A 56,946-nucleotide genomic window follows, 5' to 3' on the forward strand; every position below is an offset into this window, starting at 1 on the left:
CACCGAGATAGCTCGGTGCTGTCTGGGGAAAAAGGCCAGCATGACGATCTGCATCAGGTACAGGGCGGTCAGGATCGCCGAGGCGATAAGGGCGGCGCCACCCAAATATCCCAGCGGGGTACCCAGAGCCACACTGGAAGTCGCCAGCAGCCATTTGCTTGTAAAGCCGGCCAGTGGAGGCACTCCCATCAGCCCCATCGCTGTGACGGTAAAAGTGCTGAAAACCACCGGCATCAGCGGGCCACACCCTTCAATATCTGGGACGAAGTCCCGGTGCATCTTATAGTGGACCGCACCCACCCCAAAAAAGAGCGTGATCTTTAGAACCGCATGAAACACCATATGGGTCATGCCGGCTACCAAGCCAGCCGTAGACAGGGTCATCACGCCCAGCAGCACATAGGACAGGTTGCTGATGGTGGACCAGGCCAACCTCCGCTTCAAATGTTTGGTCTGGAGCGCCTTGGACGAGCCGAAGACGATGGTAAAGAGAATCGCCGCCAGCACCAGGTCCTGCGCCCATGTACCCCGCAGGATATCCGGGCCAAAGCCATACCAGGTCAGCCGGACTACCGCGAACACCCCCGCCTTGACCACAGCTACCGCATGGAGGAGGGCGGTCACCGGTGTGGGGGCCACCGAGGCCCGCAGGAGCCATTTGTGCCCTGGAAATACCGCCGCCTTCACCCCAAAGCCAAAAAAGCCCAGCACATAGGCCACCAGCAGGGTGTCTAGGCTGGTCCCCTCTGAGATTAGAGTGCCTCCCAGGCGGAACATCCCGCTGCCGTATTGGAGGAGAAAGACCATGGCGATAAAGCCCAGGGCGGCACCGCTCATGGAATACACCAGATAGACTCGTCCGGCGTACCGCGCCTTGCCGTCCATACCGTGCATGACCAGGGGAAGGGTAACCAGGGTAAGCAGCTCATAAAAGAAATACATGGTCAGGATATTTGCCGAGAAGGCGACGCCCAACGTCACTCCAAAGGCAGCCAGATAGAAGGAAAAAAAACGGTCCTCTCCCCCCTCCCTACTCATATATTCCAGGGCATACAGGCAAGCCAGCGGCCACAGCAGAGACACCATTGTGCCAAAGACACAGCCCAGTCCGTCCACCTGGAACGCAACAGACAGCCGCTCCCCCAGATGGACCAGGACCACGGCCTCTGCCCCCTTCATCTCCGAGATGGCAGTCAGGGACAGGACGGCGGTCATGCAGGATACGAACAACACATAGTGCTGCCGTCCCCGCCGGCCCCTTGGCTTCCAAATGGGCAGCATCCCGCCGCTCAGGATAGGAAACAACACTGCTAGCATGATCCACATAAGGAAACACCCCCTTTCCTCACAAGGTCTGAAGGCTCAACCAAAAAGCGGAGCCAGGATATCCTCCACCGCGGGAGAGAGAAGGCCGGGATACATCCCTAAAATCACCACAGACGCGGTGAGGAAGCAGAGGGTGATCCACATGAGCCAGGTATCCTGCTGTTTGACGATCTGGCTCCGGTCAAAGCCCTTGCCGGGGAAAAAGGCCGAGGTAATGATGGGAAGCAGATAGCAGGCGGTAAGCAGAGCGGAGAGCATCAGAACCCCGATGCCCACATAGGACACCGGCCCCAGCCCGGCCTCCAGCGCCCCACGGGCCAGCATCCACTTGGCCACGAAACCCCCTGTGGGCGGAATCCCGATCAGGGACAGAGAGGCCAGCGCAAAGCACCACATAGTGATGCCATACACCGTGCCCACACCGCGCATCTGAGAAACCTGGGTCAGGTGTGTTTTATAGATGATGGCGCCTGTGGCCATGAACAGGGCATTCTTTCCAATGGCGTGGAACACCACCTGGAAGAGCGCGCCTTCCAATGCGGCAGGGGTCAGCAACATCAGGCCGAAAATCACATAGGACACTTGGCTGACCGTTGAGTAGGCCAGCCTTTTTTTCAGTGTGTCCTCCCGCAGGGCCAGGGTGGAGCCCATGAGCACCGTGACCAGAGCCAGGATCAGCACCGTTCTCTGCACCCAAGTTCCGCTGAGAAAATCCCATCCATATAGATAGTAAACCACCCGGATTATGGCAAAGACGCCCATCTTAGTAATAAGGCCAGACAGGACCGCGGAGGCGGGGGCAGGTGCTACCGGGTGGGCGATGGGCAGCCATGCGTGGAGCGGGAACATTCCCGCCTTACAGCCAAACCCCACTGCCATGACCAGGAACACGCACAGAAGCCACTGGCGGTCCCCAGAGGCCAAAGAGCTGTTCAACACGCCGCCTGGTGTAAACAGGTCTGTGGTACAGTAGCCCTGGAGCATGAAGAGTCCCAGCAGTCCAAGCCCTGCCCCGGCCACAGAAAAGGCCAGGTAGCGATAGGCGGCCTCAAATGCCTTCTTGGTGCCGATGTGCAGGACCAGAGGGACGGAACACAACGTCATCAGCTCATAAAACAGGTAGAGCGTGACTAAGTTGCCCGCAAAGCAAATGCCCATCAGAGCGCCCAGCGTCATGAGGTAAAATCCAAAAAACCGCTCCCGGTGGCCCTCATGATTCATATACTCATAGGCGAAAAAGGCCACTGCGAACCAGATGATACAGATCAAGGCGGCAAAAAAACGCCCCAGAGCGTCCCCCTGCAGGACGATGCGGAGCCCTGGGGCTAAATGCAGCATGGTATAGGGTGGTGTATCATAAATGGCCGCAGGCAAGACCAGAAGGATCTGAAGGATCAGGATGGTGGAAACGACGGTACGTCGCGCCCCAAGGGTATGGATGCGGGCCGCCATCAGGCCGCCGAATATGGGAAACAGCACAGGCAGCACCAGCCAGTTTCCATACAGCATTTCCATCCTGTCACCTTCTTTCTCTTCAAATGGTCAATCAAAACAGCGCGAGTCCTGTATGAATCAGAGCAAGGATCGGTCCTACCCCCACGCCCAGCACCAGGTTGAACGCCACGAAGCAGAGGGTAGCCCAGCGGTGGGCCGATGCCTCTTTTGCGGGCAGGAAAGCACCTCTCTCCCCGTCCCTCCTGCCCCAGATGACCAAAATAGCGGGGATATAATACATGGCGTTGAGGACGGAGCTGACAGCCAGGCTGAACAGAGTCGGCATCGTCTGCCACTCTCCCGCCAGTGCCGCCACAGCCAGACTATATTTGGATGAGAAGCCGGCCAGCAGCGGTAGGCCGCACAGAGACAGGCCGCCCACGGTAAACCCGATGCCGGCCACTGGAGCCCGCCAGGCCATACCCCGCAGGTCACTCCAGTAATGTCCTCCCTCCCCGGCCCGTATCAGGGCCCCGGCACCCACAAATATCATGGGCTTTGTAAAGGCGTGGGTCAGCAGTTGGAAGCAGGCCGCGGCGGTCCCCGCCCGGCTGCCCAGCCCCAGGGCAAGAAAGATATAGGATATCTGGGCCGAGGAGGAGTAGGCGATCATTCTCTTTACCTCCTCCTGCCGCAAAGCAGCCACCGAAGCGAACAGCATACCAGCTACGCCCAAAAGGAAAAGCAGGTCATGGAGGTACATTTCGATCAGTACACTGCTGCCAAACACTCGCAGGATCAGCTTTATAATCAATACAATGTAACCCTTCAGCACCAGTCCAGACAAAATGGCGCTGGAGGCGGTCGTCGCGCTGGCGTGCGCGTCGGGCAGCCAGGCGTGAAAGGGAAACTGAGCACTTTTAATCGCCAGCCCCAGAGTCATCAGCAGTGCCGAAGCTGTCAGTGGAATCGCATATCTGCCGGTTTGGGCCAACTGTGCTACCGCCCGCCCCAAGTCCTCCATCAGCAGATGTCCGGTGACGCTATACAGCATGGAAATGCCCAGCAGGATCAAGCCGGAACCCAGGCAGCTGAACACCAGATACCGGATGGCCGCCACCACAGAGCGGCCGCTCTCCTTCGCTACCACAGCGATACAGGCGGTGACCGCTGCGATCTCCACAAAGACATAGGCGGTGAAGAGGTCATTGGTATAAACCATGGCCAGCAGAGCCGCATAGAGAAGTTGCATCAACAGGCAATACTGCCCCTGGCGCTCCTCCCGAATGTCCCGGCGGATGTCCTCTGCGCCACCAGTAAGAGAGAGAAACATCACCAAGCTGAAGGCCAGGGCCAGCAATGCCTCCAGAGGACCAGCCCGCAGTTCGTTTCCCCAAGGGGCCGGAAAATGTCCCATCATAAAGGTGAAGCTGTCCCCACTCCACAGGTGGGCCAGCAGAGCCGCCGACAGGGCTGCCACCACGGCCTGGACCACCCGGATCATCCGAAGTGCCTGCTCTCCATTTTTCAGGAACGGAACTGACACCGCACTGAGCAGGGCTAGAAAAATGCTGAAGAAAGGAACGTTATATGTAAAGGGCAAAAGCTTCACCTCCATTCTGTCTCTGATTTATATCTCCCTAATTATGATGTTCTTCTTTGGAACGCATCAGAATGACATCCAGATTCAGGCTGTGATACCTCTTGTACAGCCGACAGGTCAGGGCCAGAAACAGTGCCGTCGTACTCACCGCCACCACGATACCAGTCAGCACCAACCCTCCCGGTACCGGATTGATCCGTACAGCCCGCTCCATCCCCTCCTCCAAAATGGGGGCGCTTCCTCCCTCCACATAGCCCATGGCCGCCAAGAAAAGGAATACTGAGGTATCCATAAGATTGAGTCCGATAATCTTTTTGATTAAATTGGGATGGAGAAATAGCGTGGTGATCCCTATGGCAAATAAGAGGATCGCCGCTATGTAAAACCGCTGCTGTAAAATCAATTCCGCCAAGGCTTACCCCTCCTTTTGTGAAAACAGGGTAAAAAAGGTGTACATCGTACAGGCCACGATGATGCCTACACAGATATTCAGGGGCAGGATGAATCCGGCGCTGAAAATGGCGCCCGGCGTCCCCTTGGGCACCTCCCACCCCAAGTGATTGGCCCCGGTAAAGAAGGAATATCCTTTCATCAGGCCATAGGCTAACAGGCAGGTAACCGTCACCGCCGTGATGCGTCTGGGCGGGAGCAGGCGTTCCATCTCTTCACTCCCCAGGATCATGGAGCAGAGGATCAATCCGCACCCAAGCACAGTCCCTCCGGAAAAGCCTCCGCCGGGACTTAGGTGGCCATTGAGGACCACATAGACGCCAAACATCATCACCGCCGGCAGGATGAGCCGCCCCATCTGAGCCAGTACCGAATCACAAGGCGCAGTCTGGCCGTCCTCCTTCCCAGTCTTACGCAGCAGCAGGACCACACTCATAGCAGCCGCAAAGAGGACCGTAGACTCACCAAAAGTGTCAAATGCCCGGTAATCCAGTATCATTCCGGCTACGGCATTGACCGCGCCTGTTTCTTCCACGCCTTTTTCCAGATATCGCTGAGATACCTCGTTGATTGCCGGGGCTTCCGGGTCCCCAAACCGCGGCATGGAAAGAACTACCAGCAACAGGGTAAGCATCAGCACCATGGTCACACATACGGACAGAATACGGTAGACACGCACCAACTTTTTCAGTGTGCCTGGCCGGTACCCCCTCTTTCGACCACCCGCTCTGACCGCTCTCTGTTCCACGACGGCATGATGGCCTGGTACCGCAGGCTGAGGGATCCCTTTTGCCGCTCGCTCCCGCATCCGCATCAGCCGGTAGGCACCGAAATCCATGGGCTCGTGGGAGTCAATATATTCTAGATACTCCACGAACTCTGCCCGCTCCGGGTCCTCGGCCTCCTCCGACCCCTGATCCGCTTCTTCCCCCTCTGCCCAGTGGAGAAACCGCTCAAAGCGGCTTTCTTCAGTATGGTCACTCCTCATCCTTGTCCACCCCTTTCAGGGCATTCACCCTTCTCAGGGCCAGGAAGAACAGCAGACTTGTGACACCCGCCCCCACAGCGGCCTCTGTAATGGCCAGGTCGGGGGATTCCAGCAGAAACCACAGGATGGCCATAACCGAGGAATAGGACATAAAGATGATGACCGAGGCCACAAGTCTCTTGGTCACCACCGCGGCCACGGCGCAGAACACCAAGAACAGCAGCAGAATGATCTCCAGTACGATCACAATTCCCGCTCCCCCTCTCCGGTCAGCTGATCTGGTTCGATATCCCGGCCGGTAATCAGTTCCATTCTGGCAATCAGGTGGGAAGAAATGGGATTGGTGGCCCAGAGGACCACCAGCGTTGCAGCCAGCTTAATCCCATGCCCGTTCCAGCCACACAGAAGGATCAGTCCCCCCAGGATTAGCAGCACACCCAGGGTGTCGGTCACCGCTCCCGCGTGGATACGCTCCAAGGCATCCCGGAAGCGGAACAGCCCCAGAATGGAGATGGCTACCACCAGGGTTCCCAGAAGAATCAGCCCCAGGGCAGCTATGGTACGGATAGTCATTTCTTTCCCTCCTTCCGGTTTCGGTGGCGTTCCACGGTAACGCGGCTTAAAACAGCCACCGCCAGCAGATTAAGTAGTCCGTAGAGGATAGCCACATCCACCAAGTATGCCTTTCCCAGCAGATAGGACAAAATACAGATCACAAAGATGACCAACGTGCATATCTCATTGAGGGCTATCACCCGGTCCGTATACCTGGGCCCGCGGATAGCCCGGATCAGGCATAACAGAATACCCAGCGCCAGCAGGCACAGTACAGCAGTCAGAACTGCCCGCAGCATCGGCGTACACTCAGCCATGGCGCTCCTCCTCCAGCTTTTTCAGTTTCTCCGCAAAGGCAGATTCCTTTAGTCCTGCTCCAAACTCAGGGTCCAGGGCGTAGACACACAGCATATCCGGCCCCATGGACACCGTCACTGTCCCGGGCGTTAAGGTGATAGAATTCGCCAGGGCCAACTTGGCCAGGTCACCCTTTGTCCCAGGCTGAAACCAGATCAATTTTGCCGGAGCTTGTTTCTTCCCAGGGGTCAGGATACGGCCGATGACCTGGATGTTGGACAGCAAAATCTGGCCCATCAGCCACATCAGATAACAAAATACCTCAGGGAGTCTGCGCAGAACGCGCAGTTCTCCCTGAGGCGAAATATGGAGCACCCGATGGGCAAAACAAGTCAGCGCCGCAGAAACTGCCGCGCCAACCAATATGATCTCAACGGTCACCTTTCCGTTCAGCAGCAGCCAAAACAGGAACAGCAGCACAAATACCAAACGGTCTTCTCTCCCTCTCATCCCCAGTTCGTTTTCCAAAGAGCCAGCACCCACACTCTCCCTGCGGGCTGTCTTAAATAGTATAACAGATTTGTTTCAAAAACGGAAGAGAAAATATGTCTTGTCCCCATAAATTCCTTTTTTAATTCAAAAAGAAATCGGGCCGCCTATTTCAGCGGCCCGACTGGGCACCTGCATCTTTTAGACCAGTTCGTGGACGATATCCCGCAGTGTTGTCACCTCTCCTACATTTCCTGGGAAAATAATATAGGACATACCGGGGAATCTGCTCTCCTCTCCAGTCTTCCAAACCGGAACTCCAGGGGCGGCCTGCCCCAGCACCAACGCCTTTTTGACGCCCAGTGCCTGGATACCCACATCGCTGGAGGTGATGCCCCCCTTGGCCACGATAAAGGACGGCCTTTCTCTCAAATCGGACACTACCCCAGTAAGGGCCCGCGAGATACGCACACTCAGCTCCAAATTGGCGTCGGCGCTCTCTTGACTGACCCGGAGGACCTGGCGGCTGGTATAGACTACAGCGGTCCGTCCTGCCCGTATCACCTGCTGGGCCCTGGCCGACACTCTCGCCCGCTCCTCCTCCAGACCACCCGGCTGGAGGGCACTCTCCGCCTGGAAACAGATCTCCTCCAGGCCATCCACACCATCCAGAAGGCATTCCAGCTGCTGGCTCGTCTTTTTCACATGGGAGCCCACCACCACCAGGCCTCCATTCGGGTTATCCCGGTCACGCAGCTCCGCCCGGCCCAGGAGTGGACGATGTTCTACACCGCCCATTACCCGGACCAGTCCGGCGGCACAGCGGTAAAGAAACTGCTTTCCCTGATTCAAGGCCGCCATCAGAGCGGTGACAAAAACCTCTACGTCCAGGTCATCCGCGGCGTTGACCACCACCTTCTGAAACCCGGACACGCCCATCAGCTTCCTGGTGATACCCGGATAATCCAGGGCCCGGAGCTCCTCCAGGGAGATGGATACCATCTCCTCCGCCCGGTATCTGCCCCCGGTTCTCTCCTGGCACCAGTCTTTCAGGTCGGAGGAGGTGTAGGCAAAGGTGGTATCCTTGGCAAATTCCGTCATGCCGGCGGGCACCAGCTGTTCTCCCATCTTCACATAGTGGACATCTCCAATGGTGAGCCGGCCCCCTTCCTGGAAATAGGGCATGATGATCTCGCCGTCATAACAGGTCTCCAGCTCTCTCTCCAGGGTCTGCCGCAATGTCTCCGTTTCCAAGGGATAATGGCCCCGCAGCGTGGAGTCTCCCCGGCTGATTAGGACAAAGGGCTGCCCCGCCTCTCTGGCCGCCCAGGCCAGATTCTTCCCGATCTCCTGGTGGGCGCGCTCTGTTTCTTCCGCGGTAAAGCCCCTGGAGTTGGTCAGAACAAAGAACATGGGCTGTTCCGACCGCAGGCCCTGGAGCAGTGTTTCCCGCTCCCAGTCTGTATAGACATACAGGCCGTGAACCGTCTGGACGCCGGTGGGATCGTCGTCCAGCACCACCATCTTCCGCCGGCACCCTTCTAAGGCCCTCTTTAGCTCCTGGTGGACCTGCTCCTTTGCGGACAGAGGCCACTGCCGCGCCAGGTCCGCGGGCTCAACTGCGACTTTTCTCTCACTCATATCTATAATATCCTCCTATTTACCTGCTAAAACTTGTGGGAGTCCACTTCAAATCCCGCGCTCCTTTACAGGGCTTCTCGGAGGACATTCCGGTACTTTTCTCCCTCAGCAAGCAGTTGCTCCGCACTCTGGCGCAGCAGGTCTGTCACCGAAGATCCCCCGATCAGACGGGCCAGCTCCTCTCCTCTTCCCGCCCGGTCCAATCGTTCCACATGGGTATACGTCCGGCCATCCTGCTCACCCTTTTGGACAGAGAAATGGGTGTCTGCCATTGCCGCAATCTGGGGCAAGTGGGTGACGCACAGCACCTGCTTTCGTCTGGCTACCTGGGCCATCTTTTCCGCTACCTTTTGGGCCGCCCGCCCGGAAACTCCGGTGTCCACCTCGTCAAAGACCAGACTGCCCACTCCGTCATCCTCCGCCAACACGTTTTTCAGTGCCAGCATGATACGGGCCAGTTCACCACCAGAGGCCACCTTCTGAATCGGCTTCAGCGCCTCTCCCGCGTTGGCGGACATCAGGAACTGAACCTGGTCCAGCCCTGTGGGTCCCATCCCGTCCTCCTCCTCCTGCTGCCCCAGAAATTGAGCCTGGAACTGCACTTTCGGCATATCCAGCTGGCGCAGCTCCTCCTGCACCCGCTGCTGCAGGGACAGGGCCGCCTCTTTTCTGGCATGGGACAGGCGCTCTCCCTTCTCCCTGGCCTGTGCCCGGACCTGGGACAGCTCCTTCTGGAGTCGTGCAATGGTGTCGTCCGCATCTTGGATCTGGTCCAGCTCCTGGCGGCTCCGCTCCAAATAGTCCAACATATCAGCCACTGTGGAGCCATATTTCTTTTTCAGCCGGTAAAGGATGTCCAGCCGACTCTCCAGTCGGTCCAGCTCCTCCGGAGAAAAGTCAAGCTCCCTGCCCTGGTCCCGCAGGCTCTCCAAGGCGTCCTCCGCCGCGGCCCGCAGGGTGGACACCTGGTCCGCCAACGCCCCAATCTGTGGGCTGAGACGGGCCACGCCCCGCAGCTCCCCCTCGGCGTCAGCAATTAGGGCACAGGCCCCTTGGCTATCCTCATCGCCCCCCAGCGCATATTCTGCCGCCTGGAGCGCATCCATCAGCTTGCCGGCACTGCGCATCAAGGTCTTTCGAGCGTCCAGCTCCTCATCCTCACCCGGCTTCAGCCCGGCCCGCTCCAGCTCCTGAATCTGATAAGTCAGCGTGTCCACCCTCCGGCTCCGCTCCGCCTCGTCCATCTCCAGCGAAGCGATCTGCCGCCTTTTCTCACTCATGGCCTGATAGCTGCTCTGATAGTCTTCCAAAAGGTCCCCGGTCCTGCCGAAGCAGTCCAAATAGTCCAGGTGGCTATCCGGGTCCAGAAGCTGCTGCCCGTCGTGCTGCCCATGAATATTCAGCAGCTGCCGCCCCAGCTCCCGGAGCTGGGCTACGGTCAAAGGCCGTCCGTCTACCCGGCATACATTCCGGCCGTCCCCCTGGATCTCCCGTTGGAGCAGCAGTTCCTCCCCCTGTGGTGGAAAGCCGTTATCCTCCAGCCATCTGAGCTTGGGGAGCCCAGTAAAAACGGCTGTGACCAGCGCCGACCTGGCCCCGGTGCGGATGAGTTCGCGGCTGGTCCGCTCTCCCAGAACAGCGCCAATTGCGTCGATGACGATGGATTTTCCCGCGCCGGTCTCGCCGGTAAGCACATTGAAGCCGCCATCAAATCGGATATCCGCCGACTCAATGATAGCGATATTCTCAATATGGAGCAGAGAAAGCATGGTATACCCCCTTTCTGTCCACAAATCAAATTACTTCAGCAGCTTGTGAACCTCGCTGTTAAAGGACTGGGCGGCAGCACTGTCGCGCATGATCAAAATGCCTGTGTCATCCCCTGCCAGACTGCCGACGATTCCAGGAATCTCCATATTGTCCAGAGCGGAACAGGCAGCTGAAGCCAGTCCCGGCATCGTCTTGACCACTACGATATTCTGGGCCACATCCACCGAGATGACCCCTTCTTTGAAAATATTGCGCAGCCTGGTGTCAGAAGTAACAGCGCCCTTCCGCTCGCTAGGGGCGTAGCGGTACGCACCTTTTCCGGTCAAAACCTTGACCAGCCGAAGTTCCTTGATGTCCCTGGAGATCGTGGCCTGGGTGGCCGAGATGCCTCGGGACTTCAGCTCCTCCAGCATCTGCTCCTGTGTCTCTATATCCACCGACTGTACGATATTTAATATTTCAGCCTGACGCAAATTTTTCACTTTGTGAATCCTCCCAGCTTCTGGTTAATGACCTGATAAAAGCTCCGGCCAGCCAGTTGGACCAGCTTGGTGCAGTGGGTAGACCGCCGGACTTCCACTCTGTCGCTGCCTGATAGTCGGATTGCTTTGCCTCCATCCACTGACAGGTACAAATGCTTGCGGGTTCCCCGGGGCAGGGTAACGCTCACCGTCCGTTCCGGAGAGAGTACCATCGCACGGGCAGCCAGTTGGTGGGCACACACTGGAGTGATGATGATGCTTCGAGAGGTAGGTTCTACAATGGGGCCTCCGGCGGACATGGAGTAAGCCGTAGACCCCGTTGGGGTGGCCACGATGACGCCGTCCCCCATGATGCTGCTCACCTGGACCTGGTCGGCCCACACCTCCACCTCCGCCACCCGCGCCATGGAGCCCTTGAACACCACAGCGTCGTTCAGCGCCAAGTCCTGGCTGATAATTTTTCCGCCCCGCACTACCTGGACATCCAGCATCATCCGCTCCTCGATAGAAAAGTTTCCCTGGGCCAGCGGAGCCAGCAGAGGGAGCTCGGACCGCTCCAGTTCCGCCATAAAGCCCACGCTGCCCATATTGACCCCCAGAATCGGCACATCGTGAAGCGTGGCGTCCCTGGCCGCGTGGAGGATGGTACCGTCTCCTCCGAAGCAGATCAGAAGATCCGCACTGGGCAGCTCCCGCTCCAGAGAGGACAGTGTCAACTGGCGCGGCACATCGACCCGGTCCCCCTTCTTCGGGACGAAGGGCAGGCAGAGCGCCGTCTGGGCACCAGATCGTTCCAAAATGCGCTGTGCCTCCAGCGCGGCCTTCAGACCCCGGTCCCGGTATGGATTTGAGCTGAGGATAACTTTCATTCCCGCCCCTCCTTCCACACGTTGTGAGATCGCTGGACCAGCTCCCACAGGTCCCCCCCATAGGGCACGCCGGCCCCGGCACGCAGATGACCCAGGTACTCAATGTTTCCCTCTGGACCCTTTATAGGTGAAAAGGTAATATCCTTTACAGTGAAATCCGCATTTTCCGCGTGAATCAAAAACTGGCTCAATACCTCCAGATGGACCTCCGGGTCCCGAACCACCCCTTTCTTCCCCACCTTGTCCTTCCCCGCCTCAAACTGGGGTTTCACCAGGCAGACGCCCTCTCCGCCTGGAGCCATCAGGGGCCGTAGAGCGGGCAGGATCAGATTCAGGGAAATAAAAGACACATCGACTGAGAAAAAATCCAAAGGCTGAGGGATCTGCTCCGCTGTCAGGTATCGGGCATTGGTGCGCTCCATGCAGACGACCTTTGGATGAGTCCTGAGCCGCCAGTCCAGCTGGTTATAGCCCACATCCACCGCGAATACCTTAGCCGCCCCGTTTTGGAGCATACAATCGGTAAATCCTCCTGTGGAAGCGCCGATATCGGCACAGACTGCCCCCTCCAGACAAATCGGCCAGCAGGCCATGGCCTTTTCCAGCTTCAGACCGCCCCGGCTCACATAGGGCATCGTCTTGCCCCGGACCTCGATGCGGGCACTCTCACCCACAGGCGCTCCAGCCTTGTCCACCTTCTGTCCATCTACATAGACCTGTCCGGCCATGATGACCGCCTGGGCCTTCTGACGGCTCTCCGCTAACCCCTGCTCTGTCATGGCTACATCCAGTCGCTTTTTATTTGACACAGCCCAGCACCTCCATGGCCCGTCGGGCGATTCCAGGCCCGTCCAAATTCAGATCCCGCTTCAGCAGCCGGACTGCCCCGTGGGGCACAAATTCCTGTCCGCAGTCGATCCGATATATCCTGGCCGGGATCTGCTTCTCCTCCAGCGCCGCGGCCAAACGCTGTCCCACGCTGCCACTGGCCACGCAGTCCTCGGCTACCAGCAGGGCTCCAGTCTGACGGACGCAGTCGGCTACAAGCTCAGTCGGGAGAGGGGTAATCTGGTTCAGCTTGACCACCTGGGCCTCGATCCCCTCTTTGGACAGAAGGTCAGCCGCCTCCAGCAGATCGTTGATCTGGATGCCGTAGCCCGCCAGGGTAAGATCTCTCCCCTCCCTTAGCAGTACAGCAGGCCCGCTGCCTGAACTGCCCGTATACATCCCCTCGCCGCCACGTGGATAACGGACAGCTACCGGCCCCTTGATTTCCAGCACGGCCCGCTCCAGCATCTCCTCCAGCTCCTGGAAGCTGGAGGGCGCAAAGACTGTCATCCCCGGGACGCTATCCAGATAGGCCACATCAAAGACGCCATGGTGGGTCTCCCCGTCCTCTCCCACCAGTCCGGCCCGATCCACGCCCAGCACCACATGGAGGTGGTCAATGGCCACATCGTGGATCAGCATATCGTAGGACCGCTGGAGAAAGGTGGAGTACACTCCAAACACGGGTATCGCACCCTCCTTGGCCATTCCGGCTGCCATGGAAACGGCGCAGCCTTCGGCGATCCCAACGTCAAAGAACCGGTCCGGGAAGGCCCTGGCAAATTCCTCCAGGCCGGTGCCCCCCATCATAGCGGCTGTCAGGCCGCATATCTCCGGGTGCTCTCGTCCCATTTGAGTGAGTTTTCTGCCGAACACAGCAGAGAAATTGTCGCCGCCCACCTTTTTCATCAGGCCGGTCATGGGATCAAAGGGCCCAACTCCATGGAAGGCGTCCGGATTCTCCTCAGCGGGCAGATACCCCTTTCCCTTGACGGTCCTCACATGGAGCAGGACCGGCTCATTCAGTTCCCTGGCATATTGAAGAATCCTGGTCAGCTTTGGCAGGTCATGCCCGTCTACCGGACCAAGATAGGTAAATCCCATATTCTCAAACATACTGCACGGCAGAAGGCTCTGCTTCAGCGCCTTCTTGACCCGGTGGGTAAATTGGTATATCCGCTGCCCCACCCAGGTCTTCCCCATGATGCGGCGGTAGTGTTTCTTAAAGGTCAGGTACTGGGGCTTTAACCGCTGTTGAGCCAGATGCTCCGCCACCCCGCCTACGTTGGCGGTAATGGACATCCCGTTGTCGTTGAGGATGACCAGCAGCTGCTGGCCGCACTCCCCAGCGTTGGACAGCCCCTCGTAGGCCAATCCGCCTGTCAGGGCCCCGTCACCGATCAGAGCCAGTACCTTATAGTCCTCCTTCATCGCTGTTCTGGCCCGAGCCATACCCAGCGCCACCGCCACCGAGTTGGAGGCATGGCCGGCGATAAAGGCGTCGTGGCCGCTCTCCCCCGGCTTTGGAAAGCCAGCAATGCCGCCGTACTGGCGCAGAGTGGACATCGCCTCCCTCCGTCCGGTAATCATCTTGTGAGGATAGCACTGGTGCCCCACGTCGAATACCAGCCGGTCCCGGGCGGTATCAAATACCCGATGGATGGCCACTGTCAGCTCCACCGCACCCAGGTTGGAGGCCAGATGCCCTCCTGTCTTGGATACCTCCTCCACCAATTCCTGGCGCAGTTGCGCACAGAGGGCCTCTCCCTCTCTGTCTGTCAGATCCGCCAACAGCGGTCTGTGCGGACCGTTTTGTTCTCTGTTCAATCCTATGCGACTCCTTCGCTCCCGCGTCCCGGATCTTGTAGACCGGGGCGGCGCTTATTTCCAAAGCAGGGTCAGAAGCCCCACCGAGATACCCAGCAGGGCGCCCATCAACACCTGGAACGGCGTGTGTCCCAGTGCCTCCTTCAGCCGGCGGCCCTTCAGGTCAGGAGGGAGGTCCTCCAGGCTGCCGAGCAGCTGGTTGAGCGCCTTGGCCTGCTCGCCAGTGGACCAGCGCACATTGAAAGCGTCATACATCACCACTGCCGCCAAGCCAGCGGCCAGAGCGAACAATGGACTATGCCAGCCGTAGGCGATACCCATAGACACCGCCAGCGCGCACACAAAGGCCGAATGTGAGCTTGGCATCCCACCGCTGCTAATAAGCGCGCTCAGGCTGGATTTACGCCGGATAGCCAGATCGGTCAACACCTTGATCATCTGGGCAGCGAACCAAGCTGTAATGGCCAGATCCAACATCAAATTCCCAGTGAGGAAGCCCTGATAATGCTCCATGCCTGTCCCCCCTGCTCTTAAATCGCCCTTAGTTGCTTCTCTGGGCCAGATGATCCGCCAACCAGCACAGACAGCCGATGCTGCCGCGCCATCCACCCCGCTCCAAAGCCTCTTTCGCCAAGCGGGTATGCTCTATCACCTGTTCCCGGCAACCCTCCACCCCCAGCAGTGTCACATAGGTGGTCTTGCCGTTGGCGCTGTCCGATCCCACCGGCTTACCCAGCTCCTCTGTGGTGGAGGTGGCATCCAGCACATCGTCCCGAATCTGGAAGGCCAGCCCCAGATGGGTGGCATACTCCCTGGCCGCGTCAATACAGCTGTCATCTACCTCTCTATGGCCGGAGCAGGCCAGAACCCCCATGACACAGGCGGCCCGCAGCAGGGCGCCGGTCTTTTTGTCATGGATGGCCGTCAAGTCCTCCAAACTGTGGGGCTGTCCATCCCCAATGGTATCCCAGTACTGGCCGCCGCACATCCCCTGCACGCCTGCCGCCTCGGCCAGCACACCGGCGGCCAGGGCAGGAGCTGCCGCTCCCTCACCTGACCAGGGCCCCTTCGCAAACAGCACAGTACGGAAGGCAGCCGCCTGAAGGGCATCCCCGGCCAAGGTGGCTACACACTCGCCAAATACCTTATGGCAGGTGGGCTTCCCCCGCCGCAGGTCATCGTTGTCCATACAGGGCAGGTCATCGTGGATGAGGGAATAGGTATGGAGCATCTCTACCCCGCAACCAAACTCCAATCCCTCCTCCAGCTCACCGCCGGCTGCCTGACAGAACAGCATGGTCAGGATAGGGCGGATCCGCTTTCCTCCGGCCATGAGGCTATATCGCATGGCCTTTTCCAACCCCTCCCCCTGGAAGCAGGAGGCAAGGTATTCTTCTGTTAGGGCATAGGCCCGGTCCATCTGCTGCTGGTAGTTCATTTTCCCTTACTCCTCCCGTGCGAAAGGCCGCTCCTGTGGCTGTCCGTCCTCACCCGCAATCAGCAGGCTCACCTTCTGCTCCGCCTTGTCCAACTGGGCAGTACACTCCCGCAGCAGTTTAGCTCCCTCTTCAAAGAGGGCCATCGCCTGCTCCAGCGGAGCCTCTCCCCGCTCAAGGAGGGCTACAATCTCCTCCAGCCGAGCCATAGAAGCCTCAAAATCCAATTTCTTATTTCCTGCCATCGGGCACACCTATCCTTTCTTCTACACGGCATTCCAAGCTGCCGTCCGACAGACGCAGGGAGAGCCTGTCACCCGGAGCGGCTCCTTGCGCCGAGGTCAGCACATGGCCATCCTCTCTTTGCGCGATGGCGTATCCACGCCCCAAAACCTTCAGAGGACTCATTGCGTCCAGAGAGGCCGCCAACCTGGCCGCACGCTCCCTCTGTCCGGAAACATTCCTCTCCAGTCCGTGAATCAGACGGCTGCTCTGGTAGTCCAGCAGCAGCCGCTTGTCCCGGAAATAGGAGGCGGGGTCGGTCATAGTCCTGCTCTGAGCCAGGCGGTCCAGCCGCTGCCGGTATCGGGCTAGGCGGTGGAGCAGTCCTCCCTCCAGCCGCTCTTTCCCTCCCATCAGGGTGGAATAGATCTCATTTTGATCGGGTACCGCCAATTCAGCGGCGTTGGAAGGGGTGGCGGCTCTCAAATCGGCCACGAAGTCGGCAATGGTCACATCCGGCTCATGTCCCACGGCAGAAATCACCGGGATCTCCGACTGATAGATAGTCCGGGCCACGATCTCCTCATTGAAGGCCCACAAGTCCTCCATAGAGCCGCCGCCTCGGCCCGTGATAATCAGGTCCGCCACCCGCTTCCAGTTGGCCCACTGGATGGCGGCGGCGATCTCCTCGGCCGCGCCCTCGCCCTGGACACGGACCGGCAGTACCTTCACCTGGGCCATAGGCCAGCGGGTACCCAGGATTCGGAGCATATCCCGGACCGCCGCCCCGGCTGGCGAAGTCACCAGCGCGATGACCTTTGGAAATTTGGGGATTGGCCTCTTATGCTCCTGGTCAAACAGCCCCTCCCGCAGCAGGCGCTCCTTTAACTGTTCAAAGGCCATGGCCAGGTCCCCCGCCCCATCAGGCGTCAGGCGGACACAATACATCTGGTACTGGCCGTCCCGAGGGAATACGGTGATACGGCCAGCGGCAACCACCTGCATCCCGTTCTCCGGCCGGAAGCGAAGAGACTGGGCGTCGCCGCGGAACATAACACAGCGCAGGGCGCCCTCACTGTCCTTCAGGGTGAAGTAGTGGTGTCCCGAAGGATACATCTTGTAGTTGGACAGTTCTCCCCGGACCAGAAGCGAGGACAGGAGCCGGTCCCGGTCCATAAGGTTTTTCAGATATCCGCCTACCTGGCTGGGGGTCAGGACGGTACGATCTCCCGTCATACCTGTCCCCCCTCTCTCCAAGCCCGCCAGGTAAGGATCGCTGTCCCCATAGCGTTGTCTGTGGCAAACTGGGGCTGGGCAAAGATGGCCTGGCAGAACTCTGTGAGCACATGGCGCAAATGGCGGTTGGAGGCCACACCGCCGGAGCACAGGACAGGCAGTCCGGGATACTGGTCCTGGGCTGCTACTGTGGCCCGGTGAACCACATCACACACAGTATTCAGCGCGAACCGGGCGATGTCGGCCGGTTTCTCCCCCCGCTCCAGCAGCTTTTTCACCTGATTTTCCATTCCGGACAGGGAGAAGTGGAGACCGTCCAGCTTCACCCGGTAGCCCGGACCGGCATCCGTTTGTCTGTATAATTCGTCCAGTGCCTTCCCTGCCGGGAAGTTCAGGCCCAGCAGCACACCAGTACGGTCGATCAGTTGTCCAGCAGAGATATCGGTGGTACCGCCGATGATCTCCCCTTTGACCGAGCAGCCCTGCGGCTCCACCCGCAGCAGCTCCGTAGTTCCGCCCGACAGGTGCCAAGCCAGAAAAGGGCCATCCAGCAGATCCAGCCGTCCGGCGGACCAGGCGGCGGCAGCCAGATGCCCCTGTTGATGGGAATGGGCAAAAAATGGGACGCCCAGAGTGTGGGCTAAACCCCTCCCCTGAGAACTCCCGGCCAGAAAGCATGGCATATAGGAGCCCTCCACCTCTCTAGGACGGGTGCTGGCTCCTACCGCGGCAATCCCCTCTAACAGGCCCTGCCGCTCCAACTGCTCAAACAGTCCGGGCAGCTCCCGCACATGTTGGAACAGGGCGTCACTCTGCCTCAGGCCAAGCTCCCCCGGTCTGACTTCCAGCAGCTTGCTCCTGTTGCAGCCGGTCTGACCGTCAAACACAGCCACTGAGGTGGTATAATTGCTGGTATCCAGCGCAAGGACCGCCATTTCAGTCCTCCGCCTTGTCGTCCGCTCTGGCCGCTTTTTCCGGCTTTGGCGGGGTGTCGGCAAACTCTGCCCGGACAAACGAGCCTAAGATCCCATTGATAAAGGCTACCACGTCCTGAGACTCATAGCTCTTGGCGATCTCCACCGCCTCATTAATGGCAGCGGCGTTGGGGATCTCCTCCATATACAGGACCTCATACATAGCGGTACGCATAATAGCTGCCGCCATACGGGGGATACGGGAAAAGGACCAGCCCACGGCATAGCGGCTGATGTAGTCGTCCAGCTCCGGACCATGGGCAAAGACCCCCCGGACCAGGTCCCGTATGTACTGGGCCTGCTTCTCATTGGGGAACTGGGAATACAGGGGCATATCCTCCGCCAGCTCCTGAAATCTCTCCTGGGTCAGTTGGGTGTCGAGGACCTCATCCGCACTCAAATTTCCAAATCCCAGAGAAAATATCATCTGTACCGCGATCTCGCGGGCGTTGCTTCTCGTCATCGTTTTGTATCCTCCCACAGGCCGTAATGTGGCCATAATAAGGTAGCTATATTATATACATGAATATACAAAAAAGGAAGCCCCAATTTTGTCTGTTCAGCATCTGCCTATGGTGCCCGCCATTTCCTTGGAACAAATAAAAAAGACGGCCCGCAGGCCGTCTTCTCAGTCATAAAATTTGTGGCCGCCTATCACGGCGATGCAGTTGCGGTTTCGAGAGGCCCAGCTACCCACGCTAGAATCAAAATACAGGGCTCCTCTGGTCTCCTCCACCACCCCGCCATCCAGCACCAGTTTGGCAGCGATGACACTGGATTCATTTGGGGTACGCTTGGCCAGGCTTCCGGATTGATAGGTAGAAAACTGGTTTTTCTGTGCCAGCACCCCTTCGATGGTGTTGGGATAGATAGGACTGGCCACTCGGTTGAGCACCACATTTCCCACAGCCATCTGGCCCTCCAGAGGCTGGTTGCCACTCTCGGCATAGATCAGGCGTGAGAGCCAGAACAGATCGTTCTGATCATAGTAGCTTTCGCCGGACTGGATCGCCCCACTGCCCCGTGTAACAGTCACGGTCCCGGTAGCACTGTCCCAGCCCACCTTGGCGTCAAAGGCCTCGGCCACCGCCCAGAGCGGGACCGTGAGCCGGCCCTCCACCACCTGTGCGGACTCTGGCAGATAGAGATAACGGCCATTGGCCACCATATACAGTTGACCGACCTTGGCGGTCACATTCAAATTGGCGGTAGTCACAGTGGCCACACCGGTCCCGCTATCCCACTGGACCTGAGCCGTGTCATCTAGAGCCTTAGCCATACCAGCCAGAGACACATAGGTGATACCGTCCTTCTGCATCCGGGCCACGTCGCTAGGCGCTGGCACTCCGTCAATCAGGAGCTTACTATCTGTATTCTCGGCCAACTCGATCAGGCTGGCCCCGGCGGCCCCGTGGACTGCCTCATCACTTACCTTATCAGTTTCAAGCGTTACACCACTATTGGTGGGAACGCTCCCCTCCTCTGCCACGATGGTCACAGTCTGCTCTGGAACAGAGCTGGCACCCATCAGGAGGAGCAAGGCAAAGGCGCACAGCGTTACGGAAAACAGCTTGCGTATCATTGTCTTCACTCCTTTCGATACGGTTTTGTCATAATTATGACAACCAAAAGCAACTGCTTGTTACTTTTGTTACCATATTGTAACCAATTCAAAGGAGCGGCGCAAGGGCAAAATTGCCCAGACTTCCAGCTTCAATCTTGTGTATTTTGTCTGTATTGTTTAGTAATATCGCGGTTTTTTATCCTTTTTTACATTTTTATACCAGCTTCTGCTTTTTCGTGCAACTTCTTCATCTGGAAAAAGCTCGGGCCGCCCAGAGGGCGGTCCGAGACAGTTAGACTAGATATCAGGTTGAAGGCGCTGCCATCCTCTCTTATCACTGGTGTGGCAGACAGTACAAGTCATAGGGGAAGGAAGCATCCCGTCCCTCACTTCAGCTCTGTCTTCTCCAGGTCCAGCTTGCTTAGAGCTCCCCTGTCCCCTACCAGCACTACATTAGGATGCAGTTGGAGCACCGAGGCCGGGACCTGGGGCACCACAGGGCCCTGGAAGGCAGCCCGCACAATATCCGCCTTGGCGGCTCCATTGACCACCAGCAGGATGCTCCTGGCGTTCATAATGGTGCCGATACCCATGGTGAGGGCCTGCCGGGGCACATCGGCTTCGCTGGCAAAGAATCGCTTATTCGCCTCGATTGTACTGGCGGTGAGGTCTACCAGGTGGGTCCCCACGGGATAGCAGTCCGCAGGCTCATTAAAGCCAATATGCCCATTATGGCCCAGGCCCAGCAGTTGAAGGTCAATCCCCCCCAGCGCCCGGATCATATGGTCATATCCGGCCCCCTCTTTCTCAGGGTCCCCGGCCAGCCCGTTGGGTACATGGGTATTCTCCGCCTTAATGTCCACATGGTCGAACAGGTTTTTCTGCATAAAATAGCGGTAGCTCTGGTCGTGCTCCGGGGCCAGGCCATAATACTCATCCAGGTTGGCCGTCTTTACCTCGGCAAAGGACAACTCCCCATCCTGATACCACCGTACCAGTTGCTCATAGGCACCGACCGGCGTGGACCCGGTGGCCAGCCCCAGGACACAGTCCGGCTTTAGCTGGATCTGGGCGGCTATTATACTGGCCGCCTTGCGGCTCATAGACGAATAGTCGGCACACTGATAAATCCTCATAAATAACTCCTCCATTTCAAATGGGCTGCTCCAAGCCCCATATATCATCTGTCCTCTTTAGGGCAGATAGGACCTTATCTCACAGCAGTTTTATCATACCATTACCATCGCTGTTTTTCAATCCATATCAATCGAAAAAACAGCGTTCTCACAGGTTAGCAGACCGGCTGATTTTCGGGCAGGAAATAAAAGTGTCCCGCTTTAAAGCAAGAAGGAGCAAGGAAGCGGGCGGATGACGTCTTTTTTGCCCCAGGCATAAAAAGACGTCGGAGCAAAGCAGACTTTGCTCCGACGTGGCAAGGGGTAACAATTTGAATCCTCCCGGCAGGCGGTTGCTCCAGCCGCAATCCGGCGAAACGGCTGTGGTTTGGGCAGGAGAAACATCAAGAACCCTAACTTATAAAATAATCGCTTATATCGCTTGCTCCGGTGCGGCACGTCTAAACACTTTCAATGCTCCACACAGTCCGGGGCCCTGCACAGCGGGGCGGCAAACCCCAAAAAGAAGGACACACCTACTGATGGTTCCCATAGGTGCATTTTCTGAACCGGGTGAATTGTCAGGCACAGAGGCGGACGGCTTCCGCCGTCCGCCTCTGTGTTTTCATGCCAGCAACCGCATGATTTCGTTTTCTCTGTGATTTCTTTTATCATGTGCGGTGCGTGGTCGCCCTCCCGCATGGGCGTATCCAGCGCACCGATACCCCGGTATACGATTCGGACGCTCTGACCGGCCGAGCGGGAGTGTTTCTTCGTTCGCTCCCCAATCTCGATACGATGGATGAACAGTCGCAGTAGCTGGGGCGTCAGCTCGTCGATGGCGGTGTACTACTTGGCCTTCTCAATGAAGGAGTCCACATTGTTGACCGAGGCTTTCAGCCGCTCTAACTGCTCCTCGTTGTAGTCGGCGGAGAGCATCCGGAACTGCTCGTTGGTTACACGGCCCAGTACATTGTACTCGTAGAGCCGCTTGAACAGGGCGCTCAGTTCTCCGTTCCTGCGGCGCATGGCATCCAGCTCCTTCTGCACACGGTTGATCTCCCGTCGCAGTTCCAGGGTGTTCTTTTGGTTGATGTACTCCGCGAACTGCCACTCCTTCATCCGGGCGAAATGTGTCACCCTGCGCAGATCGTCCAACACGATCTGTTTCAGATCCACCTCCCGGATCTGGTGAGGGGTGCAGGCGTCCTTCCCCCGCTTGCCGTAGGTGGAGCACCGGAAATAGTACTGATCCTCCCGCATCTTCTCCGTCCGGCAGAGCACCAGGTATTGTCCGCAGTCGGAGCAGTAGACCAGACCGGAGAACAGGTTGGGCTCCTCCATGTGCTTGGGCGGACGACGCTTGTGCCGGCGAACCTCCTGAACGATCTCCCAGAGCTCCTGCGACACCAGCGGCGCGTGGGTGTTCTTCACCAGGATCTGCTTGCTCTCCGGCCTGCGGATCTGCTTTTTGTTCTTGTAGGAGAGCATTGTGTGCTTCATGCTGAGCGTGTGGCCGAGATAGACAATGTTCTCCAGGATATTTGCCACTGTCTTGCCGCTCCAGTTATAGGGGCGGGTCGTGTCCAGGTGGTTGTAGGCCGTCCCGGTGGCCTGGTAGTACTGGTTGGGTTCAGGATCTGCTCTCTGGTCAGGATTCTGGCAATCTGGTTGGGTCCCTTCCCGGCGGCGCATAGCTCAAAGATCCGGCATACCACAGGGGCCGTTACTTCATCCGGCACGATCTCCGTAGAGTTCTGTCAGCTGACCCACCTGCAGGTATTCCCGCCCCATGCGGCTGAGATCCTTGACGATCAAGGTCTCCACCTCGCCGTTCTCGATCATCTCCACGATCTTCTTCCACGCAGGCTGGTCGAAGTTGGTCCCAGAGTATCCGTCGTCGGCCAGAAACAGGGCGTTGTCAAATCCGTTATTAGTTGCATATCGCTCGAGAAAGAGCTTTTGGGACGAGATTTGTCAAGGTAAAATTCTGCGAAATGTTCAAAACTAATAAATAGCTAGATTTCATAGAATATCAGCTCCTTTTGTGTTGATTTTCAGTGGTTATAAGGTTTTTTGACTCCTTTCTTACAACTGCTTTTCAATTTACCACAAATGAGCCGCAGTCATATGTACTTAGATGGCAGAAACCACCCTTTACATATTAACTCTTGGTTATGGATGGAGTTAGATTCGCTCTGCCGCTCGTCTTCCTGACTGAGTCTTGCGTAATAAGATATTGTATTTTTGGCTTGCCATATTCTGTATCCTCCTTTTCCAGGGGCAAGCCGGTATTGGGTAGCAACAGTATACCCCACCGGTTCCCTCAAGTCCACTGAAACATCAGGCGCTGTGACTCCAATCGGAAAACTCTGCATCAATGAGGGAGAGCAGCTTGTCCGTGGGCGTCGCTATAGCCTCAGATGGAAACGCAGAGGTCACATAGAATACTTTCCCCCGGATGAGCATCCTCCGCTGGCTCTCCAGGAGATCCTCCTGTTGCTGATAATTAGTGTCCCGGAATGTGGTCAGGACCTCGCCGCCGCGCTACTCTCGCAACACAGCCATCTCAGGATGGTAACTACCTAAAACGCTGGTGTCTCGGTATTCCTCGTAATCTTTTTTCATATTCGCCTTTCTTCCCATATCAGGGAACGGTTGGCCTCAGCCCTGAGACCGTTGCCAAGTCTGTTCTTCCTCATGATCGTCCTCCTTATGACCGAGGGCGATCTCCTTTTCCTGCTCTCTGCGCAAGGTCTTGCGGTCGGAGCGGTGATGCATGGTGGAGCTGTCCATCACGGGATCAGCACCCTGACCGCGCTCCAGACTGCGGCCAAGCCGGACCAGATGGTCTGCAAGACCACCATGCCCACCAGCGTCCCCAGCAGGAGCAGGATCAGCCAGGCCAGTACGGACAGCGCCGTATCCAAACCGGGCGGCGAGATAGAGAGCTCTTTCCTCCTCCCAGCCTGTTGTAGCATCGCCTGGACCTGGGCTACATCCCGCGCCAGAGCCTCCATCTGTGCCCAGATGGAGGTGTCCTCCCCCTGCACGGACAAACGCTCCAGAGCGGCTGTGTGGGCCGCTCTGCGCTCCGCCATCTGCTTCAAGATTTCCTGATTCTCTTGCCCCTGCCGGTACAGGGCGCTGGCCACGGCCAGCAGATTTTCCATTTCTTCCGGAAAGCGCTGTTCCTGTGGTCCAGAAGTCTGCGGCAGGTTCCGCCCCTTCAATTACTCCAGAGACAATCTCTGCCCGGATCCGGAACTCATCTTCCATGACCTCCTTGGTGTACTTTGTATCGTGGAGCCGGTCGTCCCGGCACTTCATGCCCGTGGGAGTGGTGTAGGTGATGTTCTTCCTGCCATCCGGCCGGCGCACCTGATACCCCTTGCTCTCCATCAGGGAGAGGAAGTCATCTTTGGTGGAAGCGTACCGCATGCACTGGTCGATGGTGTTCATTAGCCGGAACTTCCAGCTTTGCCCCTTGGTGGTGGAGCGATACTCCCGACTGCTCATGCCCCTGGACTTTTTCGGCTGCTGCTTCGTCAAAATGGAAAGCCCATATTTCATGCAGAGCTCGTCAGAGATCCCGCGCAAGTTTTTCAAGGTACTGGGCCCCTGACGGAGCATCCTTCCTGATTCCCAGCAGACCGCATTGACGAGGAAGTGGGAGTGGATGTGCTCTGTGTCCAGATGGGCGGTAATGAGTACCTCGCTGTCTGGCCAAGCCTGCGCCGCAAACTCCCGCACCGTCTGATGCGCCAGTGTGCCGGTGATCTCTTCCTCCGGTGAGAAGGACTGGACATAGTGATAGAACCAGACCGGGCCATCCTTTCGGTGCATCTGCCGGGTGGCAAGGAACTCTTGCGCTACCAGCTACGGTGTGCAGCTCTGCCCACTAACCAACTGCTGTCCGTCCTCCTGGACCGTCTTTTGCTTCTGGGAGACATACCCCGCCACGCCATGGATTGTTCCCGCGGACTGCTTCTGGACTTGATAAAGGTGACGTCCCCACCGACATCTGCGCACTTTCCGCTTTTGCCTGTATCGTATCATACTGTTCCGGCGTGAGCCGGATCGTGATCCGTTTCTCTTTCTTTTGCTTTATTTGCACCTCCGTAAAGTGGGTCCGGGCTTCCGCCCGGAATCCGCCGGTTCCTGGCGGTGCCAAGTCCGACAACGTCGGACAGGCGCTCTGCTTGCCCTCCCTAAAGGGAGGAATCTCCGTCGCCGGGGCCGTGATCCTCTCGCAACAATGATTCGCAGAGGAGGAAGGCTACAAGGGTGCAAAGCCCTTAGGCCGTTACATCCTTACAGCCTTGCGCTGGGAGCCGCCAGTACCACTGATTTCCCCGTTTCTCTGAGATTACACCCAGATTCTTCTTAGCGATTATCAGCGTGCGCTCTGATACGCCCAAGTCTCTGGCCCGGTCCAGTACCGCTTCTGCCGGGACAGGATCCGTGAGTATCCGTTCCAATTCTTCTTCCATCTGAGTGGTCTTGGTCTGGAGCTTTCCACCGTCGCTGAACACATCATCCACCGTGAGATTGCAGACGTCCTTCTACAAAAATCCCCGCTCACCGTCCAACTGGAACGCCACAGGTCTCCCCTCGGGGGCCAGACTGTTTTTGTCCTGGGCCACGATCCGGATCGTGGGGTCTTCCTTAAGACGGCCTACCACCAGCACACTCCGGGCCGCAACCCGGAAGTTGATGGAGCCCAGCCCTCGGTAGCCGGACTTCAACCCCTGCGCCTTATTCATGTGTCCAATGAGAATGACAGCGCAGCCTGTGCGCTCCGCCATAGCCGCCACCCGTTTCAGGATGGGGCGGACTTCGTTGGCCCGGTGCATATCCACATCGTTTCCCAGGTACGCCTGGATCGTGTCCATAGAGATCAGGTTTAAATTCGGTTCCAACGGTTCCACATCCTTTCTGATCCGGCTGCCCTCTTGCTTTGAGGGCAGTTCCCTTTTCTTCATCTCCATGGTCAGATAAAAAAGCAGAGAGATACACGGGAAAGGGACTTTTCGATTTTTACACAAAGTTCCTGCAACGGTGAGGTGAGACTATGGACCGAAAAAGAAGACCCGGCATCTATCTTCTGACAGATACCGGGAAGGAGATCGACCTGATCGGCGTGATGCCGGCGGAGATCGGCAGAGCCTGTGCGTACTGTCGCCCATCATGGAACTGGTCAACTTCGTGAACTTTGATTTTTCTGCTTACCTCGCCTGCGTGGAACGGCTGTGGGAGGAGCACGCTGTGTTTGAAAAACGCCGAGAGGTCCCCTACGCCGATTACGAGGACTTCGCGCGGCAGGCGCTCCCTCTGGCAGAACGGCTTGTGGAGACAGCGCCCACGGCATATTGGGACGTCCTGTATCATCTGGACCCCACCACGAAGATGCTGTACAACGGCAAGCCCATCTTCCTCTCCCGGAAAGCGCTGGCAGTCCTGAACACACTTCGCCGGCCTTATTTTCTCCAGAATCGTATGAGGAATGTTTTTGAGATCGGCTTTGCGGACTACGAGCGGGGGCCCCAGCAGGATCGTCTCCGTGCGCTGGAGGATGCCTGGCCGGGCTTGATCGACCGGGCGTTCTCCATTCGATTTCTGCCCTAGGCGGATGGGTTCCCCATTGGGCAGGGAGTATGCCCTGAGCGACCTGTACGAGCTTCTTCTGGCAGGGCTGTCCCTCTGCTTCCAACAGGATGAGCAGAGGATCGCCCGGTGTGAAAACTGCTGGCGGTATTTTGTGCCTAAGACAAAAGCGGTATCGCTATACTGCTACGGCGAAGCGGACAGTGTGCTCTGTAAAGAAGCAGGACCGAACCATATGCGGCAGTTCCGCAAAGATACCGATGCAACATATGCAGATCATACGCAGCTGTGCCGCAGACTGGAGGAACGGGCCAACCATCTGGAGCTAGCAGGGCCGGGAGATTCTGGTAGCCTGATCCAATTTGACAGAGGGCAGTATGATGCCTGGATGGACGACACCCGCAAGATAAAAAAGGACTATCGAACAGGCCGGATCTCCGCGCCGGAATTCCTGCAGCGGATTGATCCAGGCGGCGAGTCAGATCCCCACGACACAACTCAGTTCAGCCTGCCGGAGCCGGGCCGGCCGCTCTTGCGGGAACAGATCAAGCAGGACATGGATTTTGTTCCCGGCCGGCGGTTCACGGACATGCTGCACCTGGATCTGTCGGCGGAACATCCAGAGTGGATCATGATCACCGCTGATGAGCAGATCCGGCGGGCCAGAGGGGGGCATACCAGCCTGCGGAATCGGTGCGACAAGGGATCTGCGGATGACTATAAGACCCATGCAGAGGTGATGGACAACATATTTGCGTCGAAAGAGATGAGGCCGGATGAACAGGCTGTGGCGAATTTTCTCCATGAGGCGATCCAACTGACCATGAGCGGTGAGCTGGACAAACTTGCACGGGAAAACGGCATGCGTCACTATGGAGACGAGGATTCTCCAAAACGGCGATGATCTCCCCCGATATTCGGCGACCTGTAAAAAGGAGGGCGGAACGGCACAGCCGTTCCGCCCTCCTTTCATTTTGGAGTCGCAATGAAGTAATGCCCTCTTGTTTTCCTACAGGTCGTTCATAGCGAATTGGCTCATATGACCTTTTAATCAGTCCACGAGGCCCGTCCATTTCTCCCTGCCGGAGGAGCTTCTATACTCGTGGGCATTGGTGGCCTCCATGATCTGCTCATAAGCCCAGCAGCTTGCAGGTACATCAGAGAACTTGCGCAGCTCATCGGCGTGAGCGGCCACAAAGTCCGTATCTGCCGCCCGGCCCAGCATCCGGTTCACAATGACAGTGACCTCAGCGCGGGTGATGGTGTTGTTGGGTTGGAAGGTGCCGTCTTCGTAGCCGCCGATCCAGCCGTACTTGATTGCGCCCACCACCTGATCGTAGAACCAGTCGTCCGCCTTGACATCGGTGAAGATATTGCTCCCGATGGTATCCTGCCTGCCGAAGCGCATGGCGATGACTGTGAACTCCGCACGGGTGATCTGGCGTTCAGGCGCGAACTGGTGATCGCCGATGCCGTTTACGATGTCAAGAGAGGCCAGCGTATTGACAGCTGTGGCGTACCATGCGTCAGCCGGGACATCGCTGAACTGCACCGTAACAGGCACATCCTTCTCCAGAAGCAGCCGGTAGAACATCTGGGCGACCTGGGCGCGGGTCATATTGTCGTCTGGTCCGAAGTTTCCATCCGCATAGCCGAACAGGTAGGCCATGTGGTCATGGGTGTTCAGCCAGCGGGAAACGCCGGTGTCATCCGGGGTGACCGCCGTCTTGACCCACTGGGCGTAAAGATGGGAGCTGGAGGCACTGACTCGGTAGGTGTCTCCGGGGTCGTAGTCCTTGCCGCTGCCGTCTTTCTCAGTGTTCCAACACAGAAATTCATAGCCAGCCCGGGCGGGGAGCTGCTTCATGTCCCCGTAGTCCCGTACCTTCATAGTGCTGCTACTCTGGGCCTGGTAGAAGCGCTTGTCACTGCCAAAATTGGAGTGATAATACAGGGTGTAGTCATCATCATGGTCGCCGCCCCCGGGGGTGGGGTCTATGGTCCCGACCGCCTTGAAGGTGGCGTTGATGGTGTGGTCGCCGGTCACGTTGGTAAAGGTATAGGTGTTCACCGCACCCTGACTGAACCCGTCCACCTCCACATCAGCAATGTTGTAGCCGCTGTCCGGGGTGATGGTGAAGGTCTCCTCGCCAGTGTGGCGCACGCCGACCGCACCGCTGGGGGAGATGGAACCGCCGGTCCCGGCAGTGGCGGTGATGGTGTGCTCGCTTTGCTGCCAGGTCAGAGCCATTGCGCCCAGACGGCCGTTGTGCCCAATGGTGACTTTCAGTCCGAATTCGGTGGGAGTTACCTCCAGCTCACTGACTTTGCTGCTTTCAATGACGTTCTCCACATTCGCACTGTAGTCTTTTTCGGTGTAGGTACGGTCAAGATCATCAAAGCAGAACATCTGGAACTCGTAATTCTCATCCGTTCCCGTGGGATAGGGGATGTAGAGGTCGTAGGACTGTCCGTATTTCAGGTTAGGCGTGACGATGAGGTTGCTGTCGTGGGCGTCGATGAGGTCCAGATACTTCATGGCATACTGCCGGGGTGTTTCACCTGGTTTTACCGCCAAACCAGGCTGAACAACTTCCAGCCGCTCACGCATCATTCGGACATATTGGTCCTCGTCATCACCGCCAGCAGAGAGCACCTCGTCCTGCAAAAGTCGGATGTCCGCGCCGGGGTTAGGAACCTGTCCGGTGATGCCGTTTACCAGATAATTCACATTATCAGGCATCACGGCCACCGCCTGATCTACCGATTGGCTTGGCTCATCTGTGGTGACCTGACTGGAGATCTCCTCGATGTTTTCAATCTCTGTGGCGTTGGAGGCGGCCCGGATGGACAGGGTGCCGGTGCCGAAATACATGCGCTGACCGTTGATTAGAATATCTGCGGGACGTGCGCTCAGACCGGGCAGGATCTCCACCTTGGCGATATAGGTGCCGGGCGCGTGGTCATCCTTGATCTGTACGCCATCCTGCTCGTAGTAGTTGATGGTAAAGGGATATTGTGCGCCGCCGTGAGCACCAGGGTCCCAAGGTTGTCCCGCAACAGTGATCGAGGCATTTTCCGGGATCCCCTCATAGCGGGGATCGGGGAAGCAGTTGACATAGCTCTCCCCATCGTGCTTGTCGTCGCCGGTGACATACTTGGCAAGATCCACAGGGCGGACGATAAGAATGGGGGACTTGATCAGCATGAGGGCGTAGGGCTGATTGGGTGTCAAATTGCTTAGATTGACGTCCAGCGTGTCTGTAGTCGTAACGGATCCGGTGGCATCGTTGCCCTCCAGCTGGATCAGGGTCAGCTGGGCATCAGTCGCAGGAGCGCCGTCCGCCTGTAGCGGGATATATCCGGCGTAGAGGATATTGTCCACATCGGGCCGGGGCATGGTGAAGTGGAAAGACTCCGTAGTTGGCTTGAACCAGAGGGCGGAGTAACTCTGGTTTTTCCAGTCGGCTCCTTTTTCAGAAGCTACATCGCCCTTAATTTTGTTTGCGGCATCAGCGGATGCCTTGCCCAGAGAGATGTCTGCATGGTCTTCGTCCAGTGTGACTCTGCCGAAGGCGAGATTGATGCAGCGGTTCCCCTTCAACACATCCTTTTTTAAGAGCAAATAGTTCTTGCTGTCGTTTGCCGAGCCGCTGGAGGCCGAGATCTCATAGTTGCCCCCGTTGCCGGAGATCTCGCCGCCGTTCAGCTGAATATAGGTCTTGTTGCCGAAGGTATGGGAGATACCCGCACTGCGGTTGTTGATGATCTTGCCGCCATTCATGATAAAATGGTTGGTCGCCTTTTCGCGCATAGAAACGCCGGTTCCATTGCCGGAGATCTCTCCGCCATTCATCAAAAAGTATGCGCCGCTGTTTGCGCCGTTGATCTGAACGCCGGTGCTGCTGTTATTTGCGATTAGCCCCCCCGCTTCCAGAGTGGCATAGGTCACACCGCCGCCCCAGTTGCCAAGGTACATGACGCTCGAAGCGGTGTTGTCGATAATTTTTCCTTGAATCGTGTACTGGGAGCCGTTGTGGGTGTACAGCAGTCCCCCAGCGCCCGTAGCCTTGCACTTTTCAATCACGCCAGTAGGACCTACCATAATATTTGCGTAAAAAGAGCGCATCAGGCTGCCGGTGGTGACACAGTCTGTAATGGCACCGTTCAACAGCATCTTATGGCGATAATCATTGCCTTGGTCGTGGGCATATACCGCCATCATGTTTGTGATCTGCGAAATAGCGGAGCCGTCTGCCGCCTCAAAATCAGAGCTGATCGCTTCGATCGCAGTGTTATCAAGACTTGGCGCTGTGATATCTACAACTACGCCTGTCAGCGTGACATTTGCGCCGCCGCGGACATGGATGGCAACGCCGCTGGCACCCTGCCACATATCCTTATCCCCGGCGATACCGCTGATGGTACCGCCGATGCTGGCCGTTCCGCCATCGGCATAAACTGCCCGACCGACCACATTCTTGACCTCCGCGCCGTTTTCCATGATAAATTCAGCGCCCTGAATCCAAACCGCACCGGCAGGACCGTTGCTGCCGGTCGCTCCTCTTTCACGGTCCTCTACGGTGGTATCCTCGATTACGCTGCCTGACAGCATTACAAGTTTTGCAGAGTCGGTCACCCGGACAGCGGACATACCGCCGAAGTTCTGGAGCACCGCACCCTCACCCAACGTAATGGTGCAGGGGATGGTGGCGTTGGAGGACACGATGGCATCCTGGGCGTATTTAGTATTTCCGCTGTTGCTACTGCCGCTGATGGCCTGGGCAAAGACGGTGCCTTCGTGCTTGCCGCCGTCATTCAGAACAATGTTTTCCAGCGTCAGGCCATAGGGGGCATTCCCACTGTTTGCCTGTACTTCGATTATGGCGGGGTTATAAGTACTCCGAGCATTATCCTGTATAGTCTCAAAGTTTTCCCCACGGGTAAGGGTATAAGGACCGCCCTCGCCGCTGGTGATGGTCAGGCTCTTGTTATAAAACCGGGCGCACGTAGTCATAGTCAGGTTAGACATGACATAAATGGTAGCTCCGTCCTCGGCCTTCTTGACCGCCTCTGCCAGTGTAGCGTAGGGCTTCGTTTGGCTGCCGTCATTCTTGTCATCATCACCTGAGTCAGACACATAGACAGCCTTTGCCGCCACAGGGGCGAAGATTACAGCGTTTTGCCTCTCAGCGTCAAGCAGGGCTTCATAGCCCTTTGCCACATCCTCCCGGGCCTTCTGCTCCCCGGTTAGCGCCTCATAAGTAGTCCAAGCGGCCTCAACGGTATCCGGCTGTTCCGGATTCAGAGCCTCTACCGCATCCAAAAACGCCTGAATCTCCTTGGGAATCTCTGGGGAGATCACTCCCAAGACCGGAGTGGACGGCTCCGCAGGGGCCGTATACAGGGGGCACTCCGGGTCATGGGTCCCGTCCACACAACCGGAGAAATTGCCGCAGACCTTCTCCTTAGCAGTTGACTCCTCCGGCCCTGTCGGGGCCTCATAGGTACAGACGGTATAGTCCGCCGCGTAGACGGGGCAGGTTTCATCCACGGTATCCTCGGCACAACGGATCTTGCAGGTGCAGGCCTGGGGCGGAGCATTGCCCGGTTCCTCCACTGCCAGCACCGCCGTGGGCAGTAATCCCACGATTAGGCACAGGGTCATTAAGCTTGCCAATATTCGTTTTTCCACTTCTCATTCCTCCTGTTGCAATTTTCTGGGCCGGGAATTGGCTGACCGACCCTGTTTTTTATTCCATCTCCGCCAGCGTCTGCCGGTAGCGTTCCAGACGCTCCGGACGGACTTTTCCGGCGCAGACGGGATGATCGCATTTCTGCGGCCCCGCTCTGGAAGAGACGACGGCCTTCCAGATGTGCCCACTGGGGCACGCCCACCATACGGTTCGGCGGCTCCCCAACGTCACATGTTCCGGGATAAAGGGGGCATTGAGAGCGTGGTGCCACTGGGTCGGCAGGTCCAGCTCGTTTCTTCCTGCGCAGTAGTCATAGACTGAGGTTCGCAACCTTCATCCTCCCTTCATCACAGAATTCACATTCCACTTCCTATTTGCTGATTCGTGATGGACAAATAGGTTACAAGCAGGAAAAAACGGCTTTCTATTGCCTGAAGAGCAGATAGAAAGCCGCAGTAAAGCAGGCCACAAAAGGATTTCTTTTTGTGGCTTATATTTTCATGCCCAAATATGGCCGGTTTGCTTGTGCTTTTGGAAATGTTATGGTAAAATGACCATATAATATGTAGTTTTATGATTTAAGCGCCTATATTATTTTGTCAGAATGTGAATTCTGTGATCATGAAACCAGCCCCAGCCGGTCCAGCTGCCGCTGATGCTCTGCCCCGGAGGTCAGGAGGTAGATGCGGGTAGTCTCGATACTGCTGTGGCCCAGAACATCCGCCAGCTTCACGATGTCCCTGCTGGCCCGGTAAAAGGCCGTGGCAAACAGGTGGCGCAGGTTGTGGGGGAATACCTTGGACGGCTCTACCCCCGCGTATTTGCACAGCCGCTTCATTTCCGCCCAGATCTGACGGCGGCTGAGGTGCGTTCCGTTTCTGTTGAGAAAGATCTCGCCGGAAGCGGTTTTTTGCTGTTTGGCGTATTTCAGCAGCTTGCGGCACAGTTTTCCGGGAATCAGAATGGTACGGATCTTGCCTTTCAGAGCGATTTCCGCCCGCCCCGCTTTGGCCGCCTCCACTGTGATATACCGCACCTCGGACACACGGATGCCGGTGGCGCAGATGGTCTCCATCAGCAGGGCCAGCCGGTTCTGGCTGCGCTCCTGCGCTGTGGAAATCAGCCAGTCATAGTCGGCGCGGGTCAGGTCTCGGCTGTCGTCTCGGAACATCCTCCGTTGGAGCTTGAGAAATTTCACCCGGCAAGTTCCAAGTTCCAGAAAGTCCAGCAGGCCGTTCAGGGCGGAGAGCATTGCATTGACGCTGGCGGGAGCGTAGCCCCGCTCCACCAGATGGGCCTTCCACTCTGCCGTTCGCTCCTTGGTGATCTCCCGCCCATCCAGCCAGCAGGCAAAGTTTCGAAGATCCCGGAGATATTTTTCGATGGTCGCCGCGCTTTTTTCCTCCAAGCGAAGGTGGTTTGCATAGGTCTGAATGTGTTCCGATATTGATTTGTGTTCGTTCATTTGATCCCTCCTCGATCATCCTTATAACTATTGTAAGGGTACAACAAAGCCCACAGCGGCATATCCCGTTGTGGGCTTTCTGTTCCGTTTGCCGTATGGATAGGTTACCCATCGGCAGAGGGAAATCATGCACTTTTTATGATTTGACTTTGAAGCGATTTTTGAAGCATCCTTGATCCTCTCTGCTCGTTGTGACTGGTAAACAAACCATACTGGAAGATGGTCGGAAAGTCGAGAGAAAAGTGTTCTTCAATACATACAATATCAGAATCTGCAATTTCAGAATATAAAAATCGTTGGGGAGAGTTGCACCTGCAACTCTCCCCAACGGTTCCGTATCGGTTCGTATGGAATCCCCAGTCCCAAAGATGTCCTTATTATGTTCTGTCTTGACACGGCGGCTGGTCTTTGATGATGATAAAGAACGCAGAGGAGTATAGGTTGTCACATCCCTCTGCGTTTCTGTTCTTGTGTGAATGTTGCTGTCTTGGGTGAACTGGAACTTATCCATCCCTTTGCCGATGGAAACGGGCGCATCGGGCACCTATGGCATACTTTGCTCCTGATCCAATGGAAACCGATGTTCGCTTGGCTCCCGGTGGAGTACATGATTCACGACCGGTAGCACAGAATATAGGAACGCAGAGGAGCAGCATTGGTATCAAATCAAACACTATTTCCAAATCAGGCACCGCAGTCCGTGGGCAGAAAACTTGCCTCTCTGCGGGAGCGTACGGTTCGCATCCATATGGACGCACATCATTCACCCCTGTTCCCCCACGATTTAGCAGTCCGATTTCCTGGGCTTTTCCTCAAAATCGAATATCTCAAAAATCCATTTTTCGCAACTTTTTTGATTGAAAAGTGGCCAATATGGGCTCGTAGCTCAACTGGGAGAGCTGAAGGTTTCCCTACTCCAAAAAACTAAGGCCTGTGGTGCTCCACAAGCCTTAATTTCCTCCATACACGTCGTGTCCTTCTTTTTGTAACATCGCAACACTATAAGCTATCGCGAAGTTCGCTCAAAAATCTACACAGCAACTTTTATTAATCGTTTGGAAACGCACCTTTCTACACTCAGAATGGCAACTCTGGTTCTGGCTCAACAACTCTTATCGTGGAAATTTTTGTAGAATTACTCCCTGATATCATCGTACGCCGGCTCATACTTTTTGGCAACGAACAGTTCATCAATAAATGGATCCTGCAACAAAACAGTTTTTCCAAATGATCCACCACCGAGATTGTTGTTAACCATAATATAATCTTTCTGTTTTATAAAAGGGATGACATCCTCATTTTGCTTAACAATTGCCATTATTATAGGGTCTCTCCTTTTAAATTAGTTTTTTAGTATACCATAACCCTTATATTGGGGCAATAATGTAGCTACCATTTTACTTAAAAAGGAGATTTCAAATCCGGAAATATAAAAAGCGAAAACCTTGTAGTACAAAGCTATCCGCATACAATATACAATAAGCCGCGCTTCTCGATAAAACAGTTCAAAAAGCGCGACTCATTCACCGAATACAAAAAGCTGAAAATCCTACCAGTAGAATAAAAAGTTCAATTGGTTAATTGCTAGTATAGATTCATATACAGAGGAGGTCGAACCTATGCTGTACACCTATCCTCTGGAGTTCAAAATCAAAGCTATCCGCCGCTATGAAAAGGGTGAGTCCAGCCAATCTCTGTGCCAAGAGTTACATATTGCTCAAAGCACAACCACTGGCAAAAGCAGTTTTCTTCCATCACAGCTCCACAAAGATCATTCACGCCGAAAGAATTTGATGCTATTTCACGCCAGCTCTAAAAGCTGGAACATATGATGGATGTGATCTGGTTGTCCGGCTTTATTCCAGCCGTGCCGCTTCAAAAACGGCTTGCTACACTGGAGCATCTCTATAATCAACCGGACAATCCTTTTAGTGTACATGAGCTATGCGACGCTCTGGGCGTTGCAAGGGGAACCTTCTATAACCATTTTTTCAGATGTGTGGCAGAATACATTAGTTTTACAATGAGGTGCGTCCCTATCTAACTCTGAGATACCAAACACCGCAAGCCTTTGAGGAGGCTTATTACTTGTCTCATATCAAAAAGTCCTGTTCAACTAACAGTGAACCGCAAAAGTTTTGCATTTGCGTTTGACGAGTTTTGATTCATATCAAAAATGTATATAAAAGACAAAAGCCTTGATATGTCAAGGCTTTTTACAACGGAGAATCCCGCTTTTCGAAAAAAGTTCGAGAAGCGGGGTCCATTCATTTTGGCAGGGGGGAACAATTCCGAACCCTCTCAAGTTGTTTGCGATTTTGCTTTAGAAGTACCAACCAGCCTCTGACTGACGGCGGATTTACGCCGTGCAAGTATTTTGGCCGGAGGTTAAAGCCTTGGCGCAGACGGAATTTACTTCCGCCGAGCATGTGAAAATTCTTACGGTATCTATAAAAAAGATGTAACGACTTTAGGTCTGTACCAGAAACCAAATCGAAGCCCAGCGTAGCGGGTTCGATTTGGAGAGGAGGAGCAGCAACATGAGCGCGTTCTGACTTATAAAATAAATCGGAGCAAGCGATACAAAGCTTACTCTGACGTGCAAAGGGCGGTTAAAATCGATATTTGCACCCTCTTGATTATTCCGTCCAAGATGTGTAATTGATATCTTGTCGTTCTTTTAAGATTACAGATACATCTCTCTCAAAAGTGCTGTAATTCAATCTATTCTTGCATTCCTTGATATAGTCATCACGAATGCCTACAACCTTGTATACAATTGAAAGTAGGACATATCTCAAAACTCTGTTAGCGGCAGATATTTCTTCAAACGATGGTTCAGTATACCGTTGCTCGTTGTAATGCGTAAAAAAGTTTCTATCATTGCTGATTGCACGAGCCAACCGTCTTCTTCCCTCTTTTGAAATCTCAAGGGTGCCATTGATCTGCGCTAAAACATCTTCAATGCGATATTTCAATGGAATTGGTTTCCTCCTGCAACCATCCGCTTGTGCAATATATTTTGCAAGTTCATCTCGATAGTGGACAGAGTACAATTCGATAGCCTGCGTTAAGTTCAGAAAACGGTTAATACGAGTAGAGCGGTTACAGATGATCTCGTAAAAGAGCGTTGGAATATATATGCTATCAGTGTAAAATTTCAACCAATTAGTCCACACTTCAGAAAAGTTTTCAGAAAACTTATTGGTCATAATTAGAAAAGGTTCCTCTGGGACTTCAATATCCTCCTTATGATTTAAATATAATTGACAATCACAATATCCAGGGAAATTTTTAGCATCAACTGTTTGTTCATCGGAAAACAACAGATTTTCTAATGGCAGGTAATAGTCAGCAAAAAAAGATAATAGATTTCTCGCACAAGCAATTTTTGCAATAGCATCTCTGATTCTGGTCGGTTTTGAAAACGCATAGTCAATATATGGAAGGTACCTATACTCAATTCCATGCCTTGACCAGTTATGAGAAAACCCTCGGTACAAGCGAAGGGTTCCGTCCGTGTCCATGGCCTCGATATCTTCCGGATAGGCAAAACTCAATACAGTGGGATTTTCCTTTGTGAAGCAAACATTTTCGTTAAATACTCTATCAGAAAACATATTATTCATTGTTGCTATTGAGGCAGAAATGTTCGTGACAAATAGATCACCGTCATAACTTCTCCCAATAACTATTTCTGACGGATCTGCAGCAATCTCTATATAATCCGAATGAGCGTAGTATGAGGTTGTAATAATATAATTATCAAGTAATGTAACATTTGTCCCGCTAATTTCACCCCAAATTTGAAATGGAGTTTTCTGTTCCATACAATCCAGATTTTTCTTTTCGATTCGCGCTTGAACTATTACATGGTTATCCTTGTTAACCAAAGTACCAATAAAATCAACCTTATCTTTACCACCTTTACCACTTTGGAAATGAAAGTCCCTAATTTGGTTGAGCAAATCTTTTAGTTTTTTCATTTTGTTCCTCACCCGCACACTTATTTAGAACCTTTCTGGTATTATATCACAATGTCTGCTCCATTTGTACTGTGTGTTTGATGTGCCCTATCATTTTCTGTACCCAATCAAAAGTCTCCCGGTCAATGATCGCCTCATGAGCATCCTCTACCAGGTACATATCCAACTGCCCATTGTTTTTGACTTGCTTTCCGGTCAGGAAATCCGGCGTATAGCTTTTCTGCATTAGCACCTGCCCGATGTACTTCTCGTTACTCAACATCCGATCGATGGTGGAGGTGCTCCACTCCCTCTTCCCTGTCACGGTTTTGATCCCGTGTTCTTCCAGGTAGCGTTTGATCTTCCGTACACCGTTCCCCTGCACATAGAGATCAAATATCTTCCGTACGATCTCCGCCTCCTCCGGGACCACCCGCAATATACCGTCTGTTCCTTTTGTATAGCCAAGAAATTGAGAATGGTTCAGTATAGTTTTCCCGCTTTTCATCCGCTGACGCAAACCGAACTTGATATTGTCGCTTTTGTTCTGGCTCTCTGCTTGATTAAACGTGGTATACAGATCAACGACACTGTCCGGAGATGTCAGTGTATGGATCCCGCCCAGTTCAATATACACTCCAATACCCATTTGCTTCAATCTCCTGATCGTAGTCATGGTTTCTTTTGCATCTCTTCCGAAGCGGCTCAGAGATTTCACAAGGATCAAATTGATTTTTCCTTTTCTACAATCTCTCAGCATCTTTTGGTATCCGGGCCGATTCTTCGCGTGGAGCCCGGAGGCATTGTCCGCATACACAGCGACAAACCTCCAAAAGGGATTTCTCTTGATGTATCGTGTAAAGTACTCAATTTGCTTTTCCAAACTTTGCTGTTGTTCTTCGTAAGGGGTGCTGACCCGACAATAAGCAGCGACTCTTAATTGCTGACTCCAGATAGAACCGTTCTCTTTCTCCTGTGGAATCTCAATCACATAGCCAGACATAGCAAAACCTCCATGATACCACTGACCAGCAGTATATCACGGAGGTTTTACAATAGAAAAAGCTACATTTCAGTCTTACTCCCAAGACTAAAATGTAGCTTTTAACTTGGCGGAGTAGGAGGGATTCGAACCCTCGAGCCGTGTTAGCGGCTACACGATTTCCAGTCGTGCTCGTTATGACCACTTCGATACTACTCCATAGCTGAAAGGGAAATCTACTACATTCCCTGCTGTCGACAGTCACAACGACAGCGTATTGTATTATACCAGTTTTTTTCGTTCCGTCAACCCCTTTTCGAAAATTTTTCTCGTTTTTTCTCGGATAGAGCTCCAGATCAAAAAACGTCTCTATTCCAAGCCCCTGTGCCTCTTGACTATGGCTCTCTTTCCTTTTATATTTTTATTGGAATTCAGAATATCGATCCAGGAAGGAGCACATCATGAATCTGTGCGACATCGACCAGATCAAAGCCCTGCTGGCCCGGCACGGCTTCCGTTTTTCCAAATCCATGGGACAAAATTTTTTGATCCAGCCGTGGGTACCGCAGGATATCGCCTGTTCTTCTGGCGCCGGCTCCGGTAAAGGGGTGCTGGAAATCGGTCCAGGCATCGGCCCTCTCACCCGGGAGTTGTCCCTGCTGGCCGACCAGGTGGTTTCCGTGGAGTTGGACCGCTCCCTTCTCCCTATCCTGACAGAAACTCTGGGGGACAGGGACAATGTGGAGATTGTCTCCGGTGATATCCTGAAGCTGGACATTCCGTCCCTGGTCCGGGAGCGATTCCAGGGGCTGGAGCCCATCGCCTGTGCCAACCTGCCCTATAACATTACCACTCCTGCCATCACCGCCCTTCTGGATGCGGGCTGCTTCTCCTCGATCACTATCATGATTCAGCGGGAGGTGGCTCGGCGCATCTGTGCCACTCCGGGCAGTGGAGATTACGGCGCCTTTTCCGTCTATTGTCAGTATCACGCCGAGACGGAACTGCTTTTTGATGTCCCCCCGGACTGTTTCCTCCCCGCACCCAAGGTGACCTCCTCCGTCCTCCGTCTCACTCCCAAGGATCCGCCCGATGAGGTGGATGACCCGGACCACTTCTTCCGCGTGGTAAAGGCCGCCTTTGCCCAGCGGAGAAAAACCCTGCTAAATGGGTTAAGCGGCACCTTCCGTTCTAATTTTTCCAAAGAACAGCTATTAAGTGCCATCTTAAGCTGCGATCTCCCCGCTGATATCCGGGGAGAACGGCTGTCCATTCCCCAGTTCGCAGCCCTGTCAAAGGCCCTAAGGCAGCGGGATATCAGGCCTTAGCTCGGGCAAGGGCTCCTTTATTTTCCAAAAAGCAATAAGACCTATAACTAAATTGTCGTCACCAATAACATTGACTTTATTCCTTTCAGCGTGTATGATTATATCGATTTTAAGCTATTCCCTGCCGCCCTGTGCAGGAAGATCATTTCAGAAAAGAGGTCACAAACATGGCAACTATTGATCTGAGCAAATATGGCATCACCGGCACCACTGAGATCCTCCACAATCCCTCCTATGAAACCTTATTCGAGGAAGAGATGAAGCCCGGGTTGGAGGGCTATGACGTGGGCCAGTTGACTGAGCTGGACGCCGTTAACGTCATGACTGGCATCTACACTGGCCGCTCCCCCAAGGACAAGTTCATCGTCATGGACGATGTTTCCAGGGATACCGTGTGGTGGACCTCTGACGAGTTCAAGAACGACAACAAGCCCGCCTCCAAGGAGGCCTGGGACGAGTGCAAGCGTCTGGCCATCCAGCAGCTGTCCAACAAGAAGCTGTATGTCATGGACGTGTTCTGCGGTACCAACCACGACTCCCGCATGGCCATCCGCTTCATCATGGAGGTAGCCTGGCAGGCCCATTTTGTTAAAAACATGTTCATCGCCCCCACCGCTGAGGAGCTGGAGAACTTTGAGCCTGATTTTATCTCCTATAACGCCGCTAAGGCCAAGGTGGAGAACTATAAGGAGCTGGGCCTGAACTCTGAGACTGCCGCCATTTTCAACCTCACTGAGCGCGAGCAGGTCATCCTGAACACCTGGTACGGCGGCGAGATGAAGAAGGGCATGTTCTCCATGATGAACTATTACCTGCCCCTCAACGGCATGGCCTCCATGCACTGCTCCGCCAATACCGACATGAACGGCGAAAATACCGCCCTGTTCTTCGGCCTGTCCGGCACTGGCAAGACTACTCTGTCCACCGATCCCAAGCGCCTGCTCATCGGCGATGACGAGCACGGCTGGGACGACGAAGGTGTGTTCAACTTCGAGGGCGGCTGCTACGCCAAGGTCATCAATCTGGACAAGGACGCCGAGCCTGACATCTACAACGCCATCAAGCGCAACGCCCTGTTGGAGAACGTCACCGTTGACAAGGACGGCAAAATCGACTTTGCGGATAAGTCCGTCACCGAAAATACCCGCGTGTCCTACCCCATCGACCACATTGAGAAGATCGTGCGTCCCAAGTCCAAGGGCCCCGACGCCAAGAACGTCATCTTCCTGTCCGCCGACGCCTTCGGTGTGCTGCCCCCCGTGTCCATCCTGACCCCGGAGCAGACCCAGTATTACTTCCTGTCCGGCTTCACCTCCAAGCTGGCCGGCACAGAGCGGGGCATCACCGAACCCACTCCCACCTTCTCCGCCTGCTTCGGCCAGGCCTTCCTGGAGCTTCACCCCACCAAGTACGGTGAGGAGCTGGTGAAGAAAATGAAGAAGTCCGGCGCCAAGGCCTACCTGGTCAACACTGGCTGGAATGGCACTGGCAAGCGTATCTCCATCAAGGACACCCGCGGTATCATCGACGCCATTTTGGACGGCTCTATTCTGAAGGCCGATACCAAGACCATCCCCTATTTCAACTTCGAGGTGCCCACCTCCCTGCCTGGCGTGGACCCCGCTATTCTGGATCCTCGGGACACCTATTCCGATCCCAGCGAGTGGGAGACCAAGGCCAAGGATCTGGCTTCCCGCTTCGTGAAGAACTTCACCAAATACACCACCAACGAGGCCGGCAAGGCCCTGGTAGCCGCCGGCCCCAAGGCCGAGTAAGCACTCCGCGGACTAAAATCGCGCCCCTGTCAGGGGGCGCGATTTTCCTGCTCTAGAGAAGGGAGTCAACGATGAAGCACATTCAACCCTCTGAATCCCTTGCCAATGGTCTACTATTGGCCTTCGCCGGTGGAATGATGGACGCTTACACCTACTTGTGCCGGGGGCAGGTCTTTGCCAACGCAGAAACAGGCAATCTGGTACTGCTGGGCATTCAGCTAGCACAGCGTAATTGGGGACGCGCCCTCTACTATCTCTGGCCTATCATGTCCTTTGCCCTGGGCGTCCTGCTGACCGAGTGGCTCCGCTCTCACTTCACTCCCCTGCCCGGCCTTCCCCACTGGCGGCAGTTGGTGCTGGTTGTGGAGTGCGGCGGGCTGCTTCTGGTCTCCCTTTTGCCTGTGGGACCGCTGGATTGGCTGGCCAACGTGATTGTCTCCTTTGTCAGCGCCATGCAGATCGAGAGCTTCCGCAAATTTGAGGGCAACCCATTTTCCACCACCATGTGCACTGGAAACTTGCGCAGCGGCACAGAGAAGTTGTATCGCTGCCTGTTCCTTCGAGAGGAACGGGCAGGCCGTGGAGCCCAGGATTATTACTCTGTCATCCTCCTCTTTGTGTTGGGCGCTCTTGTGGGTGGCCTGTGCGCCGACCTGTTGGCTGGACGCTCGATCCTGTTGGCCTGTCTCCCCCTGTCCCTCGCCTTTCTGCTGATGCTCCGCGAACCACAGTAATAATCAAAAGAGGTGTGGATATCTTTTGGTATCCACACCTCTTTTTGATTCAATACCCATAGCTCTTTCGCTTTGCCAGCAACAGGGTCACGGAGATGACCGCTCCTATGCCTTCCGCCGCCACAACAGCGCTCCAGATACCGTCGATACCGAAGATCAATGGCATCACCAATACCATACCTCCCCGTAGGAGGAAGGACCGCATAAAGGAGATAAACGCGGAGACCGCTCCGTTGCACAGGGCTGTGAAAAAGGCGGAGGCGTAGATATTCAGCCCGCAGAAAATATAACACAGCGCAAACAGACGGAATCCATGCACTGTCATCTTATACAGCTCCGCATCGAAGCCCACAAAGGCGGCGGCAAGGGGCGCACTGGCCAGCTCAGACACTGCCACCATCGCAGCCGACGTGATTCCAATCATCATTAGATTCCTTCGGCAGATTCCCTTCAGTTCTACGGAATCTCCGGCGCCAAAGTGGTAACTCACGACGGGGGCACAGCCAATGGAGTATCCCAGAAAAACAGCAATAAATATGAAATCCACATACATCATCACGGAGTAAGCGGCCACTCCCATCTCCCCTACCAGGCGCATAAGCTGGATATTATAGAGAATCCCTACTACCGATGCAGATATATTGCTCATCAGCTCAGAGGATCCGTTAATGCAAGCATCCCACAGAGCTTTAGGATAGAGGGCGGTAGGGACCAGGCGGAGCTCCTTCTCTCCACCCCTCAGGAAACAGGCAACGGGGAGCAGCCCACCTACACAGTATCCCAGCACGGTGGCAAGCCCCGCTCCGGCTATCCCCATATCAAACAGCGCAATAAATACATAGTCCAACACGATGTTGGTCAGCCCGGAGGCTATTGAGAACATCAGGCCCACATGGGGTTTCTCCGCTACTACAAGAAAACTCTGAAAGCTAGTCTGGAGCATAAAGGGTACACTGCCCGCCAGCAGGATGCGGCCATAAATGACGCAGTCCCCGATCAAAAGGTCGCTGGCCCCGGCCAGCCGTGAGATTGGCTCCACCAATATCACGCACACAACTGAGAGGGCCGCCCCCAATATAGCCACACAGAGGATAAACATAGAAAAGTAGCGGTCGGCCAGCTCCTTTTTCTTCTCCCCAAGCGTCCTGGCCACAATGGCGCTGCCACCCGTTCCCAGCATGAAGCCAAAGGCCCCAATAATCATCGCCACTGGAAAGATGATATTAACCGCCGACAGGGCCAAATCCCCCACCAAATTGGCAACGAATAGACCGTCCACCACACTGTAAAGAGATGTGAATACCATCATCACTACGGAAGGGAATGTAAAGCGCAGCAACTTTCCATATGTGAAATGATCCGATAATTTGATCATCATCTTTGCCATATCCCCTCTGGGCCTTCCCGTTTAAAAAGGGGGCGTGCGGCTTCCCACAGGGCGTCCAGGTAATGCCGCTCGGCTTGGATTCTGGACAGGCGCTCTCCAGCTCCCAAGTCCAGGAATGCCTTTTCCTCAAAGGCAACTACTTGGTCTACACTTTCCTGTGAAAACGCCTCTCCCTTTTCTGTTAAGCAGATCTCCTTGTTGCGCTTATCCTCTGACGAGCTTCTCAGCTTAAGCAAGCCCCGCTCCTCCAGACTTCTCACCCCGGAATGTATGGTCTGCTTGCTTAAAAACAGCGCACCCCCCAGATCAGTGGCAGACAGGGGCCGTCCCTCCTCACGCAATGTATAGAGGATCCAGAACGCGCTGTCCGACAGCCCGAAGTGTTTAGCCAAGGCGTGATAAAACTCGTTACATTCCTTATACATACGATTGAGCTCTCGATTGAATTGGCTAAACGTCAACTCTTTCATAGTTCCCTCCAAAGGTCCGAATTCAGACTTTTTTAGTATAGTCTGAATTCAGACTATTGTCAATCTCTTTTTTAGGATATTTTAAAAAAACGCTTGACTTGGAGTATACTCCAGTGTATACAGTAGGAGCGATCAAACTACACTGTGAGGTCTGCCAAATGAAACATGGTTTGTCTAATTCTGTAATCTTCGCACGCGGAGAGGAAAACACCGACTTTGCCCAGTATTTTGTTGGACGAAGCTATCTGAACATACTGTCTCTCCAAGGCGTAGTCATCGGCAACGTCACCTTTGAACCAGGCTGCCGCAATAACTGGCACATCCACCAAGCTTCCCAGAGTGGTGGTCAGATCCTGCTATGTACCGGAGGCCGGGGCTGGTATCAGGAGTGGGGCCAGGAACCCAGAGAACTCCATGCTGGTGATGTGGTCCATATCCCCGCAGGCGTCAAGCACTGGCATGGCGCAGCCAAAAACAGTTGGTTCGTCCACCTGGCGGTAGAAGTTCCTGGACAGGATACCTACAATCAGTGGTTGGAGCCGGTGGATCAGAGCCAGTATGACCTGCTGCCCTGACAATCAGTTCTTCATGGCAATACAAGGAGGAGATCACCTATGCCGCTGTCTGAAACCGCCCAAAAAAATTATACTCGGATGTTTGGAGATTTTCCGCCTCCCCTGGCTGACTCCGACCCAGAATTTACCCGTCTGTTTCTGGATTTTGCGCTGGATGAGGTACCAAGCCAGACAAAGCTAGACGACCGGACCCACTTTTTGACTGTTCTGGCTGCCCTCATGGGGTGCCAGGGACTAGACTGTTTTCAGGCCATGGCCCCTGCCGCTCTTCGTTCCGGCCTCTCTCCAGTGGAACTGAAAGAACTAGTCTACCAGGGAACCGCCTATCTGGGTCTGGGGCGGGTGCTCCCTTTTTTGAAGGCCGTCAATGAGGCTCTCACCGCCGCCGGTGTCCCTCTGCCCTTGGAGGAGCAGGGCACCACTGATCCCGACAGCCGTCTGGAAGCAGGCAATCAGGCCCAAGTGGATATTTTTGGGACACATATGCGTGGCTTTCAAAATAGCGGGCCCCAGGAAAGCCGCCACATCAACCGCTGGCTGGCCGGCAACTGCTTTGGCGATTATTATACCCGCGGCGGGCTGGATTACCGGGACCGAGAGCTTATCACCTTCTGCTTTCTGGCCGCCCAAGGTGGCAGTGAACCTCAGCTCACTAGCCACGCCGCCGCTAATCTGCGGCTGGGAAATGATAAGCCCCTTCTAATCCGGGTGATCTCCCAATGTCTGCCCTATATTGGCTATCCTAGGAGTCTCAACGCCCTTACCTGCATTAATCAGGCAGCTACAAAATAAAAGAACAGGAGAACTACAACATGAAATACCGCATACTGGGCCGCACTGGCCTTCGGGTCAGTGAGATTGGCATGGGCTGCGAGGGGCTGGTAGACAAGCCCTATACAACCGTGAAGGAATTTATTGACCAGATGGAGGAGAGCGGCATCAACTGCATCGACCTCTACTCCCCTGACCCGGATATGAGGTCTAACCTGGGTCGCGCCCTCCGGGGGCGCCGCAACAAGTTTGTCCTTCAGGCCCACCTGTGCACCATCTGGAAGAACGGTCAATACAAGCGGACCAGGAACATCGACGAGGTGCGCGAGAGCTTTGAGGATCAGCTCCACCGCCTGGAAACGGACCATGTGGAGATCGGCATGGTCCACTATGTGGATTCTCTCTCTGACTGGGAGGCGGTCCAGTCTGGGCCGGTCATGGCCTATGCCCAGCAGCTGAAGGCGGCGGGCCGCATCGGCTGCATCGGTCTGTCCAGCCACAACCCCCAAGTAGCCCAGGCGGCAGTGGGCAGCGGTCTTATCGACGTGCTCATGTTCAGTGTCAATCCCTGCTACGATCTGCAGCCCGCCAGCGAGGATGTAGAGGAGTTGTGGGCGGAGAAAAACTATGAAAAAGACCTAGTCAACATGGACCCACAGCGCCAGGCCCTCTATGAGAGCTGCCAGAGGCAGGGAGTGGGCATCACCGTGATGAAGGCTTTTGGGGGCGGCGACCTGCTCAGTCAGTATTCCCCTGCCGGAAAGGCTCTTACCCCCTTTCAGTGCCTCCACTATGCCCTGACCCGCCCCGGTGTGGCCTCAGTCATGTCAGGGGCCCGAACTCTGGAGGAACTGCGTGTTTGTTTGGACTATGAGCAGGCCAGCGAAGAGGAAAAGGACTATGCCGCCGCCTTTGCCTCCCTGCCTAAGATCAGTTGGAAGGGACACTGTATGTACTGCGGTCACTGCGCTCCCTGCCCTAAGGGGATTGACGTGGCCTCCGTCACCAAGTTTTTCAATCTTGCCAAGGCGCAGGGCCAGATTCCGGAAACGGTGCGGGAGCATTATATGGGCCTCCCCAGCCACGCTGGGGCGTGTATCGCCTGCGGCGCCTGTGAGAATCGCTGTCCCTTTGGCGTCCCTATCATCCGAAATATGGCGGACGCTGCCGCTCTGTTTGGACTGTAAGGAGGACTGTTCCATGACCATTGCCGAAGTGAGCAGACAATATGATATCTCTGCCGATACCCTGCGGTACTACGAGCGTATCGGACTCATTCCTCCGGTCCCCCGGAACAAGGGCGGCATCCGTGACTATGACCAGGAGTCCTGCGGCTGGATCGAGCTGATGAAGTGTATGCGTTCGGCCGGGGTACAGATCGAGGCTCTTATCAAGTATGTGGACCTATTTCAGCAGGGAGACGCCACTCTGGATGCCCGAAAGGCTCTGCTGATGGACCAGCGGGATCGGCTGATGGCCCGCATGGCGGATATGCAGGCCTCGCTGGACCGGCTGAATGACAAAATCCAGCGTTATGAGCAGGGGCTGATGTCCCAGGAGCGCCTGCTCCAGCGACTCCATACGGAGCGCCAGATGTAAAACTGTCCATAAAAGGCGCCCGGCCTATTGACCGGGCGCCTTCCCCTGTATTTTATTAATCGCCCTCCGGCCTCCCACGGAATTCTTTTGTCCATTTCCTCTGGAATATGCTATAATGAGAGCAAAGCACGTTCTCTTCTGGAGATGGAAGCGGACCGGGAGGTAATTTCTATGCAGTACATACTATATTTTTTGATCGCCATCGGCGCTACCACAGTGGGCTCCCTCACGGGGATGGGAGGCGGAGTTATCATCAAGCCGCTGATGGATGTGATGCACCACTTCGATGTGGAGACCATCGGTGTCTTGTCCTCCATCACGGTCTTCTCCATGTCCGCTGTTTCCATTGGAAAGCAGATGCTGGCCAAGGTACAGATTCCCTTTCAAATTGCCATTCCCCTCTCTCTTGGTTCTGTGGTGGGCGGCTACATCGGACAGTGGATGTTGAGCGCCATCGTATCCGGCGTTCAGGCCCAGGGCTTGGTCACCGTAGTCCAGAACGGACTGCTGGCCGTCCTCATCCTGTGTGTCTACCTCTATATGAAGCATAAGGCGAATATCCGGGGGCTCCAGCTCTCCGGGGTCCCGGTATCCCTGGCGGCCGGCTGCTTTCTCGGCATCTGTTCCTCTTTTCTAGGGATCGGCGGCGGCCCGATCAACGTAGCCCTTATCATCTACCTATACTCTGTCAGCACGAAAATGGCCACTGTCTGCTCTCTGATGACCATTCTTTTTGCCCAGATCTCCAAGCTGGTCACGGTGGCCCTTTCTACCGGGTTTCTGGTATATGACCTGTCTGTCGCTCCGGTCATGGTGGTGGGCGCCATCGCCGGCGGCTTTCTCGGCGCCAGCTTGAGCAAGCGGTTCTCCGAGGCGGGAGTCGAGCGGGCCTTCAACTGCGTTCAGCTCCTGGTGCTGGCCATTGCCCTGTTCAATATCGCCCGCAACCTGATTGGGGGGTGAGCATGGGAAATCTCACTTTCTTAGTCAAGCCCGCCTCCAGCCTGTGCGGGATGCGATGCCGCTACTGCTTTTATGAGGACATTTCTGCCCTTCGGTCCGTCAAGAGCATGGGCGTTATGTCACTGGAAACCGCGCACCGGCTCCTGGAGTCTGGCATACAGGCGGCAGGTCCTCATGGCTCCCTCCAAATCACCTTCCAGGGCGGCGAACCCACGCTGGCTGGTCTGGACTTTTTCCAAAGTTTTATCGCTTTGGAACGGGAGCTCTGCCCTTCTACAATCCAAATCAGCCACTCCATCCAGACCAACGGAATGGCGCTGGATGGAGACTGGGTCCGGTTTTTTCAGAAAAATCGGTTTCTGGTAGGCCTGTCTCTGGATGGAAGCCGGGAGATCCACGACCGCTTCCGGGTGGACGCCCAGGGCCGGGGAAGCTGGGACCGGGCGACCCGTTCCCTGGCCCTTTTGGACAAGGCCGGTGTGGAAACCAACCTTCTGTGCGTCATTACAGGTCCTCTGGCCCGCAGCGCCCAAAAGGTGTATCATTCTCTGAACAAGCTGGGCAGCCATGCCCTTCAGTTCATCCCCTGCCTGGACCCCCTGGAGGGGGAACGTGGGTGTATGCCCTGGTCTCTGACCCCCCAGCGGTACAGTCAGTTTCTTCGAGACCTGTTTGACTGCTGGTATCTGGATTTGCAGCGAGGCCACTATGTGAGCATCCGTCTCTTTGACGACTATCTCCGCATCCTGGCCGGGATGCCCCCCAGCACCTGTGCCTCCTCTGGTGCCTGCGGAAGCTACTTGGTCGTGGAGGGGGACGGCGGCCTCTATCCCTGCGACTTCTTTGTGCTGGACCGGTGGTATCTGGGCAATATCCACCAAATGTCTGTAGAAGAGGCCGTCCAGAGTCCGAGAGCCCTGGCCTTTCTGGATGAGGGCCGCCGCCGGCCCCGAGACTGCCTTGGCTGTCCCCACCTCTCCCTCTGCCGGGGCGGGTGTCCCCGGGATTGGACTGGACTTGGACTGGACAGAGCAAACTACTACTGCCCTGCCTTCCACGCCTTCCTGGACTACGCCCTCCCCCGGCTTCGGCAGGCCGCGGGAACCATTCTATCTAAATAAACAAAAAAGCCCTGAGCGGTCCTGTCTGGACTGCTCAGGGCTTTTTTGTTTCAAAGTTCCCGAATGGAGGTGCCGATGTAGATTTTGGGTTTCATCACATAGGTATAATTTTTGTCGTCACAGTCCCGGCGCTCGATCATAGTCATCAGGCGGGTAGCCACCAGTTGGCCCACCTTCCTACCCTGATGGACAGAGCAGGTGATTCCCTCTGCTTCCCAGTCATTCCCAGAGTAGTCAAAGCAGACCAAGGAACAGTCCTCAGGAACCCGCCTTCCCTGCTCCTCCAACACCTGGCGCACCAGGCGGTAGATCATATAGTTGCAGCATACCACCGCAGTATACTTGGGCAGGCTCCGCAGAAAGCGGTCAATGGAGCGGGCAAAACGGGGATCGTGGGCCTCGTTAGACACGCACCACTTGATATAGTCGTCCTGGTAATCCACCCCCCGCTTGATCAGGGCGGCGGTGGTTCCCTGGAATTTCTCAATGCTCTGATAGTTGTCATAGACGAAAATACCCGCAATCTGCCGGTGTCCCGCCTGTACCAAAAGCCCAATCAGCCGGTCAGCGCACTCCATGTCGTTGACGATGACCCGGGGATAGTGCAGATTTTTATAATAGTTGTTATAGAAGATGACCGGGATGCGCCGGCGATAAATTTCCTGATAGCAGTCCAGATTTGGGTTGAGCAGACTGGCCTTTACACCGTCGATAATAAAGCCATCAAAATGCTGGTGCACCACTGTCTGTAAGCAGCGCCGTTCCGTGGAAAACTTGTTGTCTGTAAAGAACACCCGCAGATCCACCCGGTCAGCGGGGAGCACGCTCTTTACCCCTTCCAGCAGACCGGAATTGGCGTTGGAATCCTGCCCCTGAAGGATCAGTCCAATCTTTTGGGCGGTGGATCCCACATCCAGTTCTCTTGACAGGGCGGCCTCCTTATTGATGTAAGTACCACTGCCCTTTACCCGGCGGATCAGTCCCTCCTGGTCCATACGGGCCAGGGCGGACCTGGCCGTCTCCCGGCTGATGTCCAGCCGGCGGCACAGGGCGTTCTCCGAGGGAAGCTTCAAATTGCCGGAAAACTTGTTTTCATCAATATAGGCCAGCAACCAGCGGTAGACCTGCTCCGACTTTTTATCGGCGCCTGCCAAGGAAATTCCCTCCTCAGTCAACAATGGCCGGCCGGGTCCCCTCCGCCCGCTCGATCCAGTCCGCCAGGCGGGCACGCATATCCTCCTTCACCTGGGCATAGGAGGGATCGGCTACCACGTTGTTCAACTGCCAGGGATCGACCTTCAGATCATAGAGGAAGTCGTCCGCGTAGAGGTCAGAGGCTGCCGCCTCGCCGCCGTTGACACCGGGGGCATAGACAGAGTAGAGATAATCGGCCGTACGGACGCAGCGGCCCACCCGGCTCTCCGAGATCTGGGCGAACACCTGGTTAGGTCTATTATCGTCCTTTTTCTCCACTACGTCAAGGAGGTTCTCTCCGATCATCTCATCGCCCACGTCTACACCAGCTAGGGCCAGAATGGTCTTGGGCAGGCTTTCGGTGGACACTAGCTCCTCCACCGCTACACCGCCCTTGAAGGGGCCGCCGGCGATGACCAGGGGCACATGGAGGGCGCCGTCATGGCAGGATCGCTTGTAGTCATCGTAGCCGTTGAGATGGCCGTCGGTGTTTCGGGTTTTGAAGTGGGAGCCGTGGTCGGAGGCAAAGATGATGACGGTATTATCGTACAGCCCCTCCTTTTTCAGCCGCTCCACCAGCCGTCCCAGGTTCTCGTCCAGGCTGGCGCACTGGCCCAGGTAGTCAGGGTACTCCTCCGCGGCGTTGCCTTTGAGCACCTCCAGATCGTGGGGCAGGACGAAGTTCCTGTACTTCTCCTTGGAGCCCTCGGGTCCCTCGTAGTGCTTGCGGTCATTCTGGTGGTGGGGCTCGATCTGGGAGATGGTCATAAAGAAGGGCTTTTTCCGGTCATAGGTGTCAAAGAACTCCAGCGCCATGTTGTTGATGCAGTCGGCCCGGTAGCCCTTGAAGTCGACGCGGTTGTTGTTCTCGTCGAATACATAGCCGTCATAGCCGTGGGAGGTAAACTCCAACACGTCGGCGGCCCTCCAGTATCCGGTATATCCACCCCGAAGCTCCTTGGGAATGGCAGTGATGGTGTGGTCAATCGTGGGGGGCTTCTCCAGCTCGCCGTCACTGGCCAGGTGCCACTTGCCGATGTAGGCGGTCTCATATCCCGCCTCCTCGATGTAGTTGGCCAGGGTCTTGACGCCAGCGGGTAGCATGATGTTGTTGCGGAAGCAGCCCGTCTCGGTGGGATATTTTCCGGTCTGGAACAGGGCGCGGCAGGGGCCGCACACCGGCTGGGGGGAAAAGGCGTTATCAAACTTCACGCCTTCCTGGGCCAGTTTGTCCAGATTGGGGGTGATGTCCAGAGGCTGGCCGAAACAGCCGCAGGTATCCCAGCGCTGCTGGTCGGTGAAGTAAAAGATAATATTATTGGGCATATCAATTGTCCTCCTTCTGGACGGCGGCCTTGGCAGCCTTGGCCTCTTTCAGCTTGCCGCGAATGATGGCGGCCAGCGCCACGACGATCAGCGCCAGGAATATCTTGCAGTAGATACTCTGGAAGAAAATGCTGGGGCTGCCGTCGGAGATGAGCAGGGCACGGCGGAAGTTGGTCTCGGTCATGCTGCCCAGCACCAGGCCCAGCAGGATGGGCACGGGAGGCAGGTCCAGCTTGCGCAGGACCCAGGCCAGCACGCCGAAGATGAGGGCCACGCCCACGTCAAAGTAGTTTTCGTTGACGGAGTAGGCGCCGGCAAAGCAGAAGATCACAATGATGGGGGTAAGAATCTCCTGGGGGATGGAGACCACTTTGGCAAACAGGGTGGTAAGGAACTTGCCCTGGAGCAGCATAAAGAGGTTGACCAGGATGAGTCCCAGCATGATGGCATACATGATATCGCCGTCTGTAGTGAACAGAGAAAGGCCGGGGTTCAGGCCGTTTATCATCAAGGCGGAGAGCATGATGGCCACCGTGCCATCGCCTGGGATGCCCAGGGTGAGCAGGGGGATCAGAGTTGCGCCGGTAACGGCGTTGTTGGCCGATTCGGCGGCGGCGATGCCCTCCACGGAGCCGTGGCCGAACTCCTCTGGATGCCTGGACAGGTTCTTGGCAGTGTTGTAGCTGAACCAGGACGCCTCGGAGGCGCCGGTGCCGGGGATGATGCCTACCATCACCCCGATGATAGAGGACATGATCACCGGGCGGGCCATGCGTTTATACTCCTCCCTGGTGATCTTGCCGTCGTCCTTGATCTTGGTGGTGTCCAGATTTAGGCTGCCCAGCCGCTTTTCCGCCTTGGCCAGGATCTCCACCAGGGCGAACAGGCCGATCAGGCAGATGGCCAGATCCAGCCCGAGATACAGCCGGGAGATGCCGAAGGTGAAGCGGTCATAGCTGGTCATGGGGTCCGTGCCCACGCAGGAGATGAGCAGGCCCAAGCAGGCGGAAATCAGGCCCCGGATGATACTCTTGCCGGAGACACCCGCGATGATGGTCAGACCGAAGACACAGACCATAAAGTACTCCGCAGTGCCCAGCTGGGCGGCCACCTTGGCCACCTGGGGCCCCAGAAACAGCAGCATCAGGGCGGAGAACACGCCGCCAAAGGTAGAGGCGTACAGGGCAATCTTCAGGGCCGCCTTGGTCCGCCCCTGCTCAGACAGAGGATGGCCGTCCAGCATGGTGGCCGCGGCGTGTGGCGTACCCGGCGTATTGATCAGGATGGCGGATACGCTGCCGCCATAACCGCCGGCGCAGTAGATGCCCAGCAGGAACATCATGCCCGGGATGGCGGTCATGGTATAGGTGACGGGCAGGAACAGGATGACGCACAGGATCACGCTCAGTCCGGGAATAGCGGCAAAGACCGATCCGACGAACACGCCGATATTGATCCACAGGATATTTTCCAGCGTGAAAAGAAGGCCGGTAGCGGGAACGATATATTGCATCATAAAACGTTCAGCCTCCTTCTAAAATTCCACATTCAGGACGAAACGGAAGCACGCCCAAATGACCACAGCCAAGGTGATGGTGATCACATAATAAGAGGGCTTTTTGCAGCGGAAATAGACCAAAAAGCCCAGACAGCAGAACACAGCGCCCACCACAAACAAGTCGGTGAAGCGGCACAGCAGATAGGTGATAACCAGAATGGTCAGGATAGCCAATGCTTTCAGCTCGGTCTGGAGGTTGATCACCTTCCAGTTGAGGGGCTGCTTGGTAAAGAGCTTATACAGCTCCTTGACGATCAGCATCCCGCAGCAAATCATCATCACGACCATCAGCAGGGTGGGGAAGGCGCGGCCATTCACTACGTCCTTTTCCGACACGATCACCTGCTGGGGCATAACGAACAGGATTGCCAGCGCAAAGAGAAAAAAGAGAATTCCCACCGTCAAGTCCACAGGGATGCGGATCTCTTTTTCACAGAGCTTTTCTCCCCATGCGTCCAGACGGGCATGGAATCGATTGATCCAGTTTTTCATCCGAATAAAAACCTCCTCAGTCTGCACACACATAAAACCGGGGAATGGGTGGGATATTTCCCCATCCCATTCCCCAGTTATTGTGGTTGGTCAGGATCAGCCGGCAACGATATCCTTGTACTCGTTGACGATGTTCTTTACATTCTCCACATGGGCGTCCACATCCTCCTGGGACATGGGGTCAACCTCCAGCAGCATAGTATCCTGCAGCCAGGCGGCAACTTCCTCATCGGCCAGGATTTTGCCATACAGCTCCTTCAGAGCAGCTACAGTGGCCTCGTCCGTACCAGCACGGGCCATGATGAAGCAGCGGTTGCGGAAGTAGGGATAGCCCTTCTCACCGACGCCCTCCACGCCCGCGAAGGGTCCATGCTCCAGAGCCTTCTCATCAAAGGCGCAGGGGATGGTCACGCCGCCCTGCTGATAGGTCTCCAGAATTTGGGACTGGTGGGAGACGGCAAACTGGGTCTCGCCCTTGGCCACAGCCTGAGCGGCCTCGGCGGCGGACTGATAGGGAGTCAGCTTCAGCTTGTCACCGGCGCCCATCTTTCCGAACAGGGCTGCGGCCAGGAATGCCTCAGAGCTGGTGGCGCCGTTGACAGCCACACTGATCTCATTGCCGGCGGCTACATAGGCCTCCAGGTCGGCGATGGTCTTGATATTCAAATCAGCGGAGGCGGAGAGCACAAAGATGGAGGAGTAGAGGTTTTCCACATAGGCAAAGTCCTCAGCGGTAAACTTCATTTTGGCAGGATCGATGATGGAGGTAATAGACAGCAGGCCCTCGCCCACAAATACCAGTTCTGGATCATTGGCCTTGGTGTCCATGACCCAGGTATTGACAGTGGCGGCGTCGCCCTTAATTGCCTCGGCGACCAGAGTAATCGCGTCGGAATACTCAGTGGACTTAGAGGCGGCCTTCTGGCTCACCATAGCCGCTACGCCGGAGGGGGCCCAGGGGCAGGTCACCTTCCAGCTGGACTTCTTGACAGTAGTGGAGGGGGTGCTGGTGCTTGTACTAGAATTGCTAGAGCTTCCGTCATTGGTTCCGGTGTTTTTTCCGCTGTCGCCGCAGCCAGCCAGCAGGCCAACGGCCATTGCGAGAGCAAGAGATAAGCTAAGTAAACGCTTTTTCATGATTCATTCTCCTTTTTCATAAATTTTCCAGAATTTGGTTGTGTGACTACCACACCTGTTGTCCTCAATATATCATGGTGGTTTTTCTCAATCAACAGATTTAGAATAAATTCTTACAAAGTTGTATGGGAATAACCTTTTTTTAGAAATGCTGTATTCTTTTTATTGAATTTTTGTTTGTTTTATACAATTTTTATGACCCATTTTTGACAGAGTCACTCAGTGGCTGATAAGAAGTTTTCATATTCAACAGATCTATTTCATATAAACTCTTTTGAATGAAAACCCAACAATTAATTGAAAGAAACCGCACTCTTTATAGTTTAAGAAAGCAAAATCTTAATCTAGTGTGTGGTTAGAATGCTGAATGCAAAAAAGATAACTTACTCAGATTGGCTCAACCTCTTTCTGAGTATTTAATGCTCCAAAAGTACAAACCGCCCTTCCGGCGGAAACACAGAAAAACCTAAGAAGTAGTCCATACAATAGTTGAATAAAATTTTTAGATGCAATAAAAAAGACGCCGAAGCAAGACTTACTTACTTCGACGTAAAAAATAGTTAAAATTGATATTGCTGCTCAATAAAATAAGAGCGCCACAAATCGGCGGCCCTAAAGCACCTCAACAACCAAGAGTTCTATCTGAAGATGAGAAGCAACTATTTAGGAGCGCTTTGACTTTAAAAAAGTCGGAGCAAGCCATTATAGCTTGCTCCGACGTGGTACGGCTGAAGGGATTCGAACCCCCGACCTACTGGTTCGTAGCCAGTCACTCTATCCAACTGAGCTACAGCCGCATACCGCAAAGAGGATTTCCTCTTGACAGCTTGGTTATTATAGCACAGTCAGATTTAAAATGCAACCATTTTATTCAAATTTTTTGACTAATTTCTTTTTTTCTTTACACTCATAATTTTTTCTTCCAAATTACCTTGGCCTTCGGAATTATTTTTAAAATAAAGCGGCCCCACGGCGTTTGCCGTGGGGCCGCCCTGCTTATCAAACAGAGGATCAGCCACCGAATACCTTGATCATAAAGCCAGCAGCGCAAGCGGAGCCGATAACACCGGCCACGTTGGGGCCCATAGCGTGCATGAGCAGGAAGTTCGTGGGATTCTCCTTCTGGCCGACGACCTGGGAAACACGGGCGGCCATAGGCACCGCAGATACACCAGCGGAGCCAATCAAGGGGTTGACTTTACCGCCAGTCAGGACATACATCAAGTCTCCCAGCAACAGACCGCCAGCGGTAGACAGCAGGAAGGCAGTCAAGCCCAGAGCAACGATACCCAGAGTCTGGGGAGTCAGGAACTGATCAGCAGTGGCTTTAAAGCCCACAGACAGTCCCAGAGGAATGGTCACGATGTTGATCAGAGCATTCTGAGCAGTATCGGACAGGCGCTCGGTGACGCCGCACTCACGGAACAAGTTACCCAGCATCAGCATACCGATCAGAGGAGCTGTATCGGGGATCAACAGCACCACGAAGATGGTTACAGCGATGGGGAAGATAATCTTCTCCGTCTTGGAAACCACACGAAGCTGGCTCATCTTGACCTGACGCATCTTCTTGGTGGTCATCAGCTTCATCAGCGGAGGCTGGATCAGAGGTATCAGAGCCATGTAGGAATAAGCCGCAATGGCAATCGCCGGCAGTAGATTCACAGACAGCTTCGATGCCGTCAGAATGGCCGT

General features: G+C 55.3%; 60 protein-coding genes and 2 tRNA genes (2 of these 62 only partly in view). 14 read left to right on the forward strand and 48 right to left on the reverse strand.

Features of this window, described 5'->3' with window-relative positions; translation table 11 throughout:
• The 31 genes from MCG44_RS08905 to MCG44_RS09040 form a co-directional block, all read right to left on the reverse strand.
• On the reverse strand, window positions 1-1,326 hold the 5' portion of the coding sequence (locus tag MCG44_RS08905) for a complex I subunit 5 family protein (protein WP_240287790.1). The gene continues 138 nt to the left of window position 1, outside the view; the window shows 1,326 of its 1,464 coding nt (coding positions 1-1,326); the start codon lies at window positions 1,324-1,326; its stop codon lies beyond the left edge, outside the window.
• 36 nt (window positions 1,327-1,362) lie between these two features.
• Entirely contained in the window at window positions 1,363-2,841 is a 1,479-nt protein-coding gene (locus MCG44_RS08910) for a complex I subunit 5 family protein (RefSeq protein ID WP_240287792.1), read from the reverse strand.
• Window positions 2,842-2,872: 31 nt separating this feature from the next.
• Entirely contained in the window at window positions 2,873-4,363 is a 1,491-nt protein-coding gene (locus MCG44_RS08915) for a complex I subunit 5 family protein (protein ID WP_240287794.1), read from the reverse strand.
• Window positions 4,364-4,400: 37 nt separating this feature from the next.
• Window positions 4,401-4,775 (reverse strand): sodium:proton antiporter, encoded by a 375-nt coding sequence (locus MCG44_RS08920; protein WP_147572217.1) that lies wholly within the window; start codon window positions 4,773-4,775, stop codon window positions 4,401-4,403.
• Between the two features lie 3 nt (window positions 4,776-4,778).
• Window positions 4,779-5,801: a hydrogen gas-evolving membrane-bound hydrogenase subunit E gene (gene mbhE, locus MCG44_RS08925; protein ID WP_240287796.1), complete on the reverse strand. Its 1,023-nt coding sequence runs from the start codon at window positions 5,799-5,801 to the stop codon at window positions 4,779-4,781.
• A complete protein-coding gene (locus MCG44_RS08930) occupies window positions 5,791-6,048 on the reverse strand; it encodes a hydrogenase subunit MbhD domain-containing protein (protein WP_240287798.1) in 258 nt (85 codons plus the stop codon). The genes mbhE and MCG44_RS08930 overlap by 11 nt, the downstream gene beginning before the upstream one ends.
• Window positions 6,045-6,374: a cation:proton antiporter gene (locus MCG44_RS08935; RefSeq protein WP_147572214.1), complete on the reverse strand. Its 330-nt coding sequence runs from the start codon at window positions 6,372-6,374 to the stop codon at window positions 6,045-6,047. Before MCG44_RS08935 ends, MCG44_RS08930 begins: the two co-directional genes overlap by 4 nt.
• Window positions 6,371-6,673: a monovalent cation/H+ antiporter complex subunit F gene (locus MCG44_RS08940; RefSeq protein WP_147572213.1), complete on the reverse strand. Its 303-nt coding sequence runs from the start codon at window positions 6,671-6,673 to the stop codon at window positions 6,371-6,373. The genes MCG44_RS08935 and MCG44_RS08940 overlap by 4 nt, the downstream gene beginning before the upstream one ends.
• Window positions 6,666-7,163 (reverse strand): Na+/H+ antiporter subunit E, encoded by a 498-nt coding sequence (locus tag MCG44_RS08945; RefSeq protein WP_186852495.1) that lies wholly within the window; start codon window positions 7,161-7,163, stop codon window positions 6,666-6,668. The genes MCG44_RS08940 and MCG44_RS08945 overlap by 8 nt, the downstream gene beginning before the upstream one ends.
• Before the next feature lie 180 nt (window positions 7,164-7,343).
• Window positions 7,344-8,783 carry a four-carbon acid sugar kinase family protein gene (locus MCG44_RS08950; protein WP_240287800.1) on the reverse strand — a complete coding sequence of 480 codons (1,440 nt, stop codon included), beginning with the start codon at window positions 8,781-8,783 and terminating at the stop codon, window positions 7,344-7,346.
• Window positions 8,784-8,848: 65 nt separating this feature from the next.
• Window positions 8,849-10,552 (reverse strand): DNA repair protein RecN, encoded by a 1,704-nt coding sequence (gene recN / locus MCG44_RS08955; protein ID WP_240287802.1) that lies wholly within the window; start codon window positions 10,550-10,552, stop codon window positions 8,849-8,851.
• 30 nt (window positions 10,553-10,582) lie between these two features.
• Window positions 10,583-11,035, reverse strand: coding sequence for an arginine repressor (locus MCG44_RS08960; protein ID WP_147572209.1), 453 nt, complete (start codon window positions 11,033-11,035; stop codon window positions 10,583-10,585).
• On the reverse strand, window positions 11,032-11,904 hold the full coding sequence (locus MCG44_RS08965) for an NAD(+)/NADH kinase (protein WP_147572208.1): 873 nt from the start codon (window positions 11,902-11,904) through the stop codon (window positions 11,032-11,034). Before MCG44_RS08965 ends, MCG44_RS08960 begins: the two co-directional genes overlap by 4 nt.
• Window positions 11,901-12,713, reverse strand: coding sequence for a TlyA family RNA methyltransferase (locus MCG44_RS08970; RefSeq protein ID WP_318653899.1), 813 nt, complete (start codon window positions 12,711-12,713; stop codon window positions 11,901-11,903). The genes MCG44_RS08965 and MCG44_RS08970 overlap by 4 nt, the downstream gene beginning before the upstream one ends.
• On the reverse strand, window positions 12,703-14,559 hold the full coding sequence (dxs, locus tag MCG44_RS08975) for a 1-deoxy-D-xylulose-5-phosphate synthase (RefSeq protein WP_147572207.1): 1,857 nt from the start codon (window positions 14,557-14,559) through the stop codon (window positions 12,703-12,705). Before dxs ends, MCG44_RS08970 begins: the two co-directional genes overlap by 11 nt.
• Before the next feature lie 54 nt (window positions 14,560-14,613).
• Window positions 14,614-15,072 carry a divergent PAP2 family protein gene (locus tag MCG44_RS08980; protein WP_186852491.1) on the reverse strand — a complete coding sequence of 153 codons (459 nt, stop codon included), beginning with the start codon at window positions 15,070-15,072 and terminating at the stop codon, window positions 14,614-14,616.
• Between the two features lie 28 nt (window positions 15,073-15,100).
• On the reverse strand, window positions 15,101-15,997 hold the full coding sequence (locus tag MCG44_RS08985) for a polyprenyl synthetase family protein (protein WP_147572205.1): 897 nt from the start codon (window positions 15,995-15,997) through the stop codon (window positions 15,101-15,103).
• Window positions 15,998-16,003: 6 nt separating this feature from the next.
• Window positions 16,004-16,240: an exodeoxyribonuclease VII small subunit gene (gene xseB, locus MCG44_RS08990; RefSeq protein WP_147572204.1), complete on the reverse strand. Its 237-nt coding sequence runs from the start codon at window positions 16,238-16,240 to the stop codon at window positions 16,004-16,006.
• Window positions 16,227-17,453 carry an exodeoxyribonuclease VII large subunit gene (gene xseA / locus MCG44_RS08995; RefSeq protein ID WP_240287806.1) on the reverse strand — a complete coding sequence of 409 codons (1,227 nt, stop codon included), beginning with the start codon at window positions 17,451-17,453 and terminating at the stop codon, window positions 16,227-16,229. The genes xseB and xseA overlap by 14 nt, the downstream gene beginning before the upstream one ends.
• On the reverse strand, window positions 17,450-18,388 hold the full coding sequence (locus tag MCG44_RS09000) for a DNA-binding protein (protein WP_240287808.1): 939 nt from the start codon (window positions 18,386-18,388) through the stop codon (window positions 17,450-17,452). Before MCG44_RS09000 ends, xseA begins: the two co-directional genes overlap by 4 nt.
• 1 nt (window position 18,389) lies before the next feature.
• Window positions 18,390-18,890: a transcription antitermination factor NusB gene (nusB, locus tag MCG44_RS09005; protein WP_147572201.1), complete on the reverse strand. Its 501-nt coding sequence runs from the start codon at window positions 18,888-18,890 to the stop codon at window positions 18,390-18,392.
• A gap of 165 nt (window positions 18,891-19,055) precedes the next feature.
• A complete protein-coding gene (locus MCG44_RS09010) occupies window positions 19,056-20,009 on the reverse strand; it encodes a cell wall hydrolase (RefSeq protein WP_186852487.1) in 954 nt (317 codons plus the stop codon).
• A gap of 368 nt (window positions 20,010-20,377) precedes the next feature.
• The gene (nagB, locus tag MCG44_RS09015) at window positions 20,378-21,127 is read right to left on the reverse strand and encodes a glucosamine-6-phosphate deaminase (protein ID WP_147572199.1); all 750 of its coding nucleotides are present in this window, start codon (window positions 21,125-21,127) and stop codon (window positions 20,378-20,380) included.
• A gap of 450 nt (window positions 21,128-21,577) precedes the next feature.
• Entirely contained in the window at window positions 21,578-21,946 is a 369-nt protein-coding gene (locus tag MCG44_RS15125; protein ID WP_412531154.1) for a DUF4368 domain-containing protein, read from the reverse strand.
• Window positions 21,947-21,955: 9 nt separating this feature from the next.
• Window positions 21,956-22,657 (reverse strand): recombinase zinc beta ribbon domain-containing protein, encoded by a 702-nt coding sequence (locus MCG44_RS09020; RefSeq protein WP_412531140.1) that lies wholly within the window; start codon window positions 22,655-22,657, stop codon window positions 21,956-21,958.
• Window positions 22,606-22,848 (reverse strand): recombinase family protein, encoded by a 243-nt coding sequence (locus MCG44_RS15130; protein ID WP_412531141.1) that lies wholly within the window; start codon window positions 22,846-22,848, stop codon window positions 22,606-22,608. The genes MCG44_RS09020 and MCG44_RS15130 overlap by 52 nt, the downstream gene beginning before the upstream one ends.
• Window positions 22,838-23,080 carry a recombinase family protein gene (locus MCG44_RS09025; RefSeq protein WP_318653909.1) on the reverse strand — a complete coding sequence of 81 codons (243 nt, stop codon included), beginning with the start codon at window positions 23,078-23,080 and terminating at the stop codon, window positions 22,838-22,840. Before MCG44_RS09025 ends, MCG44_RS15130 begins: the two co-directional genes overlap by 11 nt.
• A 690-nt stretch (window positions 23,081-23,770) precedes the next feature.
• Entirely contained in the window at window positions 23,771-24,985 is a 1,215-nt protein-coding gene (locus MCG44_RS09030) for a relaxase/mobilization nuclease domain-containing protein (RefSeq protein ID WP_263858467.1), read from the reverse strand.
• Window positions 24,986-25,007: 22 nt separating this feature from the next.
• The gene (locus MCG44_RS15135) at window positions 25,008-25,223 is read right to left on the reverse strand and encodes a plasmid mobilization protein (RefSeq protein WP_412531155.1); all 216 of its coding nucleotides are present in this window, start codon (window positions 25,221-25,223) and stop codon (window positions 25,008-25,010) included.
• A 181-nt stretch (window positions 25,224-25,404) separates the two neighbouring features.
• A complete protein-coding gene (locus tag MCG44_RS09035) occupies window positions 25,405-25,650 on the reverse strand; it encodes a hypothetical protein (RefSeq protein WP_240287814.1) in 246 nt (81 codons plus the stop codon).
• A 21-nt stretch (window positions 25,651-25,671) separates the two neighbouring features.
• Entirely contained in the window at window positions 25,672-26,037 is a 366-nt protein-coding gene (locus MCG44_RS09040; RefSeq protein ID WP_240287816.1) for an AAA family ATPase, read from the reverse strand.
• Between the two features lie 143 nt (window positions 26,038-26,180).
• Between MCG44_RS09040 and MCG44_RS09045 the strand changes: the two genes are divergently transcribed.
• Genes MCG44_RS09045 through MCG44_RS09055 form a run of 3 tightly spaced genes read left to right on the forward strand, consistent with a single transcriptional unit; the run spans window position 26,181 to window position 27,617 of the window.
• Entirely contained in the window at window positions 26,181-26,318 is a 138-nt protein-coding gene (locus MCG44_RS09045) for a hypothetical protein (protein ID WP_240287818.1), read from the forward strand.
• Window positions 26,297-26,734 carry a hypothetical protein gene (locus MCG44_RS09050; RefSeq protein ID WP_240287820.1) on the forward strand — a complete coding sequence of 146 codons (438 nt, stop codon included), beginning with the start codon at window positions 26,297-26,299 and terminating at the stop codon, window positions 26,732-26,734. Before MCG44_RS09045 ends, MCG44_RS09050 begins: the two co-directional genes overlap by 22 nt.
• A 4-nt stretch (window positions 26,735-26,738) precedes the next feature.
• Window positions 26,739-27,617, forward strand: coding sequence for a hypothetical protein (locus MCG44_RS09055; protein ID WP_240287822.1), 879 nt, complete (start codon window positions 26,739-26,741; stop codon window positions 27,615-27,617).
• Between the two features lie 147 nt (window positions 27,618-27,764).
• Here MCG44_RS09055 and MCG44_RS15010 read toward each other — a convergent pair whose 3' ends face one another.
• From MCG44_RS15010 to MCG44_RS09070, 3 genes are all read right to left on the reverse strand, one after another.
• The gene (locus MCG44_RS15010; RefSeq protein ID WP_240287824.1) at window positions 27,765-32,408 is read right to left on the reverse strand and encodes an S-layer homology domain-containing protein; all 4,644 of its coding nucleotides are present in this window, start codon (window positions 32,406-32,408) and stop codon (window positions 27,765-27,767) included.
• Between the two features lie 58 nt (window positions 32,409-32,466).
• On the reverse strand, window positions 32,467-32,739 hold the full coding sequence (locus MCG44_RS09065) for a zinc-ribbon domain-containing protein (RefSeq protein WP_240287825.1): 273 nt from the start codon (window positions 32,737-32,739) through the stop codon (window positions 32,467-32,469).
• A gap of 289 nt (window positions 32,740-33,028) precedes the next feature.
• Complete coding sequence (locus MCG44_RS09070; protein WP_240287827.1) at window positions 33,029-33,874, reverse strand: tyrosine-type recombinase/integrase; 846 nt, start codon at window positions 33,872-33,874, stop codon at window positions 33,029-33,031.
• A gap of 472 nt (window positions 33,875-34,346) precedes the next feature.
• Between MCG44_RS09070 and MCG44_RS09075 the strand changes: the two genes are divergently transcribed.
• Window positions 34,347-34,499, forward strand: a complete 153-nt coding sequence (locus MCG44_RS09075) for a Fic family protein (RefSeq protein ID WP_412531142.1) — start codon at window positions 34,347-34,349, stop codon at window positions 34,497-34,499.
• 510 nt (window positions 34,500-35,009) lie between these two features.
• Here the strand turns inward: MCG44_RS09075 and MCG44_RS09080 are convergent.
• On the reverse strand, window positions 35,010-35,192 hold the full coding sequence (locus tag MCG44_RS09080; protein ID WP_240287829.1) for a hypothetical protein: 183 nt from the start codon (window positions 35,190-35,192) through the stop codon (window positions 35,010-35,012).
• Window positions 35,193-35,493: 301 nt separating this feature from the next.
• Here MCG44_RS09080 and MCG44_RS09085 point away from each other — a divergent pair, with 301 nt between their 5' ends.
• Window positions 35,494-35,706 carry a hypothetical protein gene (locus tag MCG44_RS09085; RefSeq protein ID WP_240287831.1) on the forward strand — a complete coding sequence of 71 codons (213 nt, stop codon included), beginning with the start codon at window positions 35,494-35,496 and terminating at the stop codon, window positions 35,704-35,706.
• 807 nt (window positions 35,707-36,513) lie between these two features.
• Here the strand turns inward: MCG44_RS09085 and MCG44_RS09090 are convergent.
• The 3 genes from MCG44_RS09090 to MCG44_RS09100 all read right to left on the reverse strand — a co-directional run bounded on the left by MCG44_RS09090 (window position 36,514) and on the right by MCG44_RS09100 (window position 39,040).
• Window positions 36,514-37,860 carry a HEPN domain-containing protein gene (locus MCG44_RS09090; protein ID WP_240287833.1) on the reverse strand — a complete coding sequence of 449 codons (1,347 nt, stop codon included), beginning with the start codon at window positions 37,858-37,860 and terminating at the stop codon, window positions 36,514-36,516.
• A 46-nt stretch (window positions 37,861-37,906) separates the two neighbouring features.
• Complete coding sequence (locus MCG44_RS09095) at window positions 37,907-38,842, reverse strand: recombinase family protein (protein WP_240287835.1); 936 nt, start codon at window positions 38,840-38,842, stop codon at window positions 37,907-37,909.
• Window positions 38,843-38,949: 107 nt separating this feature from the next.
• Window positions 38,950-39,040, reverse strand: a tRNA-Ser gene (locus MCG44_RS09100).
• A 242-nt stretch (window positions 39,041-39,282) separates the two neighbouring features.
• Here MCG44_RS09100 and rsmA point away from each other — a divergent pair.
• The 3 genes from rsmA (at window position 39,283) to MCG44_RS09115 (ending at window position 42,658) form a co-directional block, all read left to right on the forward strand.
• Window positions 39,283-40,149 (forward strand): 16S rRNA (adenine(1518)-N(6)/adenine(1519)-N(6))-dimethyltransferase RsmA, encoded by an 867-nt coding sequence (gene rsmA / locus MCG44_RS09105; RefSeq protein WP_240287837.1) that lies wholly within the window; start codon window positions 39,283-39,285, stop codon window positions 40,147-40,149.
• A gap of 167 nt (window positions 40,150-40,316) precedes the next feature.
• On the forward strand, window positions 40,317-41,924 hold the full coding sequence (gene pckA / locus MCG44_RS09110) for a phosphoenolpyruvate carboxykinase (ATP) (protein WP_147571183.1): 1,608 nt from the start codon (window positions 40,317-40,319) through the stop codon (window positions 41,922-41,924).
• Window positions 41,925-41,995: 71 nt separating this feature from the next.
• Window positions 41,996-42,658, forward strand: a complete 663-nt coding sequence (locus MCG44_RS09115; RefSeq protein ID WP_240287839.1) for a YoaK family protein — start codon at window positions 41,996-41,998, stop codon at window positions 42,656-42,658.
• Between the two features lie 49 nt (window positions 42,659-42,707).
• On the opposite strand, the gene MCG44_RS09120 is transcribed toward MCG44_RS09115, so the two are convergent.
• Together MCG44_RS09120 and MCG44_RS09125 are read right to left on the reverse strand one after the other, a co-directional pair.
• Entirely contained in the window at window positions 42,708-44,045 is a 1,338-nt protein-coding gene (locus MCG44_RS09120; RefSeq protein WP_318653901.1) for an MATE family efflux transporter, read from the reverse strand.
• On the reverse strand, window positions 44,033-44,515 hold the full coding sequence (locus tag MCG44_RS09125) for a MarR family winged helix-turn-helix transcriptional regulator (protein ID WP_240287841.1): 483 nt from the start codon (window positions 44,513-44,515) through the stop codon (window positions 44,033-44,035). Before MCG44_RS09125 ends, MCG44_RS09120 begins: the two co-directional genes overlap by 13 nt.
• A 158-nt stretch (window positions 44,516-44,673) precedes the next feature.
• Here MCG44_RS09125 and MCG44_RS09130 point away from each other — a divergent pair, with 158 nt between their 5' ends.
• The 6 genes from MCG44_RS09130 to MCG44_RS09155 all read left to right on the forward strand — a co-directional run bounded on the left by MCG44_RS09130 (window position 44,674) and on the right by MCG44_RS09155 (window position 49,544).
• Window positions 44,674-45,090, forward strand: coding sequence for a cupin domain-containing protein (locus MCG44_RS09130; protein WP_147571187.1), 417 nt, complete (start codon window positions 44,674-44,676; stop codon window positions 45,088-45,090).
• A gap of 39 nt (window positions 45,091-45,129) precedes the next feature.
• Complete coding sequence (locus MCG44_RS09135; protein WP_240287843.1) at window positions 45,130-45,882, forward strand: carboxymuconolactone decarboxylase family protein; 753 nt, start codon at window positions 45,130-45,132, stop codon at window positions 45,880-45,882.
• A 20-nt stretch (window positions 45,883-45,902) separates the two neighbouring features.
• Window positions 45,903-47,048, forward strand: coding sequence for an aldo/keto reductase (locus MCG44_RS09140; protein ID WP_147571189.1), 1,146 nt, complete (start codon window positions 45,903-45,905; stop codon window positions 47,046-47,048).
• Window positions 47,049-47,061: 13 nt separating this feature from the next.
• A complete protein-coding gene (locus MCG44_RS09145) occupies window positions 47,062-47,460 on the forward strand; it encodes a MerR family transcriptional regulator (protein WP_240287845.1) in 399 nt (132 codons plus the stop codon).
• Between the two features lie 171 nt (window positions 47,461-47,631).
• Window positions 47,632-48,423, forward strand: coding sequence for a sulfite exporter TauE/SafE family protein (locus tag MCG44_RS09150; RefSeq protein ID WP_147571191.1), 792 nt, complete (start codon window positions 47,632-47,634; stop codon window positions 48,421-48,423).
• A 2-nt stretch (window positions 48,424-48,425) separates the two neighbouring features.
• Window positions 48,426-49,544, forward strand: a complete 1,119-nt coding sequence (locus tag MCG44_RS09155; protein WP_240287847.1) for a radical SAM/SPASM domain-containing protein — start codon at window positions 48,426-48,428, stop codon at window positions 49,542-49,544.
• Between the two features lie 50 nt (window positions 49,545-49,594).
• Here the strand turns inward: MCG44_RS09155 and MCG44_RS09160 are convergent, their stop codons facing one another.
• The 8 genes from MCG44_RS09160 to MCG44_RS09190 form a co-directional block, all read right to left on the reverse strand.
• Window positions 49,595-50,698, reverse strand: coding sequence for a GntR family transcriptional regulator (locus MCG44_RS09160; RefSeq protein WP_147571193.1), 1,104 nt, complete (start codon window positions 50,696-50,698; stop codon window positions 49,595-49,597).
• 13 nt (window positions 50,699-50,711) lie between these two features.
• Entirely contained in the window at window positions 50,712-52,064 is a 1,353-nt protein-coding gene (locus MCG44_RS09165; RefSeq protein ID WP_240287850.1) for a sulfatase-like hydrolase/transferase, read from the reverse strand.
• 1 nt (window position 52,065) lies between these two features.
• A complete protein-coding gene (locus tag MCG44_RS09170; RefSeq protein WP_147571195.1) occupies window positions 52,066-53,580 on the reverse strand; it encodes a tripartite tricarboxylate transporter permease in 1,515 nt (504 codons plus the stop codon).
• Window positions 53,581-53,598: 18 nt separating this feature from the next.
• Window positions 53,599-54,114, reverse strand: a complete 516-nt coding sequence (locus tag MCG44_RS09175) for a tripartite tricarboxylate transporter TctB family protein (protein WP_147571196.1) — start codon at window positions 54,112-54,114, stop codon at window positions 53,599-53,601.
• 96 nt (window positions 54,115-54,210) lie between these two features.
• Window positions 54,211-55,251, reverse strand: a complete 1,041-nt coding sequence (locus MCG44_RS09180) for a tripartite tricarboxylate transporter substrate-binding protein (RefSeq protein WP_147571197.1) — start codon at window positions 55,249-55,251, stop codon at window positions 54,211-54,213.
• 720 nt (window positions 55,252-55,971) lie between these two features.
• Window positions 55,972-56,048, reverse strand: a tRNA-Arg gene (locus MCG44_RS09185).
• Between the two features lie 87 nt (window positions 56,049-56,135).
• Window positions 56,136-56,270, reverse strand: coding sequence for a hypothetical protein (locus tag MCG44_RS14920; protein ID WP_263858385.1), 135 nt, complete (start codon window positions 56,268-56,270; stop codon window positions 56,136-56,138).
• A protein-coding gene (locus MCG44_RS09190) for a sodium ion-translocating decarboxylase subunit beta (RefSeq protein WP_147571198.1) crosses the window boundary here: on the reverse strand, window positions 56,263-56,946 show its 3' portion. The gene runs 498 nt beyond the window's last position; the window shows 684 of its 1,182 coding nt (coding positions 499-1,182); the start codon falls outside the window, past its right edge; it ends in the stop codon at window positions 56,263-56,265. Before MCG44_RS09190 ends, MCG44_RS14920 begins: the two co-directional genes overlap by 8 nt.

This window comes from Lawsonibacter sp. OA9, from assembly GCF_022440585.1.

What these genes read in the sequence shown, in the direction of transcription:
- MCG44_RS08965 (WP_147572208.1), bottom strand. Translation starts at nt 11,904, where the DNA reads ATGAAAGTTATCCTCAGCTCAAATCCATACCGGGACCGGGGTCTGAAG.
- MCG44_RS09095 (WP_240287835.1), bottom strand. Translation starts at nt 38,842, where the DNA reads ATGTCTGGCTATGTGATTGAGATTCCACAGGAGAAAGAGAACGGTTCT.
- MCG44_RS09180 (WP_147571197.1), bottom strand. Translation starts at nt 55,251, where the DNA reads ATGAAAAAGCGTTTACTTAGCTTATCTCTTGCTCTCGCAATGGCCGTT.
- MCG44_RS09115 (WP_240287839.1), top strand. Translation starts at nt 41,996, where the DNA reads ATGAAGCACATTCAACCCTCTGAATCCCTTGCCAATGGTCTACTATTG.
- recN (WP_240287802.1), bottom strand. Translation starts at nt 10,552, where the DNA reads ATGCTTTCTCTGCTCCATATTGAGAATATCGCTATCATTGAGTCGGCG.
- xseB (WP_147572204.1), bottom strand. Translation starts at nt 16,240, where the DNA reads ATGGCAGGAAATAAGAAATTGGATTTTGAGGCTTCTATGGCTCGGCTG.
- MCG44_RS09125 (WP_240287841.1), bottom strand. Translation starts at nt 44,515, where the DNA reads ATGAAAGAGTTGACGTTTAGCCAATTCAATCGAGAGCTCAATCGTATG.
- MCG44_RS09045 (WP_240287818.1), top strand. Translation starts at nt 26,181, where the DNA reads ATGGACCGAAAAAGAAGACCCGGCATCTATCTTCTGACAGATACCGGG.
- MCG44_RS09165 (WP_240287850.1), bottom strand. Translation starts at nt 52,064, where the DNA reads ATGCCCAATAATATTATCTTTTACTTCACCGACCAGCAGCGCTGGGAT.
- mbhE (WP_240287796.1), bottom strand. Translation starts at nt 5,801, where the DNA reads ATGAGGAGTGACCATACTGAAGAAAGCCGCTTTGAGCGGTTTCTCCAC.
- MCG44_RS08985 (WP_147572205.1), bottom strand. Translation starts at nt 15,997, where the DNA reads ATGAACTACCAGCAGCAGATGGACCGGGCCTATGCCCTAACAGAAGAA.
- xseA (WP_240287806.1), bottom strand. Translation starts at nt 17,453, where the DNA reads ATGACGGGAGATCGTACCGTCCTGACCCCCAGCCAGGTAGGCGGATAT.
- MCG44_RS08950 (WP_240287800.1), bottom strand. Translation starts at nt 8,783, where the DNA reads ATGAGTGAGAGAAAAGTCGCAGTTGAGCCCGCGGACCTGGCGCGGCAG.
- MCG44_RS09000 (WP_240287808.1), bottom strand. Translation starts at nt 18,388, where the DNA reads ATGGCGGTCCTTGCGCTGGATACCAGCAATTATACCACCTCAGTGGCT.
- MCG44_RS09070 (WP_240287827.1), bottom strand. Translation starts at nt 33,874, where the DNA reads ATGAACGAACACAAATCAATATCGGAACACATTCAGACCTATGCAAAC.
- MCG44_RS09050 (WP_240287820.1), top strand. Translation starts at nt 26,297, where the DNA reads ATGGAACTGGTCAACTTCGTGAACTTTGATTTTTCTGCTTACCTCGCC.
- MCG44_RS09135 (WP_240287843.1), top strand. Translation starts at nt 45,130, where the DNA reads ATGCCGCTGTCTGAAACCGCCCAAAAAAATTATACTCGGATGTTTGGA.
- MCG44_RS09175 (WP_147571196.1), bottom strand. Translation starts at nt 54,114, where the DNA reads ATGAAAAACTGGATCAATCGATTCCATGCCCGTCTGGACGCATGGGGA.
- MCG44_RS09010 (WP_186852487.1), bottom strand. Translation starts at nt 20,009, where the DNA reads ATGATACGCAAGCTGTTTTCCGTAACGCTGTGCGCCTTTGCCTTGCTC.
- MCG44_RS08980 (WP_186852491.1), bottom strand. Translation starts at nt 15,072, where the DNA reads ATGGAGCATTATCAGGGCTTCCTCACTGGGAATTTGATGTTGGATCTG.
- pckA (WP_147571183.1), top strand. Translation starts at nt 40,317, where the DNA reads ATGGCAACTATTGATCTGAGCAAATATGGCATCACCGGCACCACTGAG.
- MCG44_RS09080 (WP_240287829.1), bottom strand. Translation starts at nt 35,192, where the DNA reads ATGGCAATTGTTAAGCAAAATGAGGATGTCATCCCTTTTATAAAACAG.
- MCG44_RS08940 (WP_147572213.1), bottom strand. Translation starts at nt 6,673, where the DNA reads ATGGCTGAGTGTACGCCGATGCTGCGGGCAGTTCTGACTGCTGTACTG.
- MCG44_RS09085 (WP_240287831.1), top strand. Translation starts at nt 35,494, where the DNA reads ATGCTGTACACCTATCCTCTGGAGTTCAAAATCAAAGCTATCCGCCGC.
- MCG44_RS09150 (WP_147571191.1), top strand. Translation starts at nt 47,632, where the DNA reads ATGCAGTACATACTATATTTTTTGATCGCCATCGGCGCTACCACAGTG.
- MCG44_RS09145 (WP_240287845.1), top strand. Translation starts at nt 47,062, where the DNA reads ATGACCATTGCCGAAGTGAGCAGACAATATGATATCTCTGCCGATACC.
- MCG44_RS09130 (WP_147571187.1), top strand. Translation starts at nt 44,674, where the DNA reads ATGAAACATGGTTTGTCTAATTCTGTAATCTTCGCACGCGGAGAGGAA.
- MCG44_RS09120 (WP_318653901.1), bottom strand. Translation starts at nt 44,045, where the DNA reads ATGGCAAAGATGATGATCAAATTATCGGATCATTTCACATATGGAAAG.
- MCG44_RS08910 (WP_240287792.1), bottom strand. Translation starts at nt 2,841, where the DNA reads ATGGAAATGCTGTATGGAAACTGGCTGGTGCTGCCTGTGCTGTTTCCC.
- MCG44_RS09055 (WP_240287822.1), top strand. Translation starts at nt 26,739, where the DNA reads ATGGGTTCCCCATTGGGCAGGGAGTATGCCCTGAGCGACCTGTACGAG.
- rsmA (WP_240287837.1), top strand. Translation starts at nt 39,283, where the DNA reads ATGAATCTGTGCGACATCGACCAGATCAAAGCCCTGCTGGCCCGGCAC.
- MCG44_RS08935 (WP_147572214.1), bottom strand. Translation starts at nt 6,374, where the DNA reads ATGACTATCCGTACCATAGCTGCCCTGGGGCTGATTCTTCTGGGAACC.
- MCG44_RS09140 (WP_147571189.1), top strand. Translation starts at nt 45,903, where the DNA reads ATGAAATACCGCATACTGGGCCGCACTGGCCTTCGGGTCAGTGAGATT.
- nusB (WP_147572201.1), bottom strand. Translation starts at nt 18,890, where the DNA reads ATGACGAGAAGCAACGCCCGCGAGATCGCGGTACAGATGATATTTTCT.
- MCG44_RS09170 (WP_147571195.1), bottom strand. Translation starts at nt 53,580, where the DNA reads ATGATGCAATATATCGTTCCCGCTACCGGCCTTCTTTTCACGCTGGAA.
- nagB (WP_147572199.1), bottom strand. Translation starts at nt 21,127, where the DNA reads ATGAGGATTTATCAGTGTGCCGACTATTCGTCTATGAGCCGCAAGGCG.
- MCG44_RS09090 (WP_240287833.1), bottom strand. Translation starts at nt 37,860, where the DNA reads ATGAAAAAACTAAAAGATTTGCTCAACCAAATTAGGGACTTTCATTTC.
- MCG44_RS09155 (WP_240287847.1), top strand. Translation starts at nt 48,426, where the DNA reads ATGGGAAATCTCACTTTCTTAGTCAAGCCCGCCTCCAGCCTGTGCGGG.
- MCG44_RS08945 (WP_186852495.1), bottom strand. Translation starts at nt 7,163, where the DNA reads ATGAGAGGGAGAGAAGACCGTTTGGTATTTGTGCTGCTGTTCCTGTTT.